This is a genomic window from Halorubrum coriense DSM 10284, from assembly GCF_000337035.1.
Lineage (GTDB): Archaea > Halobacteriota > Halobacteria > Halobacteriales > Haloferacaceae > Halorubrum > Halorubrum coriense.
In genome coordinates, this window is sequence record NZ_AOJL01000020.1 from 54,112 (window position 1) to 101,562 (window position 47,451).

The window sequence follows — 47,451 nt, forward strand, 5'->3', positions numbered from 1 at the left end:
GCTGGAGTCGCTCCGGTCCCGGATCGAACGGGCGATGGCTCGGGGCCGATGACAGAGCCATCGAGGATGGAGCAGCGGTGACATCCGCGGATCAGAGGGCCGTAACCGCCAGAATACGGGCTAGCGTCAGCTTAATGATTGTTCACGGTTTATGTTACCATATGTCATGTAGAATCACGTGTAACGAGTGCGAGCTCGACCAGTGGCTCAACGACTGCGTGACCGCTCACAAGCTGGCGAAGGAACACGAGGCCCGCTACGCCGACCACTGGATCACGCTTCGGGATCCCCCCGAGGACGACGCCGTCCCCGGGCACGTGCGGCAGTCGGGGTCGGGATAGCCGTGACCGAGACCGCCGACGGTGCGTCGTTCGTCCCCCATGCGAGGGCGAATCGAGTCCGCCGCGGCCACCGGCACGCCCGAATGTCTCATTTCCGACCGCGCCGAAGAGTGACAGCCGAACGGTCGAACGGTGACATATGAAGGACCCGGTGTTCTGCTTCGATAGGGACAAGACGGTGGACGTACGCCCGCCGGAGCGAGGGCGGGCGGTGCCGCTGACTTGGGTCCAGTACTACGCGCACCGCACGGACCACGATGTCTGGGCGACCGGTAACCCGCGGCTCTGCGGCGAGGCGGGGATCCCTTCACCGCGTGAGGCTCGGGAGCTGCTCGTCGCGGCCGGTCGGGAGCCGGTTGCGCCGTACGACCGGATGAACGGCGGCCGGATCGACCGGCTCCGCCTCCTCGATCAACTGTACGCGGAGAGCTACGACCGGGAAGCGCGGTTCGTGGTCGTCGACGACACCGACGTCACCGAGTACACGGACGGTCGGCCATGGACGTACTACGGCCCGACAGAGTTCGTCGAGGCCGTGGAGGGCGGGGCGTACCCAGAGCCGGACCCCGGAGCGGTTCGCGGGGATTCGTACGGCGACCCGGAGCGCGGGGACCGGTTTCGAGCGCAACTGAACAGGTTCGAACGGCGCCTCTCGACGTGAGGCGAGTCGCGCGTTCCGCGCGCGGCCCGTCAACGGACGTGAGTATAAATGCCGGACCGCCCTGTACCCGGCATGGAGTGGCAAGGGGACCCCCATTCGGACCTTCCATTCGAGGAGTGGAAGCGGACGAAGCGCCTCCAGCGACCGGCCGAGCCGTTCACCGTGCGGCGGGTGGACCCCGACCGGATTCAACACGTGACCGTCTACACCGACACGGTCGACAAGGCGCAGGACGGCGAGCGACACCCGGTCTTCACGCCGGCGGACGCTCGGTTCGCCGGCTTCTTTCGGACCGCCGAAGCGGGGGCCGTGCGCCGCGGCGAGTGGGACCGTCGGTTGCTTCCCTTCGACGAGTACCTTCCGTACGTGGGGCTCCGCCGACACTTCGTCGACGGCGTCGATTGGGAAGACACCCGATACTATCGGAATATCGTCGACTGTATCACCGGCGGATCCCCGCTGTGGGGCTGTGAGACCGAGGCGGAGTTCCGCGACCGCTGCGGGGACATCGACCGGCTGTACGACCGCATCGACCGCGAGGGGTACCGACCAGCAAGCGAACTGCGAGAGGGCAAACTCCGGTACGATGAGATCGCAGTCAACGTCGGGCGCGACGGACACCTCCTGTTCAACGACGGTAAGCACCGCCTCTCGGTGGCCAAGCTGTGCGACGTGGACGACGTCCCCGTCCGGGTGATCGTTCGCCACCAGAGGTGGGTCGCGGAGTCGGACCGCGAGTTCCCGTCGGAGTGACGGTTTCGAGGCCGCAGTCGTAGCCGAGGCGGTCCCCGCGACTCGCGTGCGGGCCGGTATGACGGTCCGGCGGCAGCTATCGACCGGCGAACGAGGAGCGGTCAGGCGTAGCCGAGCTCCTCCAGCCGCTCTCGGATTTCCGGATCGACGGAGCCGGTCTCGTCGCCGTCGCGGTTATCGGGGACCCCTTCGCGGAGCGCGACCAGCTTCTCCTGCGGGGTCTCGGTCGGCGACTCGCCGGTCTCGGTCCACCCCTCGTCGCTCTGGAAGCCGTAGTAGCCGTCCGCGACCAGCCCCCGGTACTCGACGTCGACAGCGTCGATCGCAGCGGGCGCGTAGCCGCGCTCGAGGAGCGTCTCGCGCCGCATCGACGCGATACCGTTGTACTCGGTGAGATACGTCGCCCGCCGCTCGCCGTTTGCCGTCCGGAGGTCGCGGCCGCGGCGGTCAGGCTCGGTACCGTCGGCGAGCGCCAGCACGGTGTGGTAGACGTCGAGCAGCGAGACCGGGGCATCCACGCGCTCGTCCGAGAAGTCCGGGCCGGTGACGACCAGCGGGACGTTCGTCACCTCGGGGTAGAGGCCGTACCCGTGTTCCCAGACGCCGTGTTCCCCGAACAGTTCGCCGTGGTCGCCGAGCGTGACGACGTAGTCGAACCGCGCCGACAGCGCCTCGAACGTCTCGCGGTAGACATCGCTTAGATACCGCACGCAGTCATCGTACGCGGCCCGCGCGCGCTCCGGGTCCGGCCCCGCGTGCTCCCGGTCGACGCCGTCCGCCAGCGCCTCGTCGGGGTCGTCGAACCGGTTGCGAAGCGTCGCCTCAAACGCGGGGCCGAGCTCGTACGTGTCGCCCGACCGATACGACGGAGGGGCGCGGTACGGTTGGTGCGCCTCCATGAGGTTCGCGAACAGGAACGTCGGCCCCGAGGGGGACAGTGACCGGCTCAGGTCGCGGAACCGACCGGCTCCGTCGTCGCTGTCGCCCAGCGGGGTCCCCGTGACCGCCTCCGCGAAGCCGAACCGAAGCGACCGTCCGGTGTCGTAGTCGCCGCGCAGCGCCGCGGCCGCTCCGGTCAGATACGCCAGTCGCGGGTGTTCGTTCTCCTCCAAGTGTCGGTACCAGTTGAACACCGACGCGGTCGGGTACTTGGTGTCCCGAGTCCCGTCGAACACGTCGAACCCGCGGTCGTAGCCGTAGGCCGGCGAGACGTTGATATTCGCCGAGAAGGCGCGCGTTCGGTAGCCCGCCGCCGAGAGCTTTTCGGCGAGGGTCCGCTCGGGCGTCGAGAGCGTCCAGTCAGCGACCGTCACGTCCGCCTCGCTGGGGTACATGCCGGTGAACAGGGAGGCGTGCGCGCCGCCCGTCCAGTGGCTCGTCGAGTACGCAGCGTCGAACCACGTCCCCGGGAGCCACTCGAACGCCTCCCCGAACGCGTCCGCCCGAACCGTATCCAGCACTACGACGGCGATGTTCGTCACGGGTGTCATATCCGACCGGCGCGGATATATATGCCACGTCGGTTTCTCCAGACGTTCCGGACGAACTAGGTGGCTACGGTGCGAATTAGCAACAGCACAGATCACATATACGGGGGTACATTTTATTTAACTCGATCTAGTATAATGGTTAGTAGTGATAAATACCAGAGGTACCGTCCGTATTTCAGTCGTTCAGTTAGACGAGTACGGACCGTGGACGGTCGAACCGTCGCCGCGACGGGAAACGGACCTACAGGCGCTCCAGGCGCGCCTGTACGCTGACTTCGCCGATTTCGTCGGCCGCAGCGACGGCTACGCGTTCTTCAATCGGTTCGACAACATGCTCGGCATCGCCAACGGTATCGATGTCGCGGAGTACGAGCGGTTCCAAGAGCGCGTCCGTAACCAATACCCGATCACCGTCAGCGTCGGCGTCGGAGAGGGAGAAACGCCGGTCCGCGCGGTGGAAGTGGCGAGCCAACAGCTCCAAGACGCGGGGAGCGCCCAGGACCCCGACCGGCGAGAAGTTCTCAACGCCGGGGACACGAGCGACTCGTCCGGTTACGTCACCGTCGGACACTTCGACATCGTCGACGTGACGGAGTCGTTTACCGACACGGAACACGCCGCGACGGCGGGAGTCGCGATCCAGCAGTCGATGCTCGCGCTCAAGCAGCGGCTCCTCGCCGAGTACGACAGTGTCGCCCAGTTCGTCGGCGGAGACAACATGATCGCCGTCTGTCCGCAGTTGAGCGAGGACGTGTTCGGCGACGTCGTCGACCACGTCTACGACCAGACTGGCATCGAGTTTCAAGTCGGCATCGGCTCGGGACCGACGGCACACGGAGCGGGCAACCGGGCGAAGGAGGCGCTCGAACACTGTCGAGAGACCGGGACGAGAGTCCACGAAGCCACGCCGATACAACAGCAGGTGACGGATGACTGAACGGGCGCTCGTGTTCACCGACGAGCGGGAGGTCAGCATCAAGACGACTGAGACGGCGGATCCGGCCGCGGACCAGGTGGCCGTCGACGCCCACCTCTCGGCCATCAGCTCGGGGACCGAACTACTGGTCTACCGGGGTCAGGCTCCGTCCGGCATCACGGCCGACTCGTCGTTGAAGACGATAAACGGCGACCTCTCGTTCCCGCTTCAGTACGGCTACTCGTTAGTTGGGAGCGTGGTCGACGTCGGAGACGACGTCGACGACGCGTGGGTGGACCGGGAGGTCATCGCCTTCCACCCGCACCAGACGCGGTTCAACGCCACGACGGACTGTCTGATCCCCCTGCCGCCGGATCTCGAACGGCGAGCGGGCGCCCTGTTCCCGTCGGCGGAGACGGCCACGAACTTCCTGCTCGACGGCGCACCGAAGGTCGGCGAAAGGGTAGTTGTGTTCGGGGCCGGTGTTATCGGCCTCTGTACGATCCGCCTGCTCGCAGAGTTCCCGCTCGACTCGCTGGTCGTCGTCGAACCGCGCGCCTCGCGGCGCGATCTGGCGCGGGAGTTTGGCGCCGACAAGGTGGTCCCGCCGGGGGAAGCCGACGCCCCGTTCGAGTCCGTCGACGACGACCCCGTGGGCGCTGACCTCGTGTACGAGCTCTCGGGGCGGCCGGACACGCTCAACGACGCGATAGACGTTGTCGGGTACGACGGCCGGATCGTCGTCGGATCGTGGTACGGGTCCAAGCGGTCGGCACTCCGGCTCGGGGGGTCGTTTCACCGCGACCGCATCGACGTCATCTCGAGTCAGGTGAGCACGATCGACCCGACGCTGCGCGGTCGGTGGTCGAAGGACCGCCGCACGGGTACCGCTCTCGACGGTCTGCGGACGATCGATCACGAGGCGCTGATCACCGACGAGATACCCTTCGAGCGGGCTGAAGACGCCTACGAGCGACTCGACGATGCGCCCGAAGGGACGGTCCAAGTACTCCTTTCATACGAATAACACATGCCAGCAAGCAAGAAATCCGATACGTGCGACGGGACGCACGGACTGATGGTCAAGCGGGAGTTCATCTCACAGCACTACCTGACGGTCCCGGACCCGAAGCCGCCGGAGGGAGACGTCCACAGTCACCGGTTCACCGTGGAGGTCGAGTTCGCGGCCGACTCGCTGGCCGAGTACGGCTACCTCGTGAATATCAACGAGGTGGAGTCGCTCCTCGACGATATCGAGGCGCGGTACCGCGATACGCTGCTCAACGACCTCCCGGAGTTCGAGGGGCGGAACCCGAGCGTCGAGCACTTCGCCCGGATCGTCTGTGAGCGGTTCTGTGAGGACCTCGCCGACGACAGTCCGGACGAGGTCACCGTCCGGATCTGGGAGGACGACCTCGCGTGGGCGAGCTACCGGGCGGCGATATGAAACACGCGCAGATCCGGTATCTAGAGGCCAAACACAGCGTCGACGAGCGCTCGCGCTCGCGCAGGGTCGCGGACCGGTTGTTCGAGGCGCTCCCGGCGTCACCGACGGTCGGCGAAGCCGGAGCGGGGACCGGAGCGGCGGTACCGTGGCTACTCGAGCGGGGGGTGACCGCCGGGTCGTACAGAGGGGTCGACCTGTCACCGACAGTGGTCGCTTACGCGCAGCGGACCCGGCCGGCCGCGCTCCGGTATCGGGGGTACAGCGCCGTCGACACCGAGAGCGGCGGCACCGTCGGCGACTTCCGGTTCGGGTTCGAGGTGGGCGACGCGCTCCAGGTCCTCCGGGAGCGAGATCACGACCTCGTCGTCGCCCAGCAGTTCATGGATCTCGTCCCGCTGGAGTCGGCCGTCGACATGCTGACGGCGGCGGCCGGGGACGGCGGCCTCGTGTACTGTCCGCTGACGTTCGACGGTGTGACCGTCTTCCAGCCGGACCACCCCGCTGACGACGAGATACAGCAGGCCTATCACGAGGCGATCGACAACGACGCCGACCGCGAGACGCGCGCGGGGCGACACCTCCTCGAGGAGTTCCGCGACCGGGGCGGGTCGCTGCTCGCCGCCGACGCCTCCGACGCCATCGTTCGTCCCCGGAACGGCGGGTATCCAGCCGACGAGCGCTACTTCCTGAGCTGCTTGCTCGGGTTCGTCGAGGAGTCGGTACAGCCGGAGGCGGTTCCGGCAGTCGACGACTGGCTGTCAGTGAGGCGCGACCAGCTGGTGGACGGGCAGCTCTCCTACGTCGGACACAGGTACGACTTTCTGTACAGAACGCCGGCTGAAGGGGAGTGAGACGGCGTTCTCCGGCCGCGTCATCGAGGCGTCTTCGTCGGCCCGTCGGCTGAGGACGCCGGGCGGTTCGGCGGATCGGGCGCGGGGCGCCGTCCCGGACCCGGTCGGTCCTGCGTTGGTCCCGGCACCGGGCGTCGAGCGGCCACAGCCGCGGGCGTATTGCCCGGCGCCGGAACGAAGCGCCGACGGTGTCGGGACGGGTCCCGAGCGGGGACCGGCGAAGGCCGCCGGCCACAGTCCCGACCGCGGCAGACCGATCCTTCTAATCGCGGGCGATCGAACGCCCCCACATGACCGAGGATCTCGGCACGCCGGTGTTGGACGACCACCTCCACCTCGACCCCCGACACGGGCGCGGGATCGAGGCCGTCGAGGAGTTCGTCCGGCTCGGCGGCACCCACCTGCTCGTGGTGAACAAGCCCTCGTGGCTGCTGGGCGTCGAGCCGGACGAGCCGGCCGACTTCCGGGCCGTCTTCGAGGAGACGCTGGAGACGGTGGCGGCCGCGACGGAGGCCCTGCCCGGGCGCGCCTGGCCCGTCCTCGGCGTCCACCCCGGGCTGATAAGCCGGCTCGTCGACGAGCGCGACTTCGCGCCCGCGGCGGCCCGCGACCTCATGCGCGGCGGGCTGGCGGTCGCGAGCGAGTACGTCGCCGACGGCGACGCGGTCGCGCTGAAGTCCGGCCGCCCGCACTACGACGTGAGCGACGCGGTCTGGGAGGCGTCGAACGCGGTCACGCGCCGGGCGTTCGAACTGGGCGCGGACGTCGACTGCGCGGTCCAGCTCCACACCGAGGCCACCGAGGACCTGACCGACCTCGCCGCGGTCGCCGAGGAGTCCGGGCTCGACCCCTCGCGCGTCGTCAAACACTACGCGGCGGGCGAACTGGCGGGCGTCACCCCGAGCGTGATGAGCGACAAGGAGCGGCTGGAGCGCGCCGCCGCGGCGGGCGAGCCGTTCCTGATGGAGACCGACTTCGTCGACGACCCGGACCGACCGGGGATGGTGCTGGGGCCGAAGACCGTCCCGCGCCGGGTGCGCTGGCTGCTGGACGAGGGACTCGACGAGGCTGTCCGGCGGGCGCACGTCGAGACTCCCCGAGCCGTGTACGGGATCGACACCGAAGCGACGCTAGAAAGCGAGCCCTGAATCCGGCGGTTCACGCGAGTGAGGCGCCCTCTCGGGCGGCGATCGATAGGAAAGGCATTTGAGTTGGCCGGGCGACGTACGGGACATGACCGACGACGACGCCGTTGAAACGTTCTATACCGACGAACGCTGGCAGAACTGGCTCGACAGGCTCGCCGAGGAGGACCTCGACCCCGAGAACGAGGACTCGGCGCGGCTCCTCTTGAACCTTCAGGACGACGCGGCCATCGCGGTGGTGAAGGTGCTCGCGGCGTTCGACGAGGACCGCATCGACGAGGACCGCGCCGTCGAGGAGATCCGCGACATCCGCGAGATCGTCCTCGCCGACGTCGATTTCGACGACGAGGACAAGGTGATGCTGATCGACGGCGTCCAGACCTCGCTCGTCCCCGTGTTCTACGCGGCCGAGGAGTACGTCGTCGGCGGCGTCGTCGACGGCGACGTGAGCGAGTTCGTGCGCGCGGCCGCCGAGGCCGAGGAGGGCGAGGACCTCGACGCCGCACTCGGCTACGTCGTTCAGGCCGGGACCCGCGTCGTCGACGGCGAGGCGCTCGACATCGAACTCGTCGAGGACTTCGAGTACGGCCTCGTCTCGGAGTGGGTCAACGGGCTCGACTCGCTCCAGTCGGCCATCGAGGACCCGGAAGTCGTCGAGGAAGAGGACTGACGGCGTCGGCTGACCCTCCGCGTCCCCGATCCGACCCTCCACTCTCGGTTCGATCGAGGTGAACCGTTTTGAGCACGCGCGACGTTCGGACCGTATGGTCTCCCTCGCGGCCGGACTGGCGATCGCGCTGCTCGCCGTCTGGACGGCCAGTTCGTTCGTCCCCCTCGTGCCGAGCGGCGTCCTCGCGGCGCTGACCGTCGTCGGCTACGCGTACACGACCGGCTTCGCCGAGCCGGGCCTCGCCGTGCTGGTCGCGCTCGTCCTCGTCTCGCTTCTGGCCTCCGTCGCGGAGTTCGTCTCGGGGATGGTCTCCGGGCGGCTCGGCGGCGCGTCGACGCGGACCGTCGTCGTCGGGACGATCGCGGGCATCGTCCTCCTCGTTCCGCTCGGCCCGCTCGGGATCGTCGTCGGGCTGGGCGGCACCGTCTTCCTCGCCGCCCTCAACGAACACGACGGCGACGCGCGCGAGGCCGCTCGACAGGCGGCCTACGCGGTGGTCGGAGCCCTCGCCAGCGCGCTCGTCCAGGCGGTCATCCTCGCCGGCGTCACCGTCGCGTTCGCGCTGTCGGTCCTCTGACTCTGGGTCCCGACCTCACGCCGCCACGGAGAACAGCAGGAGGTTGTGCGCCGCCGGGCCGAGCCCCATCGCGGCGACGAAGCCTAAGAGGAGGTACCCCTCCGCCGGCGTCTCCCGGACGTACGCCGCGAACAGCCAGACGACCGCGGTCGCGACGACGAGCTTCACGAGGAGGAACAGCCACCCCTCGCCCAACACCGGCACCGACGGGAGCCCGCCGAGTTCGAGCAGGATCCGCGACACCGGCGTGCGCTCGCCGAAGCCGAGCTGGGTCGTGCCGACCGCGGTCGAGACGCCGTCGAGCGCATGCCCGAACACGGCGAGGGCACCGACCCCGCCGGTGACCGCGGCCGCCGGTCGGAAGCGCGTCAGCCCGAGCCAAGCGCCCCCGGCGATCGGAACGGTGAGCGCGAGCGCCGCCGCCGACCAGCGCGCGCCGACGGGGGAGAGGCCGGTCCCGACCGCGACCGCGACGACGGGGAGCAAGAGGAGCCCGCCGGCGGCCGCGAGGGTCGCCGGCACCCGGTCCGGGCTGGCGGCGTCGACGGCGAGCCACGCCGCGCCCGCCAGCGACCCGACCGTGAGGTAGACGGTCGGCGAGCCGGCGAACGGCGAGAGCAGCGGCGGGAGCGCGTCGACGACGTAGAGGACGTGAGCGGCCGAACCGAGCGCCATCCACGGGGCGAGCGCGAGCACGCGCCGGCCGGTGACGCGCGGGCGTCGCCGGCGGAGCGCGGCGACGACCCCGGCGGTCGCGAGCAGGACGACGAGGAGGTGCGGGAGGGGCGGCAGGGTCGTGCCCGCCGGGAGGAGGCCGCCGACCATCAGACGGACAGGACCGGCTGGCTCGCGTACAGCAGGACGTACTCGGCCGCCTTCCCCAGCACCTCGCCGGGGTCGCCGGAGACCGGCTCGCGCGGGACGACGATGAAGTCCGACTCCAGCTCCTCGGCGGTGTCGAGGACGACGCTGCCGGGGTGGACGGTCTTCACCGACGTGGAGAACCCGTACGCGATGGAGTTGCTGTGAGCCACCCCGGCCGCCTCCGCGCGGCGGGCGACGGAGTCGGTGAACGCCTCGGAGTCGTCGGCCACCTCGCTCTCCTCGACCACGCCGTGGTCGATCGCGCGGACGACCTCCTCGTCTAAGACGTACAGCGCGTGGACGCTCGCCCCGTACTCGCTCGCGAGCGCGATGGCGTAATCGACCGCCTCGTGTGACTCCTCGCTGCCGTCGACGGGCACGAGGACGAGGTCGATGTCGAGATCGGTCATACGCGGGTCGTCGGCGGGGGAGGTCAAAAAGCCCGCCCCAACGCCGCGGACGGTCCCGACCGAGCCGCGGGCGTCAGTCCCGGCCGCGGAACGGATCGAGCGACGGCGTCCAGTCGTACTCGCGGTACCGGACCCGCGGAGCCGCCTGCGCGTCGATCACGCCGTACCGCCGGAGCCACTCCCTGATCCCCCTCGTCCCGCCGAAGTCGCCGCGGTACCACAGCATGACCCGCGGGACCCGCGCGGTCCCGTCCGCGACGACCGTCTCGCTCTGCAGGTGCGTCTCGGCGGCGTGGTCGAGTCGCTCGTCGACCGTCGCGGGGTCGTAGGCGAAGACGGCCGGGCAGGCGGCGGCCCCGCAGTTGACCGCGAAGTGGATCCGCGGGTCCGGCTCGGCGACGCGGTGGCGGCGGACGAACGCGGACGGGAACGGGTCCGGCAGGTAGCCTAGACCGTACTTCCACTTCGAGCGGAGGATTCCGTGTTCGATCTCGTCGAGGCTCAGGTCGGTGCCGGCGACCGAGACGACCGGCGCGCCGAAGAAGCGGCGTCGGTCCGACAGCCGCGTCGGATCGTCGAGGAGGGCGTCGCCGGTGGCGGCGTTGTAGACGTTGATCCAGAACGACAGCCGCTCCGGGGCGTCAAGGGCGTCCAGCGCGGCCGGCGGCAGCGCGTCGAGCCGTCGCCGAGCGGCGTCGGCGTCTCCATCGGTCCGAACGGCGCGGAGGAACCCCCGCGCGGCGTCGACCGGAGCGGGCTCTGCGGCCGCGTCGCTCCGGTCTCCGACGGTCGCCCGCTCGTCGGTCGCGCCGCGTTCGGCCATGGCGTGCGAACGAGGCCCACAGACCTATATGTGGCCCTGTTCCGCGCGCGGCGCGCCACACCGACTCCCAGTTTATCCGACGTGAGCGCGTAGCGGAGGGTATGAGCGACACCCTGACGTCCGCCGAGGCGGTCCCCGACTTCGAGTTACCCAACGTCGCGGCCGGTCCCGACCCGTTCTCCCTGTCGGCCGCGGCCGCGGACCCGGACACCGACGCGGTCGTCCTCCTGTTCCAGCGCGACTACCACTGCGGGAACTGCCGCGAGCAGGTCCGGGCGATCGCCGACCGGTACGACGAGTTCGCGGCCCTGAACGCGACGGTCGTCTCCGTGCTCCCCGAACCGCCGGACCGAGCGCGGTCGTGGCAGGAGTCGTACGACCTGCCGTTCGCGCTGCTCGCCGATCCCGGAGCGGACGTGAGCGACGCGTACGACCAGCCCGTGCGGTTCGGGATCCTCGGGTCGCTCCACGACCTCGTGGGGCGGATGCCGGTGGCTTTGGTCCTAGACGTCCGTTCCGGCGAGCCGGTCGTCGCGTACACGTACGAGGGCCGGATGCCCGCCGACCGGCCCGAGGTCGACGACCTGCTGGCCGAGGTCCGGGCGCTGAGCGGCGACTGACCGATGGACCGGCGCGTGCTCGTCGCCCTCTGGCGGCTCTCGCGGCCGTCACAGCTCGCGCTGATAGCCCTCGTGTACGCGTTCGGCGTCGCGATGGCGTACGGCCGCGGCCACGGCGGGGCCACGGGCGCGCTGCGGGTCGGGTTCGGGCTTGCGGCGCTGCTGCCGGTCGCGGCGAGCGTCCACTACGCGAACGAGTACGCCGACGTCGAGACCGACGCGCTGACGGACCGCACGCCGTTCTCCGGCGGGAGCGGCGCGCTGGTCGACACGGGGCTCCCGCGGGGGCTCGCGCTGCGCGCCGGAGTCGTCGCCGGCGGACTCGGGCTCGCACTCGTCGCGTTCGGCGTCGCGGGCGACCCCGTCCTGTCTCCGACGGCCGCGGCGCTCCTCGCGGGGATCCTCGTCCTCGGTTGGCAGTACTCGGTCGGGCCGCTGCGGCTCGCGTGGAACGGGCTGGGAGCGCCGACGAACGCGCTCCTCGGCGGCGTCGCGCTCCCGCTGTACGGGTTCGCGGTCGTCGCCGGCGCGGTCACGTTCCCCGCCGCGCTCGCGACGCTCCCGTTCGGCGTCGTGGTGTTCGTGAACCTCTTGGAGACGACGTGGCCCGACCGGCGGGCGGACGCCGCGGTCGGCAAACGGACGCTCGCGACGCGGTGGTCGCCCCGGAACCTCCGGGCCGCGTACGGGGTCGGGGGCGCGGTCGCCGCGGTCGCGGCCGTGGCGCTCGCCGGGCGGGTACTCCCGCCGGTCGTGACCGGGGCGACGCTGCTCCCGCTGATCGGGCTCGTTCCCGGCTACCGGCGCTTCACGCGGCGGGACGAGCCGCTGCCCGCGGTGGCGACGATGGTCGCGCTGGCGGCCGCGACGACGGTCGCGTGGGCGCTCGTCGCGGGCGGGATCGCTCCGGGCGCGTAGCGGACGCGGGAGCGTCGGCTCGCCTCGGCATCAGTACCGGGTGAGCTCCCGTTGATCGGCCTCCCGGCGCTCGCCGGGCGGGACGTTCGTCGCGACGATCTCGTCGACCGCGTCGCGGCCGTCGGCGTCGCTGTTGATCGCGCGGGTCGCGCCCTCGCGGTCGACGCGGAAGCCGGCGTCGGCGTACGCGTCGTACATCACGCCGCTGTTCGAGAGCACGACCCACACGCCCGCGTCGTCGAGCTCGCCGGCGACGTCGAGCAGGCGGCGCTGGTCCTCGCGGTCGAACCCCGACGCGCTGTACTCGTTGAAGTTCGCCGTCGCGCTCATCGGCTCGTACGGGGGATCGAAGTAGACGAGGTCGCCAGCCTCGGCGGCGTCGAGGACGTACGCGAAGTCGCCCCGCCGGACCTCGGTGTCGTCGAGCAGGTCGCTCGCGCGCCGGATCCGGTCGCGCTGGACCCAGTCGGGGTCGGCGTACCGACCGATCGGGACGTTGAACCCGCCGTCCGCGTTCTCGCGGTAGAGCCCGTTGTAACACGTCCGGTTGAGGTAGCACAGCAGCGCCGCCTCCTCCAGCGGGTCGAACTCGCCCTCGTACGGCCGCCGGTTGAACCGCGCGCGCTGCTGGTAGTAGTAGGCGTCCACCTCTCGCCCCCGCGCCGTCTCCTCGGCATACGGGAGGTCCGGGTCCGGGTCGCCCTCGGGGTCGTCGAACGACGCGAGCCGGGCGATCAGCTCGTCGGGGCGGTCCCGGACCTGCTCGTAGAAGTTCACGAGCCGCGGGTTCGCGTCGTTGACCGTGGCGCGGGGCGGTTCCAGGTCGAAGAAGACGGCTCCGCCGCCGACGAACGGCTCGTGGTACCGGCCGAAGTCGGCCGGGAAGCGGGCGTACAGCTCGTCGAGCAGCTGCCGCTTCCCGCCGGCCCACTTCAGGATCGGTTCGGCCATCGCTATCGGGTGTCGCCCGCGCCCGTTCATAAACGTCTCGGGCCGCGTCCGCGGCGGTCGGTCGCGGGCCCGATCGCGCGCCCGACCGCCCACGCCGGTCAGTCGTCGGAGGGCTCCAACTCCGGCATCGGCAGGTCGGCGACGTGGCCCGCGGCCTCCTCGAAGTTCGGACCGGGCTCGATGGTGCCGGCCTCGCGGTCCCACTCGATGTAGCCCGCCTCCTCTAGCGCCGGGAGATGCGTCTCGCGGAGTTCGGCCGCGATCTCGTCGGCCCGTCCGCGGACGCGCAGATCCGCGACCGTCTCCACGGTGCCGTCGGCGAGGCCGGCGAGCACGCGCCTGCGTTCCGGCGATCCGACGACGGTCGCTGAATCGGTAGTGGGGGTGTCGAGTGTCATCGTGTCTGTCCGTATGTACGGAAGCGGTCGGAGCGGAATAAAAGCACCGGCGAACGCGGCTCTCGCCGGCGGTCGAACACGCCCCTCGCCGGCGGCAGAGCGCGGCAACCACTCCGGCCGAGCGCGGGGTCTCAACCGGCCTCACGAGCGCGGGACGCGGCTGACACGTTCCGGTGACCGCAGTTTTTGCGGCAGACTGTGCCGGCAATTCACAGATAGTTGAGAAGTATACCAACGAGTAGCATGGTACACCTTACACCGCATGAACGACCGTTTCGGATGGTTTACGGGCATGTACCATGGTACCGTTTCTCAAAACCTATTTGGAAAGTGAAAGGTTTTAGTCGTCGGAGGGCGTATCGTGAGATATGTACCAAGGCTCCATCACCGCCTCGGAGACGCACCGACCGATCGGCTCCGAGTCGCCGCCCGCCGGGCGCTCGCCCCTAGGGACGCTCGTGTTCCTCGCGCTCGTCATCGCCCCGTTCGTCGCGTTCGCGTACCCCGTCGCGACCGTCGCGCTGCTGACCGGCACCGTCGCGCTCGCCGTCCTCTCGCGGTCCGTCCTGCGGACCCTGCGCCGGCGCAGCGGTCGCGTCCAGACGCTCACGCTCCCCGGGCTGGGGACCGTCGAGTACCGCATCACGACGAACTGATCGCTCCGGCCGCGGGCCGGCGGCCCGCTGAACCGCTTTTCGAAAAGACTCGTCCTCCCAGCGGCGACGCCGCGATCGGACGCGACGCCGTCTCTCGTTCCCTTACAGCCCGTAGGCCACGCGCTCGCCGACATCGAGCCCGTTCGCGATGGCGGCGTGGAGCCGTCCCTCGCCCGCGACCCAGTCGCCGAGCAGGAACAGTCCCGCGTCGCGCGCCGAGTCGACCGGGCCGCGATCGACGCCTTCGTCGGGGAGCGCGTAGCGCCACCCCTGATGGTCCGTCCACGCGGGATCGGCCAGCCGCTCGTCGCCGACGATGTCGGCGGCGTGCGCCGCGAGCGCGGCGACGTTCTCCGCGGGGTCGTCGTCGTAGTGCTCGGTCGACCACGCGCCGCTCGCTTGGACGACGAGCAGCGTCTCGCCGTCGGGGACGTGTCCGGCCTTACACTCCTCGCGCGAGATCCAGCCGACCGGGTGCTCCTTGTCGGTGTTGACGAGCGCGTAGTACGGCACGTCGAGCGCGAACGGATAGCGCAACACCGCGGTCCAGACGCTGCCGTACGCGACGTCGCCGACCGCCTCGACGAGCGTCTCGCGGAGCGGGTCGTCCCACTCGGCCGTCCGGAGCAGTTCCGTCGTCTGCGGGGCCGGCGGATTCAGGAGGAGGACGTCGAACGGCCCGTGCGTCTCGCCGTCCGCGTCGTCGAGTTCCCAGCGATCACCGCCGTTCGCGTCGCCGACGCGCCGGACCGTCTCGACGCGAGTCCGCCGGTGGACGGTCGCGTCGGTGCGACCGAACAGGCGCTTCGCGACTTGGGTGAGCCCCCGCCGGTAGCTCCACTTGTGTTCGTCGGCGTCGCGGCCCGGGGACACCGTCTCGTCGGCGTCGAAGGTGTACACCGGCTCCGTCACGTCGACGAGCCCCTCGTCGTCGAGCGTCTCGGTGATCAGCTCGACGACGCGGTCGTCGTCGCTCTTCAGGTAGTTCGCCCCGTAGTCGTACGTGAGGTCGTCGTGGCGGCGGGTCGCCGCGCGGCCGCAGAGCCCGCCCGACTTCTCCAGCACGGTCACGTCCGCGTCGGGCACGGTGCCGTCGATGACGAACGCCGCCGCGGCCGCCCCCGCGCCCGCGCCGACGATGCCTACGTCTGTCACACCGATCGTTGGGGCCGGGACCACTTAACCGGTCGCGTGCGGCGGCAAGGAGGTGACGCTATCCAGTGACGGCGGCCCGGGGAGCGGGGGCCGACCGGTCGCCGTCCGGCCCGACGATCGCGGTCGGTCCCTCGCCTCCAACGACGCGTTTTAATCGGTCAGTCCAGAGAGTACCGGTACGAACGCGACCGGCGCGGCGGGCGGTCCCGGCGTCACGGTCCGAGAGACACGACATGACACCGACCACCACCACGCGATCGACGGACGGGAACGATGGCTGAAGACGGGGCGGACGGCGACGCCGCGGCCGGGGAGTCGGCCGGAGAGATGGACTACGCCGCGCGCGCGGCCGAGACCCTCGGCTTCTCGCGCTGGTGGCAGATAGCCGCCGCGGCCGGGATGATGGCCGCGGTGAGCCCGTACCAGTACGTCTGGTCGTCGATCGAGCAGCCGCTCTCGCAGAGCCTCGACATCGCGCTGCCGGCGCTGGGCGCGGTGTTCTCCTTTTACGTCGTGTTCCAGTCGCTCTCGCAGTTCCCCGCGGGCAAGTGGCGCGACAGCCGCGGGCCGGGCGCGCTCACCTTCCTCGCCGCGCTCCTCGCGGGCGGCGGGTACATCGGGCTCGCGTACGCGACGAGCCTCTGGCAGCTGTACCTGCTGTACTCGCTCGGGGCGGTCGGCGTCGGTATCGTCTACACCGTCGCGGTCAACACCGCGGTCAAGTGGTTCCCGGACCGCACGGGGCTGACGACCGGCGTCGGGACGATGGCGTTCGCGGCCGGGAGCGCCCTCGTCGTCCCGTACGTGCGCGCGAACGCGACCGTGGCCGCCTACGGCGACGTGCTCCGGAACATCGGGATCGGTATCCTCGTCGTGACCCTCGTGGGCTCGTTCCTCCTGCGGGACCCGCCGACGGACTGGCTGGACCGCGCGGGCGACGGCGACGACGATGACGGGGGGCTCGCCGCCTCGATCCGCGGGCGGAACTACTCGACGCGCGAGATGCTCTCGACGTGGCAGTTCTGGCTGCTGTACGCGATGTTCATCGCGATGGCGAGCGCGGACCTCCTCGTCATCGCCAACGTGGTCCGGTTCGCGGAGAACTTCGGCCTCGCGGCGCTGATCGCGACGCTGTCGGCGACGCTCCTCCCGATCGCTGCGGGGGTCTCGCGGCTGATCCTCGGCGAGGCGACCGACCGGTTCGACCGCAAGCGCGTGATGGCCGGCTCGTTCCTCCTCGCCGGGCTGTTCCGGCTCGGCCTCGTGGCCGCCGGCGAGGCGGGCAACGGGGCCGTCTTCGTCGCGTTCGTTCTCGGCGCGATGTTCTTCTCCTCGCCGCTGTACGTCTTCTTCCCGTCGCTCCTCGCCGACTACTACGGCGCGGCCAACTCCTCGGGCAACTACGCGGTCCTGTACACCGCGAAGGTCGGCGGCGGCGTCTTCTCCGGCACCGTCGCCGGCTACCTCGTCGCGACCCTCGGGTGGACGCCGACGTTCGCCCTCGGCGGCGCGCTGGCGGTCGCCGCGGGGCTGGCGGTGTTCGTCCTCCGGCCGCCGAGCGGCTCCGGACTGCGCTCGACGGACCCGGCGGCCGCGGACTGACCGACGCCGCGGGCGTCTCTCGTTCCGGGCCGGCTACGCCCTCGCTCGCGTCGTCCGTCGGACCGCGAGCGACCAGAGCCCGACCGCGACGCCGCCGGCCGCGAGCACCGCGTTGACGCCGGCCGGTTCGAGCGAGAACGGAGTGAACGCGGGCGCGATCAGGGCGTGGAGCGCGACGCCCGCCGCGCCGGCGGCGGCGACCGACCGCGGCCGCCACACCCGCGAGTCGGGGCTCCGCGCCGCCGCGGCGAAGACCCGGTCGCCGGAAGCGACGAGGACGTGGCCGGCGGCGAAGGCGAGTCCGAGAGCCGCCGACCCGGCGAGGTCGACGGCGACGCTCGTCTCGAAGGCGCGGTACCACAGCACGTGCGCGAGCCGCGCGGCCGCGCCGAGGGCGACGGCGAGCGAGAGGTCGAAGAGGCCGGCCGCGACGCGCCGAGGGGTCACGGGAGCGTTCCGACGACCGCGAAGAACGGGTCCTCGCCCGGGCGCTCCGCGATCCGGTCCGCGACCGCGAACCCGCCGGCCGCGAGGTAGCGCTCGACGAGGTCGGCGCGCTCGTCCATCGAGGCGGCCCGCCACGCGCGGACGGCCTTCGTCGGGAACATCCGGTTCGAGAAGCTGACGACGAGCGTCCCGCCGGGCGCGAGGACCCGGGCGAACTCCGCGAAGACTGGGCCGGGGTACTGGAGGTACTGGACCGACAGCGCACAGCAGACCGCGTCGAACGCGTCGTCGGCGAAGGGGAGGGACTGCGCGTCGTTGAGGTCGCGGACGACGTACTCGTCGAGTCGGTCGTTGGCGGCCAGTTCGGCCTCGTTGAGCCCGTGCCCGACGACCCGGTCGTACTCGGTGTCCGGCAGGTGCGAGACCCAGCTGCTCATCGCGTCGAGGACCCGGTCGCCGGGGTCGGTCACCGACGCGTACAGCGCGGTCAGCCGGTCGAGGAACGCGTCGTCTGCGTGGGTGACGAACCGCGGGTCGGCGTAGAACGTCCCGTCGGGGCGGTCGTCCCGCTTGCGCCGGTCGCGGTCCGAGAGGACGGTCGTCACGATACCGGAACGAGGGGCGCGGGGAGTAAGAGGCCGTCGCCGCCGGCTGCCACCACCGGAGGCCCCACCCGGGTCCAGCCGCCGGCGACCGCGCGCCTGCCCCCACCGGACGGCTTTTTTCGGCGAGTGTTTTACCAGCTGGTAATGGACACCACCGCCGCGGCCGACCGCGACCTCTTCCCCGCGCCCCGCTCCGAGGTCTTCCGGAATCAGGGGAAGTTCCGCACCCGATTCAATTTCCCCGGACGGAACCTCCCGGACCACGACGACCACGGGTACGGCCCTCTCTCGACGGTCGTCGAGTCGTTCATGGACCCCGGGACGCTGATCGGAATGCACCAGCACCGCGACGAGGAGATCGTCTCGTGGGTGCCGGCGGGCGTGATGCGCCACGACGACCGCGAGGGGAACGAACTCGTCACGGACCCCGAACACCTCCTCGTGATGAACGCGGGCGAGGGGTTCTGGCACGCCGAGGAGACGCTCGCCGACGACCCGCCGCTGCGGATGCTCCAGATATTCGTCCGCCCGCGGGAGCTCGGCCTGGAGCCCGGGATCCAGCACGGTCCGCTCCCGACGCCCGAGCCGAACGAGTGGCGTCGCGTGTTCGCGCCGGCGGGCGCGGACCACCCGTTCACCGTGCGCAACGCGGTCGACTGCTACGACGTCCGCCTCGACGCGGACGCGAGCGCGACGCTTCCCGAGATCGAGGGACGCGACGCTTACGCGTACGTCTTCGAGGGGTCTGCCGAGGTCGGCGGGGCGACGTTGTCGGAGACGGAGAGCGTCCTGTGGACCGGCGACGGCGCGTCGCCGACCGTGACCGCGGGCGACGAGGGCGCGACGGTCGTGGCCTTCCTCGTCGACCCCGACGCGCCGGTGACGCGACAGGGGACGATCGGGCGGTGACGCGACGAGAGACGATCGAGCGGTGACGCCCGGGTCGGAAAGGCTCAACCCCCGGCCCGCCGAACGCGGCGTATGCGCACCCCGCTCGCGGTCGCCGGGCTCGTCGCGCTCGGCGTCTGCCTGATGGCGAACCCGCTGTTCCTTCCGGTGTCGATCGGCGAGCCCGACCCCGCCTACACGCACACCGTCCGGCCTGTCGGCGAGGGCGCGGTCGCCGGGATCGGCTCGCCGGCGGCCGGGGCGGCGAACGGTTCCGGCGGCGACGCCGTCGTCGCCTACGCCGACCTCGACCCGGCCGCCCGCGCGGCGTTCGACCGCGCCCGCGACGCGCCGGAGGGCGGATTCGGCGTCGAGGACCCCGACGAGCGGGTCGACTCGCTCTCGTACCCGGCGGAGCCGACGCTCGGGGACGGGCTGCTGATCGTCGAGCGCGACGGCGAGCGGTACGAGCTCTGGACCCGGACGGTCGAGCGCGAACCGGACGCCGTCGTCGTCCAGCACGTCCTCGTCCAGCCGATCGCGTTCCTCGCCGGGTTCCTCGCGGTCGTCGCCGGGGCCGCGGTCGCGCTGCGGGGGCGGCTCGGCGGCGAGTGACGAGTCGGGTTCACGGCGGCGAGCGACGGTCTCGCGTCCGGCGCGACCTCACTCCTCGGCCGTCGGCGTCGGCTGCCCGACGGGCCTCGGGGCGTCGCCGGCCTCGATCGCCCGCCGGGTCGGCTCGCCGATCTCGACGAGGTGACACAGGGGGTTGCCGGGGTAGACCACCGGGTTCTCCAAGAGCCCGATCAGGAGTCCGGTGAAGGGGGCCTCCACCGCGACCGCGTCCTCCTTGAACGGGTTGGTGATCGTGGCGATGCGGTCGCCCTCGCGGACGAGCGAGCCGCTCTCGAAGTGGGTGTCGACGATGCCGCCGGAGTCGGCGCGCAGCCACGTCTTCTCGCCCGCGCCGGCGACGATGGTGCGCCAGCCCGGCCAGCGCACCGTGTCGGTCTCCAAGAGGCCGTACTCCGCGAAGACGGAGCGGACGCCGGCGAGCGCGTCGTCGATCAGCGGGCGCTGGAACCGGTGGGCCTCGCCCATCTCGATGGTGATCGTGGGGATGCCGGCGTCGGTCGCCTCGCCGCGGAGCGTGCCGCTCGGGCCGTCGCTGTCGATGACGACCTTGGAGCCGAACGCCAGCGCGAGCCGGTGGACGCGCTCGTCGGTCATGTCGGCGCGGACGTGGAGCATGTTCGTCCGGCCGCGCGTGGAGGTGTGGAAGTCGAGCCCGAAGTCGCACGGCGCGATGAAGTTCTCGTAGATCTGGTGGGCCATCCGCTTCGAGCTCGTGGAGCCGGGCTTACCCGGGAACGACCGGTTCAGGTCGCGGTCGTAGACGGGGAGGTACCGCTGCTGGGCGATGAAGCCGGGGACGTTGAGGACGGGGAGACAGACCAGCGTGCCCGCGAGCGCAGAGAGGTCCCACTCGTGGGCGACCTCGCGGACGACCTCGATCCCGTTGAGCTCGTCGCCGTGGGCCGCGGCGGTGAGGAAGGCGGTCGGCCCGTCGCGCTCGCCGTTGACGATGGTGACCGGGATCCGGACGGGATCGCCGAGGTACGTCTCGCTGATCCCGTAGCGGATGTTCTGCGTTTCGCCGGGCGGCACCGCCCCGCCGTTGTACGTGAACGCCCGGTCGTCGCTCATGGCGGACCGGAGCACGGCGGCGGGTATATATATGACGACCCGCGGGCTCGGGGTCCGGACCCGCCGGACCGATCGGGGCGTCTTTTACGTCGGCCCGCGCAGGGACACGTATGAGTTCGGACTCGGTTCGGGTGGGCGTGTTGTCGCTACACAACAGCAAGGAGACGAAGGCGATCTGTAACGCGGTCGAGGACCTCGGCCACGAGCCCGTGTGGCTCCGCGAGGAGAACGCCGCGGTCAGCGTCGAGGACGGCGACGTGGCCGTCGAGCCCGCGGTCGACGTGATCGCGAACCGGCTGCTCCTGTCGAACACCGACCAACCCGCGGAGCTGCTCGGGCTGGCGGCGACGTTCGAGCGCATCCGGCCGATGCTGAACGAGCCGAACGCGGTGCTGGCGTCGATCCACAAGTTCGCCACGGCCGCGACGCTCGCCGACTGGAACATCCGCGTGCCCGACGCGCTGCTCGCGCTGTCGAACGACCGCCTCAACGAGGGCCGCGAGCGGTTCGGCGACGTGGGCGTGTACAAGACCGCGATCGGGACCCACGGCGGCGGCACGTGGAAGGTCGACCTCACCGAGCGCGTGAACCCGAAGGTCGGCAACCGGCAGGCGTTCCTCCAGCAGCTCATCGACCGCGACGACGAGAAGCACCGCGACCTGCGGGTGTACATCGTCGGCGACGAGATCGTCGGGTCGATGTACCGCTACGCGCCCGAGGGCGACTGGCGGACCAACGTCGCGCTCGGCGGCGCGGTGGAGGACGCCACCGACGACATGCCCAAAGAGGCCGCCGACACGGCCCTCTACGCGGCCGAGGTGATGGACCTCGACTACGCCGGCGTCGACCTCGTCGAGGGGTACGACGGCTGGTACGTCCTCGAGGTGAACCCGACGGCCGGGTTCAAGGGCCTGTTCGAGGCGACCGGCACCAGCCCGGCCCCGCACATCGCGAAGCTGGCGATCGAGACGGTCGGCGGCGAGGTCGACGACGACGCGGTCGAGCGCGTCGCCGCGACGCTCGACGACTCGCGGCCGTCCTGCGCACCGGCCCCGAAGCCGACCCCCTCCGAGCAGCCCGACATCGGCTACATCGAGGAGGTCGTCGTCACCGGCACCTCCGGCTCGACGCAGGCGCTCGCGAAGTCGGACACGGGCGCGACCCGGACGAGCATCGACACCCAGCTGGCCGCCGAGATCGGTGCCGGCCCGATCAAGAGCATGACCCGGGTCAAGTCGGGCAGCGTGAAGGGCGGGAAGGCCCGGCCGGTCGTCGACCTCGTCATCGGCATCGGCGGCAACCAGCACACCGTCACCGCGAGCGTCGAGGACCGCGGGCACATGGAGTACCCGCTGCTGCTCGGCCGCGACATCCTCACGGACTACCGGGTCGACGTGCGCCGGCGCGCCGACACCGACGAGGCCGAGCGCGACGAGGCGGGCGAGATCCTCGAAGAGGAGGAGTAAACCGGTCCGAGGCCGCCGAGCCGAGTCTCGCGGCCGTCTGACAAAAGTATAAGAGCGAGGCTGTCGAGGACACGACATATGGTGAAGAGTACGGTTCGGTTTCCCGAGCCGGTGGTCGAGGAGATCGAATCGCTCGTCGAGGAGGGGCAGTTCGAGAGCAAGTCGGAGTTCTACCGCTTCTCCGCCGACTACGTGCTCTCCCGGACGCTCGACGAGTACGACCCGCAGACGATCGACTACGACGCGATCGAAGCGGAGGTGATCCCCGACGCGGAGCGGGAGCTCGGCGGCGACGCCGACGCGGACGGCCCGCCGTTCTTCGACTCCGTCGCGTTCGTGCGGAAGCTCGCGCTCCGGGGGAACTTCAGCGACGCCGAGGACTTCATCGACCACCAGTACGTGCCGGGCGACCGCCACGCCGTCCTCTTAGAGGAACTCCTCCGGCTGTATCGCGAGGACGCGACGAGCGACGACCGACCGTCGACCGCCGAGCCCGACTCGGAACCCGAGCCGCCGACCCGCAACCGATAGCCCGGACCCCCGGACCGCCTCCGCCCGGATCGAGCGCGGTCAGGACTCGTACTCCGCCCAGACGTACCGCGTCCCGTAGCTCCGGTACGGTCGCCACGCCTCGCCGATCTCCCGCATCTCCGCGCGCGACAGCGACTCGCCGCCGTTGTAGATTTGCTCGAATCCCCTCCGGACCGCGAGGTCGCCGAGCGGGAGCACGTCCTCGCGCCCGAGCGCGAAGATGAGGTACATCCGGGCGGTCCACGGGCCGACGCCCGTGATCTCGGTGAGCCGGTCGACGACCGCCTCGTCGCTCGCCTCGGCCAGCCCCTCGCGCGTGAAGTCGCGCTCGTCGTCGCGGAACGCGGCGGCGACGTTACGCAGGTACTCGACTTTCGTGCCGCTGAGTCCGGCCTCGCGCAGGGCGGCCCGGTCGGCCGCGAGGACGCGGTCCGGGGTCGGGTCGCCGCCGAGCACGCCCACGAACCGCTCGCGAATGGCCGCCGCGGAGGCGGTCGAGAGCTGCTGGTTCACGATCGAGGTACAGAGCCGCGCGAACTCGTCGTCCGCGGGCGCGACGTCGAGGGGCCCGTGCCGGTCGATCAGCGTCGCCATCGTCGGGTCCGCGCGCAGCGTCGCCGCGATCGGGTCGGTCGCGTCCGCCGGCGACTCGGCCGCGTCGTCGACTCCGTCGTCCATGTCGGAAGCCGGGGACCGCAGGCACGAGTAGGATCCGGTCGCGTCGCCGCCGACGCCCGCCGCTACGAGCGCCGGACCGCGCCGATAAACTTACGGTGCGTTTTACGTTTGGAAGATGAAAAGGTTCAATCATGACGGTTCCGACTCTCCGGTATGCAGCTCGAAGACGTCCAGCGCGTGACGGTGCTCGGAGCCGGAAACATGGGCCACGGCATCGCGGAAGTGGCCGCGCTCGCCGGGTACGACGTGTCCCTCCGCGACATCAACGAGGAGCTCGTCGAGAAGGGGTACGACCAGATCGAGTGGTCGCTCGGCAAGCTCGCCGAGAAGGACCGGATCGGCGACGACGAGGCGGACGCCGCGCTCGACCGCGTCGACGCGTTCGTCGAGCTCGAGGACGCGCTCGACGGCGCCGACGTCGTCGTCGAGGTCGTCCCCGAGAAGATGGCCATCAAGAAGGACGTGTACGACGACGTGGTCGAGTACGCGCCCGAGGAGGCCGTCTTCGTCACCAACACCTCCAGCCTCTCCATCACCGAACTGTCGGAGGTCACCGACCGCCCCGAGCGCTTCTGCGGGATGCACTTCTTCAACCCGCCGGTGCGGATGGACCTCGTCGAGGTCATCTCCGGGGAGCACACGAGCGAGGAGACGCTCGAACTGATCGAGGGGCTCGCGGCGTCGATGGGGAAGACCCCCGTCCGGGTCCGGAAGGACAGCCCCGGGTTCATCGTCAACCGCATCCTCGTCCCGCTGATGAACGAGGCGGCGTGGATCGTCGAGTCCGGCGACGCGACGATGGAGGCGGTCGACTCCACGACGAAGTTCGACATGGGCCTGCCGATGGGCTCGTTCGAGCTCGCCGATCAGGTCGGCATCGACGTGGGCTATCACGTGTTGGAGTACATGCACGAGGTCCTCGGCGACGCCTATCGTCCCTGCCCGCTGCTCGGCGAGAAGGTCGAGGCGGAGGACCTCGGCAAGAAGACCGGCAAGGGCTTCTACGACTACGAGGACGGCGACGGCGCGCAGATCCCGAGCGACGCGCTCGACTACGACGTGCGCCGCCGCCTGCTCGCGGTGATGGCCAACGAGACGGCCGGCCTGATCGGCAACGACGTGGCCGACGCCGACGACGTCGACGAGGCGGTCAAGCTCGGGGCCGGCTTCCCCGACGGGCCGGCGAAGCTCGCGGACGAGGAGGGGCTCGACGCCCTGGTCGAGACGCTCGACGCGCTCGCCGAGGAGACCGGCGAGGCGCGCTACGAGGCGACCGACTACCTCCGCGAGGCCGCCGAGTCCGGCGGGTTCCGCGGTGACGCCGGAGACGCCGGCGACGCGGAGGGCGGCCCCGCCTTCGACGTGCTGAACGTCGACGTCGACGCCGACGCGCGAGTCGGGCACGTCGAGATCGACCGTCCGCACCGGATGAACACGATCAGCGGCGACGTGCTCGACGAGCTCGCCGACGCGATCGACCTGCTCGACGGCGACGACGAGGTGCGGGCGATCCTGCTCTCCGGGGCGGGCGACCGCGCCTTCTCCGCCGGCGCGGACGTCCAGAGCATGGCCGCGGGCGGCGCGGACCCGATCCACGCCGTCGAGCTCTCCCGACAGGGCCAGCAGACGTTCGGCAAGTTCGAGGAGTCGGACAAGCCCGTGATCGCCGCCATCGACGGCTACTGCCTCGGCGGCGGGATGGAGCTCGCGACGGCGGCGGACATGCGGATCGCCTCCGAGCGCTCCGAGCTCGGCCAGCCGGAGCTCGACCTCGGGCTGCTCCCGGGGTGGGGCGGCACGCAGCGGCTCGCGCGGGTCGTCGGCGAGGGGCGCGCGAAGGAGATCATCCTCACCGCCGACCGCTACGACGCCGAGACGATGGCCGACTACGGCTTCGTCAACGAGGTCGTGCCGGGCGACGAGCTCGACGACCGGGCGCGGGAGCTCGCCGAGCAGCTCGCCGGCGGCCCGCCGATCGCCCAGAAGTACACGAAGCGCGCGATCCACGCCGGCCGCACCGACGACGAGGCCGGCCTCGAAGTCGAGGCGATGGGCTTCGGCCACGTGATGAACACCGACGACCTCATCGAGGGCGTCACGGCGTTCATGGGCGACGGCGAGCCCGAGTTCGAGGGGAAGTAGGACGCGAGCGGATCCGCCGCGGCGGTGGGTCCGGTCACCCTGACGACCAGTTGTCTATAACTGGGAGACGCCGGAACGGCGGTGGATGTCGTCAAGACCTCGGCCCCTCGGCCGGACGAGGGTGCGTTTTATAAATAGTAGACCGACACGAACGCCGCCGAAGCCCCAGCCACGAGGCGCTGCGTGCCACTAGGGGAATCGACAGTTCGATCCGCGGTCCGGTCGCGGCGGATCGATTAAAACCGGTCGTGGCTTCCGAGGACGACGGCCGCCGTTCGGTCCGCGTTTCAGACGTAGCCTTCCTCGACGAGCAGTTCGCCGTTGAGCAGCGACGCCCCGGCCGCGCCGCGGATCGTGTTGTGCGCGAGGCAGTTGTACTTCGCGCCGGCGTCGGTCGTCTGGACGCCGCCGGCGACGATCCCCATCCCGTCCGCGTAGGTGCGGTCGAGGCGGGGCTGCGGGCGCTCGGGCTCGTCGTCGCCGAACACCTTGATGAGCTGCTCGGGCGAGCTGGGGAGGTCGCCGACGCCCTCGAACGAGCGCATCGCCTCGCGGAGGTCCGCCGGCGAGGGGTCCTCGGCGAACTCCGCGAAGACGTTCTCCAAGTGCCCGTCGAGCGTGGGGATCCGGTTACAGGAGGCGGCCACGTCCGCGCCGTGGAGGGCGACCTCCGCGCCGTCGAAGTCGCCGAGCAGCTTGCGCGACTCCGTCTCCATCTTGTCCTCCTCGCCGCCGATGTGCGGGATGGCGTTGTCGATGATCTCCATCGAGGTGACGCCGGAGTAGCCGGCCCCCGAGACCGCCTGAAGCGTCGAGACGCGGACGCTCTCGAGGCCGAACTCGTCGACCGCGGCCAGAGTGGGGACCATCGTGATCGTCGAGCAGTTGGGGTTCTTCACGAGGGCACCGTCCCAGCCCCGCTCGTCGCGCTGGACCTCGATGAGACCGAGGTGGTCCGGGTTGATCTCGGGGATCGTGAGCGGCACGTCGGCGGCCATGCGGTCGTTCGAGGAGTTCGAGGAGACGACGTACCCCTCTTCGAGGAAGGCGGGCTCGACCTCGGCCGCGACGCCCGAGGGGAGCGACGAGAAGAGGAGGTCGACGTCATCGTCGGCGATGCCGGCGGGGCTCGTCTCGGCGACCGCCATCTCGGCGACGTCGTCGGGGATGGGCGTGTCGACGCGCCACTTGGCCGCCTCGCGGTAGGTCTTTCCCGCGCTCTCCCCGCTCGCGGTGACCGCGGCGAGCTCGAAGGTCGGGTGGTCGTCGAGCAACTGGATGAACCGCTGGCCGACCGCGCCGGTCGCGCCGAGGATACCGACTCGTACTGACATTGCGCGTGGGTCCGTGGCAGGGACGTAAGTGCGTTCGGATAGGCGTCGATACCGCCGGTCGCGTCGCCGGCGGAATCGAGCCGGACGCGAGGACCGCGCGGCCCTGCCGCGGAGCAGGAGCGTTAAGCCCCTCGGGGCGATACGTACCGCCGCGCGCCATCAGTCCCCGCCCGAGTACTCCCCGATGGGAGCGATGACAGCGCGGAGAACCCAGGCGCGTCACATCGGTCGCTGACGCGACCCGCCCGTCGCCGCGCAGGCGACCGCCCGCCACGAGGGTTTCCCGGTCGACGCGGCACGCCGCCGGAGATGAGACCGGTCGTTAGTGTTGCGGGCGACATTCCGTCTTGAACAGCGACGGCGCTCCGCTACTCCGAGTCTCGCAGCACTAACGGTCCGATGGCGAGCGTGCGCTTCGCGAGGGTGAGGACCCGGAGCACGTACGCGACGAACAGCGAGAACGGGAGCAGGGTGACCGCGAACGCGCCCCCGACGACGAGCGTCACGTGGGCGACCCCGAGCGTGCTCCCGGAGAACGTGCCGGCGTCGACGACCGTGACCATCGCTCCCGCGACGACCAGCGCCGGGACCGCGGCGTAGAGGATGAGCCGCGAGAGGTCGATCAGCGCCCACTGGAAGTACAGCGTCTTCACGTGCTCGCGGGCGGGACCGAACAGCGACAGCGCCTCCCGGAGCTCGTCGAGCCGGTCGCGCTCCGCGTCGGTGAGGGCCTCGCCGTGCTCGTCGGCGATGCGCTCGATCCGGCCGAGCTTCCGGCCGTAATTGAAATCGAGGGCGGCGAACACCACGTCGAAGGAGCCGAACGCCGCTCCGTCGAGCCGGTCGCGCACGGCGTCCGCGTTGCCGACGACCCCCGCGGCGAGCGCGTCGACGTCCGCTCCGACGGCCGTCTCGTCGCCGTCGCTCCCGTCGGTGCGCCCGCGGACCGACTCCCGGAGGGCGTGTGCGCGCCCCGTCGCGGCCGCGAGGAGCGCGTCGAGGAAGGCGGCGGGGTCGGTCGGAGCGGGCTCGCCGGTGAGCGCCGCGACCGAACTCCGGACCGCGAGCGTGTCGTCCATCCGCTCCTGCTGGTCCCCGAGCGGGCCGTTCTCCTGCGTGAGTACGAGCTGCCCGATCGTGACGACGAGCGTCGCACCGGTGACGATCGCCGTGATCATCGAGGCAAACAGCGTCTCGATCGGGTCGCTCGCGCCGACCTTCTCGGCGAGCGCGGGGGAGAAGGCGGCCGCCGCGGCGACGAACCCGACGAAGACGGCGAGCGTCAGGACGCCCGCGACGACGAGGCGGTTCGCGCGTAACAGCAGCCAGAGCTTCGCTCGGTTCTCGCCGGCGCGCTCGCGCATCGTATCCGCGGTGCCCTCGCCGCCGAGGTCGTCGCGTCCGTCCGGACTCGCCGCCGGCCCCGCGGCTCCGCTCATCGCGGTCCGGCGGTCGGCGCGGGGTCGTCGCCGAGGCGGGGCGTCCCGAGACCTCGGATCGCGGCCGCACCGACTCCTGCGCTCGCTCGACGCGGACCGAGGCGCTCCGCCACGGGTTCCGGGTACATGTTGCCGGACACGACAGGGCGCGGTGGAATAAATGTATGCGGCGGGTCGACGAGTCGGGCGTCCGCCGAGGTCCTCGGACGGTTGACGGCCGGGCCGGCTCCGGGACCGCGGCGCAACCCACAACCCGCCGCTCGCCGAAGGAGGGGTATGTCGACAGACGCCGGTCTCGACGTCACGCTGGTCCGCAACGCCACGGTCCTCGCGACCGTCGACGAGACGACGTTCCTCGTCGACCCGCTGTTCGCGGCCGAGGGGGCGCTCCCGCCGATCGATGACACGCCGAACGACCGCCGGAATCCGCTCGTCCCTATGCCCGACGTCGACCTGTCGCACGACGCGGTGGTCGTCACCCACCGTCACCCGGACCACTTCGACGACGCGGCGAGAGAGCGACTCGACGCCGACGTGCCGCTGTTCTGCCAGCCCGCCGAGGCCGACGCGTTCGTCGAGGACGGGTTCACCGACGTGCGACCCGTCGAGGACGAGGCGTCGTTCGAGGGCGTCGCGCTCCACCGGACGCCCGGCCGCCACGGGCACGGGGAACTGGCCGAGCGGATGGGGCCGGTCTCCGGGTTCGTCTTCGAGGGCGACGAGACGCTGTACCTCGCCGGCGACACGGTCTGGTACGAGCCGGTCGCGGAGACGCTGGAGGAGTTCGACCCCGACGCGGTCGTCCTCAACGGCGGTGCGGCGCGGTTCAACGAGGGCGAGCCGATCACGATGGGGATAGAGGACGTCGCGGCCGTGCGCGGGGCCACCGACGCCGCCGTCGCCGCGGTCCACATGGAGGCGATCAACCACTGCCTGCTCTCGCGCGAGGAACTGCGGGCGGAGACCGAGGACGTGCTCGTGCCGGAAGACGGCGAGCACGTCGAGTGCTAGTCGCGACGCTGTTTTTCGAGAAACCCCGGCGATTTAGGTGTCACCTTAGAACAAGGTCGTATGTCGCGCGCTTCGGACCTCGATCGGCTCTACGATCTCTTCGACCGTCTCGAAGCGAACGTCGGTGGAAAGCGACGTCTCAAAAATTGTAACGGGCATATGGATTGGCCCGAGCGAGGGGTCTACTTCGTTTTCGCGAACGACGAGACGCGAGACGGGAGCGACCGACTTCGACTCACGCGCGTCGGTACGCACGCCGTCTCGACGGGGTCGGGAACGTCGCTGTGGAGCCGACTGCGGACGCACCGCGGAGCGAACCGCGGGAGCTACGAGGGCGGGGGGAATCACCGCGGTTCGGTGTTCCGCAAGCACGTCGGTCGGGCAATGATAGAACGGGCCGACCTCGGGGACGAGTACCCCCACTGGGGCGAGGGGTCCACCGCCGACCGCGAGCGGCGCTTAGCGGAGTTAGCCCACGAGCGTCGCGTGAGCGAGTACGTCCGTGACCTCCCGTTCCTCTGGGTCGACATCGACGACGAGCCGGGGCCCGAAAGCGACCGCGCGTACGTCGAGCGAAACGCGATCGCGCTCGTCAGCAATTACGAGAAGGCCGTCATCGACGCTCGGAGCGACGAGTGGCTAGGGCGGGAGAGTCCGCGGGGCAAAGTAGCCGGTTCGGGGCTTTGGAACGTCGATCACGTCGGAGAGCGATACGAAACGGCGTTTCTCGACCGGCTCGCTGGCGCTGTCGACGAGACTACCAGTCTCTGACCTACTGACCGGTAGGAACGCCGGAAATCGAGAAGGTCCGGGTGCGAGAATCGAACCCGAGCGAGACTCGCGCTGCTCGTCTCGCGTGATTCGATCTCGCCGTCCGGCCTTGTCACTCTTCCCTGCGGTCGCCGGAGCGGCAAGGCCGCTCCGAGCCGTCGCTCTCTTCGCTCGCGACGATGTCGTGAAAAGGTCCGGGTGCGAGAATCGAACCCGCGTCTCAGCCTCCACAAGGCTGAAGGATAGTCCACTACCCTAACCCGGACACGCGTCGTCAACTACCCCGCTTCGATAAATAACGGTTACGACTCCCGGACGGCCGTGGCATCGAGTGGCGTCCGGGGCGGATCGCGCCGCCCGCACGGGTCGCTCCGAGGAGTCGGTCACCACGTCGCTTTTGAGGGCTGCGGGCGTACGAACTGCCAACTGTGGCCTTTACCGACAAGATATACGTGAAGAACCACCGGCAGCTCGCCTCCCAGCTGGAGGCGAACATCCCGAAGGGGGCGTTCGCCGGCGCGACCCTCGACCTGCTGTTCACCGGCGACGGCCTCTCGAAGCTGGACGAGACGACTCGCGACCGCGTCCTCGACTTCGCCGAGGACTTCCTCGACTGTAGCTGCGACGCGAACCCCTACTGCGGCTGTCCCGAGGAGAAGTTCATGCGCTACGTCCTCGAACTGCGCGCCGAGGGGCTCGGCCCGCAGGCCATTGTCGACGTGATGACCGACGACTACATGGTGTACGCGTACACCGGCGACGTGCTCTCCTTCCTCGACGACTCCGTGCGAAAGCTGGAGGCCGTCGAGACGCTCGCCGACGTCGACGGCAACGAGGAGATGTCCGAGCGGGCGCGGCGGGCGAAGCGGGAACTGTCGGGCTGAGCGCCGCGGCGGTTCCGCGGCTCGCCGAGCGTCTTCTTCGCGTCTCGCCGATAAGCGACCCGCGAGCGAGGGGGTTCGGGCGGGTCGGCCCGCGCGCCGTCAGTCGTCGTCGGTGGAGGCGACGCCCGACCCGACCTCCTCGGTCGGGGGGTCGCCCTCGGTCAGGTTCCCGTCGCGCCAGGTGTCGCGTCTGAACCAGAGGTACGCGACGACACCGCCGACGACGTTCGAGATCGGGAACGCGATCCACAGCCCCATCACCCCGAGGGAGCCGGCGGCGACCCACGCGACCGGCAAGCGGACGAAGCCGAGCGTGAGCAGGGAGATGACGGCCGCGATCATGGTGTGGCCGGCACCGCGGAAGCCGCCGGTGTACGCCCGCATCGCGCCGATGAACCCGAACGAGAGGCCGCTGACGCGGAGGAAGGTCGTCGCGTGGTCGACCACCGCCGGGTCAGGGGAGAACACGCCGGCGATCGGCCGCGCGCCGAGGACGATGATCCCGCCGCCGACCGTGAGCAGCGCGAGCATGGCGCGCGCGCCGAAGTGGTTGGTCTCCGCGGCGCGGTCCAACTCCTCGGCGCCGATGTTCTGTCCCGTCATCGTCTCGATCCCCTGCGAGACGGCGAGCGCCGGGAGGAATATCACCGAGAAGATGCGCGTCCCGATCCCGTACGCCCCGCTGACGGCGTTCGGGAAGGTCGCGACCACGACGAGGAGCGCGGTGATCGACACCGACCGGGCCGCGCCCTCGGCGGAGGCGGGGAGGCCGATGCCGAGGATCGTCCGGCCGAACTCGAGGTCCGGGACCATCTCCGAGAGCCGGATCCGGACGCCGCGCTCGCCGCGGAACATGATCCGGAGCCCGACGAGGAGCGCGAGCGCCCGCGACCCGACGGTCGCGATCGCGGCACCGGCGATCCCCCAGCCGGTGAACCCGGTCGCGTCGAGCGCCGCGGCCTCCAGTCCGCCGAGTCCGAGGAAGCCGAACAGCGGGTTCGCGTCGAAGCCGAAGATGAATATCGGGTCGAGGAGGATGTTGAGCACCACCGAGCCCGCCATGACGTACATCGGCGTCACCGTGTCGCCGTAGCCGCGCATCAGCGACATGAACACCGCGAAGCCGAAGACGGCGAAGAGGCCGACCGCGTACACCCGCATGTACTCGACGACGAGCGGCGCGACCGTCTCGTTCACGCCGAGGAGCGCGGTGATGTCGTCGACGAAGACGTACCCCAACACGCCCAACACGACGGAAATGACGGCCGCGTAGGCCACCGTCTGCGAGGCGGCGTAGGCGGCGCGGTCCTCGTCGCCCGCGCCGGTGTGTTGCGCGACGAGGACGCTCCCCGCGACGGAGACCCCGAGCGCCAGCGAGATCATCAGGAAGACGATGGGGAACGCGAACGTGATCGCCGACAGCGCCTCGGTGCTGTAGCGGCCCAGCCAGAAGGTGTCGGCGAGGTTGTACAACACCTGAAAGAGGTTCTGGACGACGATCGGGAGGGAGAGGAAGAACAGCGGCCACCCGATGTCGCCCGAGGTGAGGTCCAGCTCGTCGGCCCCCTTGAACAGCGAGCCGACGGCGTCGCGCAGGCTCATCGGCCGACCGCCTCCGCGGGGGTCGGGTCGTCGGGCTCTCGGGAGGGACTGTGCGCGGGGTCGGGGATCGGTCGTGCCGTGTCGGGCATTCGGTACCTACCCGTACTGACTGACTAGTCAGTCAAAAACGTTCGGAACCCGGCGCGCTTCCCGAGCGGAGGGAGCGGCCGAACGGTCTAAGTGCGCGCACGCCCGAATTCCGCCAATGAGTCTTCGGCCCGCGTGGCTAACGTTCAGGCGATACGCGGCGGCGACGACGGGGATGACGCTCGTCCTCTTCTCGCTCGGCGTCTACACCGCGGCGACCGGCTCGGGACTGGCGTGTCAGGCCCAGTGGCCGCTGTGTTCCGACCAGCTGATCCCGGCGCTCACGATCAATCCCGACTTCATCGAGTGGTTCCACCGCGCGTGGGCGATGGTGACCGGCTTCCTCATCATCGGGGTCGCCGGGTGGACGTGGCTCGGCTCCGGATTCGAGCGCCGGACCCGGCTGGCGGCGACGCTGGCGGTCGCGATCCTCCCGGTTCAGATTACGGTCGGGGCGATCACCGTCACCCTCGGCGGACTCGTGCCCGGCGGGTACACGGTATCGACCCACGCCGCGCACCTGTCCGTGGCGCTGACGATCTTCACGCTGCTGGCGCTCGCGACCATCTGGGGCGGCGGGCGCGGGAACGCGCGGCTGCTCCGCGCGGCCGTCGGCATCGCCGTCGCGGGGATCGTCGCCAGCGCGCTCTTCTCGCGGGCGGTCCCGTTCCTCACCTACGCGCCGCCGGCGCAGGCCGCCTTCTACGTCACCGGCCTCGCCGGACACCTCGGGCTCGTCGCGGCGATCGCCTACGCGACGGAGGCGGTTCGGGCGGGCTACGACGGGCTCGGCGCGGGCACCGCGAACACCGTCCGCGCGCTCGCGGTCGGGTCGATGGGCGCGCTCGTCGGCACGCTGCTGCTCGGTCGCGACCTCGTGTTGTACACCGCGACGTGGCAGCAGATCAACCTCGTCGCGCTGGGCGTCGCGGTCGCGCTCGCGGCGGGCGCGGCGTGGACGCTTCGGGGGGCCGACGAGGTTCGCGACGGCTCCGTGCCGATCGGCGGCGACTGATCTGCCCGATCGCGGTCGGGTAGCGGCCCCGACCGAAGCGGCGTCTCTCCTGAACGACCCTGTTAGAACCCCCCAGTTCGGCAAGTATTGCTATCCCGCGGCCGAAACGTTGAAACCGTGATCAACCGAGCAACGGTGTATGGACGAACACCGTGCTGTGAACCGGCGACAGTATCTGACCGCGGTCGGTGCGAGCGGACTGGCGGCCACCGCCGGCTGTATCGGCGGGGGCGGCGACGACGGCGAGACGATCACCATCGGCTCCGACATCCCGTACGCGCCATTCGAGTACCGCAACGAGGCGGGCGACCTCATCGGGTTCGACGTCGAGATCGCTCAGGCCGTGTTCGAAGAGCAGCTCGACATGAACTACGAGTTCCAAGAGACCTCCTTCGACGGGATCATCGCGTCGCTGAACAACGCGAACTTCCGCGTCATCATGAGCGCGATGACGATCAACGAGTCGCGCGCCGAGCGGGTCGACTTCTCGGATCCGTACTTCACCGCGTACCAGACCGTCCTCATCCTGGAGGGCGGCGACATCGGCTCCCGCGAGGACCTGCGCGGCGCGTCGGTCGGCGTCCAGCGCGGGACGACGGGGGAGGCCGCCGCCGAGGACCTCCAAGAGGAGTTCGACGGCGACCTCCAGATCGAGAGCTACGACCAGATCAACGGCGCGTTCGACGCGCTGCTCAACAACCAGGTGTCGGCCGTCATCAACGACAACACCGTGAGCGCCTCGTTCGCCGCGGAGAACGACGACGTCGTCTTCCTCGAGGGAGACGGCGTCGCGGCCGACCGCGACGACGCGCCGCCGTACCTCACGCTGACGATCGAGGAGTACGGGATCGCCTTCCGGCAGGACGACGACGAGTTCCGCGAGGAGGTCAACGGGGCCCTCCAGGCGATCCGCGACGACGGGACCTACGAGGAGATCTACAACGAGTACTTCGACGGCTGAGTCTCTGACTTCGCTGTCCCTACCTGACATCACATGGCTACACAGACCGAATCGAAGTCGAGCGGCGGCGGCGTACTGATGCGCGACCGGCTGGTGAAGCGGGTCGGCGAGGTGGCCGCCGGCGCGTTCGTGCTGGCCATCGGGGGCCTGCTGGTCTGGATCCTCTCGACGCAGGTCGACTACGACCTGCTCTCCTCGCCGCTCATCGCGCGGCGGTTCGCGGAGGCGTTCTTCCTCGTCATCCAGATCGTCGTGATATCGAGCCTGCTGTCGGTGTCGCTCGGCGTCCTCGTGGGGCTCGGCCGGATCTCGACGTCGAACGTCACCGGCCGGATCGCGAAGGGGTACGTCGAGTTCTTCCGCGGCACCCCCCTCCTGTTCCAGCTGTTCGTCATCTACTTCGGCGTGCCGCGGCTGTGGGCGACCGGCGAGTTCCCCTTTTCGGACTGGGCGATCCCGGCCGCGATCATCGGGCTCACGCTGAATCACGGGGCGTACGTCGGCGAGGCGATCCGCGGCGGGATCGACGCCGTGCCGAACGGCCAGATGGAGGCGGCGCGGTCGCTCGGGATGTCCCGCGTGATGGCGCTGCGCGAGGTCGTCCTCCCGCAGGCGTGGCGAAACGCGCTGGCGGCCATCGGCAACGACCAGATCATCCTCGTGAAGGACACCTCGCTGCTGACCGTCATCGCCGTCCCGGAGATCATGAGCGTGTTCCGAAACATCAACAGCAACCAACTGGACCCGTGGACCCCGCTCGTGTGGGTCTGCGTGCTCTACCTCGCGATCACGATGTCGATGAGCCAACTCGTAAACGGACTGGAGCGCCGGTCGGACTGGGGGTCCGACAGCCGGATGTTCGGTCGGCTGTCGGGGCTCGGCTCCGGCGGCGACGACGACGGAGGTGAGGAGGCGTGACCGGTCCGCTCGTACAGTTCGACGGCGTCGACAAGTCGTTCGGCGACACGCAGGTGCTGTACGACGTCGACGTCGACGTCGACGAGGGGGAGGTCGTCGTCGTCATCGGGCCGTCCGGGTCCGGGAAGTCGACGCTGCTCCGGTGTGCGAATCGGTTGGAGGAGATCCAGGGCGGGGACATCCGCCTCGACGGTCGGTCCGTGATCGAGACGGACATCAACGCGATCCGGCAGCAGATCGGGATGGTGTTCCAGTCGTTCAACCTCTTCCCGCACAAGACCGCGCTGGAGAACGTCGCGCTCGCCCCGGAGAAGGTGAAAGGCGCGCCGGAGGCCGAGGCGAAGCGGGCCGCGGCCGACCTCCTCGACCGGGTCGGGCTCGCCGATCAGGCGGAGTCGCACCCGGGGGCGCTCTCGGGGGGCCAGCAGCAGCGCGTCGCCATCGCCCGCGCGCTCGCGATGGAGCCGCGGGTGATGCTGTTCGACGAGGTGACGAGCGCGCTCGACCCCGAGCTCGTCGGCGAGGTGCTCGACGTGATCGAGGGGCTCGCGGCCGACGGGATGACCATGGTCCTCGTCACCCACGAGATGGGGTTCGCCCGCGAGGTCGGCGACCGGATCGTCCTGATGGCCGACGGCCGAGTCGTCGAGCGGACGGAGACGCGGTCCTTCTTCGACGAGCCGTCGACGGAGCGCGGCCAGCAGTTCCTCTCGCGGTTGCTGTAGGGTCGGGCCGCGCTCAGAACTCGGTCACGACCTCGACGCCGCGTCCCTCGTACTCGTCCATGGCCGCGAGCCGGTCCGAGACCGCCGACAGGGACAGCTCGCGGGCGACCAGCCCGCCGGGGTCGATCCCCGTCGCCTCGATCAGCGCGAACAGGTCCGGGTAGCTCGTCGGCGGCATCCCGCGCGACCCGAGGAACGATATCTCCCACCGGGTCATCCAGTCGGTCGGGAGCGACACCTCGCCGCGCTCGGCGTCCGTCGTGAGCCCGACTTGGACGTGCGTGCCCCGCGGACGCAGCGACCGGACGGAGTTGCGACAGGTCTCCGCGACCCCGAGGGCGTCGAGCGAGACGTCCGCGCCCCCGTCGGTCAGGTCGCGGACGCGCCCGGGGACGGAACCCTCCTGCGGCAGTGACTCCGGGTTCACGGCCTCGTCGGCGCCGAGTTCGCGAGCGAGCGAGAGGGCAGCGTCGTCGACGTCGACCGCGATCACGCGCGCGCCGAGCGCCGCGCCGATCTGGACCGCTGAGAGCCCGACGCCGCCGCAGCCGTGGACCGCGAGGGCGTCGCCGCCGCCGACGGTCGTCCGCTCGGCGAGCGCGTGGTACGCGGTCATGTACCGACAGCCCAGCGCCGCGGCCGCGGGCGCGCCGAGCCACTCGGGGCGCTCGACGAGGTTGTAGTCGGCCGCCGGGACCGCCACGCGCTCCGCGAAGGCCCCCGGGGCGGCGGCCTCGAATCCCAGCGCGCGTCCGTCCTCGCAGACGTTTCCGGCCCCGCGCCGACAGTGCGGGCAGGTGCCGTCGCCGAGCGAGAAGGGGACCACCACTCGGTCGCCCGAGCGAAACCGGTCGACCTCGTCGCCGACGGCGACGACCTCGCCGGCCGGTTCGTGGCCGAGCACCTGGCCGCGCGGGACGCGGTCGTCCGCCCACTCGCCGTGACCGGACCAGGCGTGCCAGTCGCTGCGGCAGACGCCGCAGGCGTCGACGCGGACGACGGCGCCGTCCGACGCTGGTTCGGGATCGGGGAGCTCGCGGACCGCGAGCGGCTCGCCGTACTCTCGCAGGATCGCTGCGCGCATGGGTCGATCCACCGGGGGAGCCGACAAAGGTCTCCCGGGAATCTCACCGCTCGTCCATTATTTCGCGCGTGTTCGACTTGATCTCAGCGCATGACAAGTGATAGGCGAGTAAGGTTTATGCCGTCCCGGTCGACTCGTTGACACGTGTCGCGACCGATACAACGACGCCCCGGGATCGCGTATCGCCGCCCCGGGGCAGACCCCGCCCGGTTCGTGATCGAGGCGGCCGGCGAGTCCCGGCTGGACGCGCCGGAGCGGCCCGACGGCGGCTGGCTCGGCTGCGTGGCCGAGGAGGACCGAGAGGGGCTGCGAGAGGCGCTGGGGTCCGGCGGCTCCGTCGACGTCGTGTATCGAGTCGCCGCCGGCGGGGAGCCCCAGTGGGTCCACGAGCGCGGCCGGCGGACGGACGACGGCGACGTGGTCGGCTACCTCTTCCTCGCCGACGAGCGCGTCGAACGCCGGAAACGGCTGGAACGACAGCGGGAGCGGTTAGAGGAGTTCGCGAGCGTCGTGAGCCACGACCTTCGGAACCCGCTCTCCGTGGCGGTCGGCAACGTCGAACTGGCCGACGAACTCGGCGACGACGCGTCGTCCGAGCGGTTGGACCGGGCGCTCGACGCGCTCGACCGCATGGACGACCTCATCGGCGACCTCCTGACGCTGGCCCGCGAGGGGAAGACGGTCCAGACCGCCGAGCCGACGGACCTCCGACCTGTCGTCGAGCGCGCGTGGCGGACCGTCGGCGGCCCGGCCGACGCCGCGCTCGTCGTCGACGGGTCGCTCGGGACGGCCACGTGCGACCCCGACAGGCTCCGGCAGGCCTTGGAGAACCTCTTCCGGAACGCGATCGAACACGGGACGCCGGACGAGACCGACCCCGCCGGCGGCGACGAGTCCGACCGTAGCGACCGCGTCACGCCCGGAACGTTCGCCCCGCGAGCGGGGTCGCAGACGGACGAGGCTCCCGCGGACCCCGACGAGGCCGCGGTCCGCGTCCGAGTCGGACGGACGGACGAGGGGCTCTACGTCGCGGACGACGGTCCGGGGATACCCCCCGACCAGCGCGACGACGTCTTCGAGCCGGGGCACACGACCGCGCCGGACGGGACGGGCTTCGGGCTCGCCATCGTCGAGCGGATCGCGGAGGCGCACGAGTGGACCGTCTCGGTGACGGAGAGCCGCGAGGGCGGCGCGCGGTTCGAGTTCTGCTGCGTGGATTCGATCGAGGCCGCGGAGGCGAGCGGCTCGGGTCAGAGTTCGCCCCGACTCAGCGGCGGCGGCGGGAACCGGTGACCAGCTCCCGAGACCGGCTCACATGAAGTCGGTGAGCCCGGCCTGATCGTCGTCTTCCCCGTCGTCGTCAGGCTCGTCAGCGGCCGCATCGTCCGCCGACGCGGCCTGCTCGGCTCCGGCCGCGGTCTCGGCGGAATCGCCGCCCGCCGGGCCGTCGGCCGCGGTCGCGTCGACGTCGTCCGCCGCGCGGTCCGCCTGTGCGAGCGCGAACGCGCCGTCGGCGTGTTCCTCGATCAGTTCCTCGCGGCGGGCCTGCGCGTCCTCGACGATCGACGCGACCTTGTTCGTCGACTCGCCGGAGCCGGTGACGAAGGCGACCCCCTCCTCGTCGAGGTCGTAGGCGGCCGCCATCGCGACGGTCAGCTCGCGGGGCTTACAGTGGTGGGTGACGGCTTGGAGGAACGGCAACACCTCGCGTCTGGCGGTCGCGACGCTACAGCCGCTCGCGGCCGCGATCTTGCCGACGATCTCGTCCGCGGTCGCGTCCGACGACGACCAGAACTGCGGGCGACCGTACCGGGTCCAGCCGCCCTTCTCGCCGTCGCGGGCGGCCGCGACCCCGGCGGCCGCGTTGTCGGTCGCGTACCGCCAGTAGGAGTAGTTCTGCGTGGCGCGGACGCGGCCGAGCCACACGTCGGCGTTCGCGAGGAAGTCGTACGCGCGGACCGCCTCCGCCGGCTCGTACACGTCGAGGACGTTGTTCTCGATCCACGCCGTCAGGTCGTCGGGCGTCTCGTCGACGGCGTACGCCGACTGGAGCGCCTCCTCGGCGGACTCCTCTTTCAACACGGCGTCGAGGAACGGGAACAGCCCCAGCGCCTTGTCGCGGTCGCCGGTGACGACGTCCGCGACCGTGATCGAGTCGCGGCCCTGCGTCGCGGCCTGGAGGTCGTTGACCGCGCCGCGGAGGTCGCCGCGGTTCCCCTCCGCGATCCGCTGGAGCGCGTCGGACTCGAACTCGATCCCCTCCTTGCGGCAGACGTCGCGGAGGACGGGGACGATGGAGCGCGCGGAGACGTCCCGGAACTCGATCTCCTGGGTCGCGTTCCGGAGCCCGCGCGACATGTCGTAGTAGTCGTTAGCGATGAGCACGATGGGCTGGCCGGACTCCTTGACCAACTTCGTGATCGCCGAGGCCCCGCCCCGGTCGTAGTTGCCGTGGATGTTGTCGGCCTCGTCGAGGACGACGAGCTGTCGCGAGGCGGTGTCGCCGCCGGCCGCGCCGCCGCCGGCCGCGCTCCCGCCCAGCGTGGCGTTGCGCGCGGCCCGGCCCGCGAAGCGCTCGATGACGTCGGCGGTGCGCTGGTCGGAGGCGTTCAGCTCGACCGTCTCCCACCCCATGTCGTTCGCGAGCGCGTGGGCCGCGCTCGTCTTCCCGACGCCGGGGCTGCCGTGGAGGACGACCGCCTCGCGGTGGTCGTCCCACGAGCGGGCCCACTCCGCGAACGCGTCCCGGGCCTTGTCGTTGCCGCGCACCTCCGAGAGCGTGCTCGGGCGGTACTTCTCCGTCCAGTCGGCCATTACCGAAGCAAGGAGCGAGCCGCGTTTAGTGGTTGCGGAGCGGCGTCCGAGCGGTCGGTGCCCGCCGAACGCCGTCGTCCGATTTTCGACGCTGGTATTCGTGGCAGTAGGTACATAAGGGCGGTCCGCATTCTCCCGGCAGCCAGCAGCCGACCCGAACGGATCCGAGGGCCGCCCGACGCCGAGTCGGGACCCTCCGCGTTCCGTTCGTCGGCGACCCGCTGGGACCAACCTATGACATCACGCACCCAATCCGACTCGGACGAGCGCGCGGTGAGTCCCGTCATCGGGGTCATCCTGATGGTCGCGATCACTGTCATCCTCGCGGCCGTCATCGGGACGTTCGTCCTCGGACTCGGCGATCAGCTGGGCGACACCGCGCCGCAGGCGACGTTCACGGTCGACGGCAACGACTCCTCGGTGATCAACGTCACGAAGACGGGCGGGCAGACGCTCGACACGAGCGATCTGACGCTCTCCGTCGACGGCGAGCGGGCCAGTAACAGCGTCAACGCGGGCGACTGGCAGACGGGAGAACGGAAGTCACTGAACTACGGTAGCTTCGCGAGCCCGAGCGGAGAGGCCGTGGTGCGCATCATTCACGACCCGAGCGGGAACGCGATCTACGAGCAGACGTACGACTTCAGCTGATCGCGGCGTCTCTCTCGGCTTCGATTTTTGCGTCGCACTGCGGGAACGGACGGCATCCGGTAGCGAGCCGTCCGCGGTCGAGCATCGCCGATCGAGCCGTCGCTCGAAAGACGAGCCCCGCCGCCGGGATCGGCTACGGCTCCTCGTCGGCCGGCGGCCGCTCCGAGAGCCGATCGAACCGGTCCTGCGCCGCCTCCGCGCGGCGCTCCGTCCGCCCGGGCTCGTACGCGGCGGAGTCGATCCGTCCCCCGTCGAGCGTCACCGACAGAATCGCGTCGGCGCGTCGTCCCTCCGGCGGGAGTCGCGAGGGGTCCAGCACGGCGTTCCCGACCTCGTCGCCGTCGCGCTCGAAGAACACGGTCGCGAGGCCGTCCTCGACGTTGTCGACGACCGCGGTGTACTCGCCGTCCGGGAGGTCGACGTCCGGCGGGTCGACGTCGGTCATTCGTAGCTCACCTCCGAGACGGGGTCCCCGTCGGCGTCCGAGAGCGTCACCGTGTCGCCGGCGTTGTTCCAGATCGGCGACCCCGACCCCCAGTACAGGTCGGTGTCGGTGTCCGTACCGCTCCCCGTCCGCAGCGTCACGGTCGCGCCCGCGTCGAGCGCGAATCCCGGCGGGAACTCGTAGCTCCGGCCCGCCTCGTCCGCGACGGTCCACCCGGACAGGTCGATCGGCCCGTCGCCCGCGTTCTCGAAGACGACGTACTCATCGGCGAGGTTCTCGCCGTCGTCGCCCGCGGCGTCCGCGTTGATCGCCGCGACCCCCACGGCCGCGGCCGAGTCGGTCGGGGTCGGCTCGCTCTCGTCGTCGGTGTCGTCGATTTCGGTGTCGGCGGCGGCGGTAGCCCCGTCCCCGGAACCGTCGTCGACCGGATCGCCGCCGAGCCGGACGCGTTCGACGACGTCGTCGCCCGCGCCCAGTTCGATCGGCTCGCCGTCGCGGACCGTCAGCGGGTCGGTGAGCGCGTCGCGCTGCGTCCGCACGGAGACGCCGCTGCCGTCGCTCACGAGGACGATCGACCCGTGCGTGGCGGTCCAGTAGGTCGGGATCGACCGGTCCGCGAACCGCCGGAGCACCTCCTCGGTCGGGTGGCCGTACCGGGAGTCGTACGCGCTCGACACGACGATAGCCCGCGGCGCGACCGCGTCGATGAACGACTCGCTCGACGAGCTCGACGAGCCGTGGTGGCCCGCCTTCAGCACGGTCGACCGCAGCTCCGACCCGTACGTGTCGACCAGGTACGCCTCCTGGTCGTCCTCGGCGTCCCCGGACAGGAGGAAGCTCGTCTCCCCGTGGGTGAGCTTGAGGACGATGCTGTTCTCGTTTCGCGCCTCGCTCGCGAGGTACGGGTCCGGCGGGCCGAACACGTCGACGTCGACCGCGCCGAACCGGATCGCGTCGCCCTCGCGCGTCTCGTACAGCGTCACGTCGTGTTCCTCGACGGCGTCGAGGTACTCGGCGTAGGTCCGCGTGCTCGCGGCGATACCGGAGTCGTAGACGGCACCGATCCCGTCCGCCTCCGTCTGGTAGTGCTCGATGATCGCCGCGTTGCCGCCGATGTGGTCCGCGTCGTTGTGCGAGACGACGAGGTGGTCGATCCGATCGATGCCGTGCCGCCGGAGGTACGCCAGCACGTGCTCGCCGTCGTCGTCGTAGTGGCCCGTGTCGACGAGCATCGTCTCGCCCCCCGGCCCGACGACGAGCGTGCTGACCGACTGCCCGACGTTGATGTAGTGGACCTCGACGGTGCCGTTCGCCGCCTCGACCGTCGCGTCGTCGCCCGCGTCCGGCCCGGTCGGTGCCTGCTCGCCGGGCGCCGCGCCGGCGCAGCCCGCGAGAAAGACGATCCCCACGACGAGGAGCAGCCGGAACGCACCGCCCGTTCGTTTCATGTTCCGTTAACATCTTACAGGGGCAAAGAGGTACGCATCCGTTGCCGACACACTCGTGAGCGATTCGAAATCGGACGGCGGGGTCCGCGACCGACGATAGATGGGAACAGGCCGGCTCTCTTTGCCCGACGACCGTCGTCGGTCGCACCGATTCCGCCGGAATCCGCCGGGTTTTCACGCGCCACCCGCCAGCGTTCGACCATGGCCGCGAACGCGACGTTCGACTTCGACCTGCTGGCGCGGTTGACGGACGCCCCCGGCCCGGCCGGGTACGAGGACCGCGTGCGCGACGTCGTGCGCGACGAACTCCCGGCCGTGGACGCCGTGCGGACGGACGCGATGGGGAACGTCGTCGCGACCGTCCGGGGGAGCGCGGACCCCGACTACGAGGTGCTCGTCGCCGCGCACATGGACGAGATCGGGCTCATCGTGAGCGACGTCGACGACGACGGCTTCCTCTCCGTCGAGGCGCTCGGCGGCTGGAACCCGGACGCGCTCCGCGGGCAGCCGGTCACCGTCCACACGCGGGCGGGCGACTACGACGGCGTGGTCGGGATCACCGCCGCGCACACCGCCGCCGACGAGGCTCCGGCGGACTGGACGCTCGACGACGCGCACGTCTTCACCGGTCTCGACCCCGAGGAGGCGAACGAGCGGTTCGGCGTCGGTGACGTCGTGACGTTCGACAGCGACCTCCGGGAGCTCGGCGAGTGCGTCACCGGCTCCTCCCTCGACGACCGGGCGGGAGTGTACGTCCTGTTGGAAGCCGCGAGACGCGCGGACCCCGACGTGACCGTTCACTACGCCGCGACGGTCCAAGAAGAGGTCGGACTGCGCGGTGCGACCGCCCTGGGCGTGGACGTCGATCCCGATCTCGTGGTCGCGCTCGACGGGACGCTCGAACAGTCGTATCCCGGGATCGACCCGTCGAACGTGATTACGAAACTCGGTGAGGGCGTCGGCATCAAGCGGAAGGACGCGAGCGTCATCGCGACCCCCGGCGTCGCGGAACGGTTCGAGTCCGTTGCCGAGAACCGCGACATCGGCTTCCAGCGCGAGGTGTCTTGGAACATCGGGACCGATACCGGCGGGCTCCAGACCGCCGGCGGTGCGCGACCGGTCGGGGCGCTCTCGATCCCCGTCCGCTACCACCACTCCGCCGTCGAGACGGCCAACGCGAACGACATCGAGGCCGCCGTCGACCTCCTCACCGCCTTCCTCGACGCCGAGGACGGAACTCTGTGGTAAGTACAGAAGCGACGTGCCGGTGAGCGGAACGGCTGGCGGAGTTTCGATCGTTCGGTTCCGTTGAAATCCTTCGGTACCGACGGGTTCGAGACGTTTTCTAGGACACAGAGCGACGGGGACGGGACGCCCTCGGAACGTCGCAGCTCTCGCCCTCGACGAGCGTGACCGACGGGTGAATCGGGCGGGGACCCGTTCTGCCAGACCGGCACGATAGCGGTCAAGCTAGGTGTTTTCTGACATTCCGCGTAGAATTTCGTATGGGACCGCTGAGAGTCGAACTCAGGTCATACGGACCCCATCCGCATAGGATACCACTACCCCACGGTCCCTGACTACACCGGAAGAACGACGGTCCGGTAATTAAGGACTTCGCTTCACTTCTCGTCCGTCTCCCGCGGGACCACGAGGTCGCCGTCGTCGCGGACCGCGAGGCTCCCGATCGGGTCGCCCTCGTAGACGGCCAATCCCTCGGAGCGACCGAGGGCGTACCCGTCGCTGTCGGCGCGGACCGTCGCGCGCTCCGCGCCCGCGGCGTCGACCACGTCGGCGAGGACGTCGCCCTCGGCGAACGCGTCCCCGGCGCTGACGCGGTGGCGAACGAGGCCGGCGGCGTCGGTCGTCGGCCCGCGGAAGCGCCGCACGGGGAACTCGACGGGGGCCGGATCGACGCCGACCCCGGGCTCACCGACGGACTCGGGCACGTCGCGGTCGTCGAGCAGGCCCAGTTCGACCGCGACGCCGACGACGCCGGCGACGCCCGCGTCGAGGAGCGCGTCGTCGACGACGCTGTGCGCGCCCAGTTCCGCGGTGAACGCCGGAATTCCCGCCTCGTTGAGCACGGCTCCGGCCGTCGACCGCTGGAGGCTCTCCTCGACGTACTCGGCCGCGGGGTACTCCCTGACCACCGGGAGCCCGAACGCGTCGACGATCCGGCCGAGCGCCTCGGAGAGGGCGGTCGCTTCCGCCTCGGTCCGGCGGTCGCCGTAGAGGACGCGGTCGCGGATGGCGAATGGCTCGCTGCCGACGCCGGCGGTGTGACAGTCGATCAGCGCGTCCGCGGCGGCGTCGGTGCCGACCGTCTCGACGGCGAACTCGCTCGGGTCGTCGGGCGACTCGCCGGTGATCGCGGCGTACAGTCGGGCGTCGATCCGCTCTTGGATTTCTGGCGGACGGGCCGACTCGGCGTCGGCGTCCGGGAAGTGGCGGTTCGGGTCCTCGTCGCCGTAGTACGTCTCCCTCGCGTTGCGACGCAGTCCGGCCGGGGAGACGACGGGGACCGCGACCACCGCGCCCGCGAGCTCCCCGAGGCGGTCGCCGAGGGTCGCCACCGCGTCTTGGACGACCGCGACCCCCGTCGCCTCGTCGCCGTGGACGCCGCCCGTGAGCCACAGCGTGGGCCCGTCGGCGGCTCCGTTCGCGACCGCGACCGGGAGGCGCTCCGCGCCGCCGGTCGGCAGGTCGGCGACCGTCAGCCGACCGCGGTCGAGCGTCCCCGGGTCGGCGCTCGCGCTCCCGACCGCTACCGTTCCGCTTCCGTCCGCGTCCGACTCGTCCATGTCCGCATTCCGGGTCGGCGGCGTTATAAAAGAACGCGCTCCAAGGCGACGACCGTCCCGCCGTCGGCGTCCGGGTCGCCGACGACTCGCCCGAGACAGACCGCGGTGCCGTCCGGCGTGAAGCACGCGGCGAGCGGCGGGTCAGGGTCGGCGTCACCGTCGGTCGGCGCGTCGTCGCTGACCGCCGTCGGAAGCGCCGCGTCGTCGACGTCGAGCACACCCGGCGCGTACACCGGCGCGCCGGTCGCGACGTTGCGGGCGGCGGAGCGCGCGACCGTCACCGCTGGGAGGTGCGTCAGCGCGTCCTCCGCCGGGCGGACCACCTCGCGTAGCGCTTCCTCGTCGCCGTCCTCGGCCCACGCGAGCGCGTCCACGAGGTCCTGAAGCGCGTCGAGGTCGCGGTCGTCGAACGGGTCGGTGGCGCTGCGCCGGAGGTGCCCCATGTGCGCGCCGATACCCGCCGCGAGCCCGATATCGTGACACAGCTTCCGCACGTACGTCCCCGACTCGCAGCGGATCCGGAGGAGCGCCCGTCGGTCGGCGACCTCCAGCAGGTCCAGCTCGTGGATCGTCCGCGTGCGGAGCCGGCGGCTCACGGCGCTCTTCCGCGGCGGCTTCTGGTAGATCGGGCCCTCGAACTCCGCGACCACTTCGCGGAAGTCGGACGGCGGCGGCCCGTGGAGCTCCAGCACCGCGACGTACTCCTTCGCGCCCTCGAGGAACACCTGCGCCATGCGCGTCGCGTCCCCGGTCAGCGTGGGGAGACAGCCGGTGACCTTCGGGTCCAGCGTGCCCGAGTGAGCGACGCCGCCGGTCGGCGGGCCCTCGGGGTCGAGCGCGGCGAGCGTCTCGTCGATCGCGTCGCGCACCCACGCCGACACCTGATGGGAGGAGGGACCGGCGGGCTTGTCGAGGTTGACGACGCCGAACCGCAGCAGCTCCGGGACCGACCGCTCGCCGGGCGGGGCCCTGAGCGGGTCGGCGTCGGTGTCGGTGTCGGAAGCGTCTGTCATGCGGGAGTCGGTTGCGGAATCAGAAGTCGTACACGACGCCCTCGACCGGGGACTTCCCCTCGTCGTCGGCGGGGTCGTACGCCTCGACGGTCGCGACGAGGACGTCGAGGAAGCGCTCGGGGCCCCAGCGGGCGGTGTTGTACGCGGCGTCGTAGATCGAGAGGTCCTCGATGTCGATCTCGTAGTACTCTCGGTACCGCTTGCGCTCGGAGGCCTCGCGGCGCTTCGTCTCCGTCCGCGCGCGGTCGACGCCCTTCGCTTCGCGCTCGGCGATCCGCTCGGCGCGGACCGACAGCGGCGCGTCGAACCAGAACCGGAAGTCGGCGTGTTCGGCCGCGAGCCAGCCGGCGAGCCGCGATTCGAGGACGACGTCGTCGCGCTCGACGGCGATCTCGCGGAGCCGGCGGTCGAGGTCGCGGTCGATCTGCGGGTCCTCCTCGGCGAACTCGTTGAACTCGACCGGCGTCATGTCGCGTTCGGCGGCCATCTCGCGGAAGATGTCGCCGCCGGAGACGTGCCCGAGCCCGAGCGCGTCTGCCAGTTGGACGGCGTTGGTGCTCTTCCCGCTCCCTGGCGGGCCGGAGACGGTGATCAACATATCACCAATCCGCGGGTGCCGTTCAAAACGGTTGTCGTTCCGCGGCGGGTAGCGTTGCGATAAGGAATGAGGCGGTCAAAAGATCGAGTGCTCTATGCTCAACTTCGACCGCCTCAGCGGCGATAGCAGTTGTAT

The 47,451-nt window shown here is 70.6% G+C and carries 52 protein-coding genes and 2 tRNA genes (1 of these 54 only partly in view); 30 read left to right on the top strand and 24 right to left on the bottom strand.

All coding sequences use genetic code 11. From position 1 onward, the window contains the following. The 4 genes from C464_RS03970 to C464_RS03985 form a co-directional block, all read left to right on the top strand. A protein-coding gene (locus C464_RS03970) for a DUF7260 family protein (RefSeq protein ID WP_006112259.1) crosses the window boundary here: on the top strand, positions 1 to 52 show its final stretch. Its footprint begins 818 nt before the window's first position; 52 of the gene's 870 nt are visible here — the last part of the coding sequence; its start codon lies beyond the left edge, outside the window; its stop codon occupies positions 50 to 52. 109 nt (positions 53 to 161) lie between these two features. Beyond that, on the top strand, positions 162 to 341 hold the full coding sequence (locus tag C464_RS03975; RefSeq protein ID WP_006112260.1) for a hypothetical protein: 180 nt from the start codon (positions 162 to 164) through the stop codon (positions 339 to 341). A gap of 139 nt (positions 342 to 480) precedes the next feature. Next, entirely contained in the window at positions 481 to 1,002 is a 522-nt protein-coding gene (locus C464_RS03980; RefSeq protein ID WP_006112261.1) for a hypothetical protein, read from the top strand. A gap of 72 nt (positions 1,003 to 1,074) precedes the next feature. After that, a complete protein-coding gene (locus tag C464_RS03985) occupies positions 1,075 to 1,755 on the top strand; it encodes a hypothetical protein (RefSeq protein ID WP_006112262.1) in 681 nt (226 codons plus the stop codon). Positions 1,756 to 1,856: 101 nt separating this feature from the next. Here C464_RS03985 and C464_RS03990 read toward each other — a convergent pair whose 3' ends face one another. Continuing rightward, entirely contained in the window at positions 1,857 to 3,245 is a 1,389-nt protein-coding gene (locus C464_RS03990; protein WP_006112263.1) for a sulfatase-like hydrolase/transferase, read from the bottom strand. Between the two features lie 172 nt (positions 3,246 to 3,417). On the opposite strand from C464_RS03990, the gene C464_RS03995 reads away from it, so the two are divergent. From C464_RS03995 to C464_RS04025, 7 genes are all read left to right on the top strand, one after another. Continuing rightward, positions 3,418 to 4,182 (top strand): GTP cyclohydrolase IIa, encoded by a 765-nt coding sequence (locus C464_RS03995; RefSeq protein WP_049910833.1) that lies wholly within the window; start codon positions 3,418 to 3,420, stop codon positions 4,180 to 4,182. Beyond that, positions 4,175 to 5,188: a zinc-dependent alcohol dehydrogenase gene (locus C464_RS04000; RefSeq protein ID WP_006112265.1), complete on the top strand. Its 1,014-nt coding sequence runs from the start codon at positions 4,175 to 4,177 to the stop codon at positions 5,186 to 5,188. The genes C464_RS03995 and C464_RS04000 overlap by 8 nt, the downstream gene beginning before the upstream one ends. A gap of 3 nt (positions 5,189 to 5,191) precedes the next feature. Further along, a complete protein-coding gene (locus C464_RS04005; protein WP_049910826.1) occupies positions 5,192 to 5,608 on the top strand; it encodes a 6-carboxytetrahydropterin synthase in 417 nt (138 codons plus the stop codon). Then, the gene (locus tag C464_RS04010; RefSeq protein ID WP_006112267.1) at positions 5,581 to 6,459 is read left to right on the top strand and encodes a hypothetical protein; all 879 of its coding nucleotides are present in this window, start codon (positions 5,581 to 5,583) and stop codon (positions 6,457 to 6,459) included. Before C464_RS04005 ends, C464_RS04010 begins: the two co-directional genes overlap by 28 nt. Before the next feature lie 290 nt (positions 6,460 to 6,749). Next, positions 6,750 to 7,607: a TatD family hydrolase gene (locus tag C464_RS04015; RefSeq protein ID WP_006112268.1), complete on the top strand. Its 858-nt coding sequence runs from the start codon at positions 6,750 to 6,752 to the stop codon at positions 7,605 to 7,607. A gap of 85 nt (positions 7,608 to 7,692) precedes the next feature. Next, a complete protein-coding gene (locus C464_RS04020; RefSeq protein WP_006112269.1) occupies positions 7,693 to 8,274 on the top strand; it encodes a DUF2150 family protein in 582 nt (193 codons plus the stop codon). Positions 8,275 to 8,368: 94 nt separating this feature from the next. Continuing rightward, a complete protein-coding gene (locus tag C464_RS04025; protein WP_006112270.1) occupies positions 8,369 to 8,851 on the top strand; it encodes a DUF456 domain-containing protein in 483 nt (160 codons plus the stop codon). Positions 8,852 to 8,866: 15 nt separating this feature from the next. Here the strand turns inward: C464_RS04025 and C464_RS04030 are convergent, their stop codons facing one another. From C464_RS04030 to C464_RS04040, 3 genes are all read right to left on the bottom strand, one after another. Beyond that, complete coding sequence (locus C464_RS04030) at positions 8,867 to 9,676, bottom strand: DUF63 family protein (RefSeq protein WP_006112271.1); 810 nt, start codon at positions 9,674 to 9,676, stop codon at positions 8,867 to 8,869. Further along, entirely contained in the window at positions 9,676 to 10,125 is a 450-nt protein-coding gene (locus C464_RS04035; protein ID WP_006112272.1) for a universal stress protein, read from the bottom strand. The genes C464_RS04030 and C464_RS04035 overlap by 1 nt, the downstream gene beginning before the upstream one ends. A 73-nt stretch (positions 10,126 to 10,198) precedes the next feature. Beyond that, the gene (locus C464_RS04040) at positions 10,199 to 10,948 is read right to left on the bottom strand and encodes a DUF547 domain-containing protein (RefSeq protein ID WP_006112273.1); all 750 of its coding nucleotides are present in this window, start codon (positions 10,946 to 10,948) and stop codon (positions 10,199 to 10,201) included. A 101-nt stretch (positions 10,949 to 11,049) separates the two neighbouring features. Between C464_RS04040 and C464_RS04045 the strand changes: the two genes are divergently transcribed. Beyond that, positions 11,050 to 11,568 (top strand): peroxiredoxin family protein, encoded by a 519-nt coding sequence (locus C464_RS04045; protein ID WP_006112274.1) that lies wholly within the window; start codon positions 11,050 to 11,052, stop codon positions 11,566 to 11,568. Positions 11,569 to 11,571: 3 nt separating this feature from the next. Next, positions 11,572 to 12,486, top strand: coding sequence for a prenyltransferase (locus C464_RS04050; RefSeq protein WP_006112275.1), 915 nt, complete (start codon positions 11,572 to 11,574; stop codon positions 12,484 to 12,486). A 30-nt stretch (positions 12,487 to 12,516) separates the two neighbouring features. On the opposite strand, the gene C464_RS04055 is transcribed toward C464_RS04050, so the two are convergent. Next, positions 12,517 to 13,437, bottom strand: a complete 921-nt coding sequence (locus tag C464_RS04055) for a DNA adenine methylase (protein ID WP_049910827.1) — start codon at positions 13,435 to 13,437, stop codon at positions 12,517 to 12,519. 98 nt (positions 13,438 to 13,535) lie between these two features. Next, complete coding sequence (locus tag C464_RS04060; protein WP_049910828.1) at positions 13,536 to 13,835, bottom strand: DUF7344 domain-containing protein; 300 nt, start codon at positions 13,833 to 13,835, stop codon at positions 13,536 to 13,538. Between the two features lie 368 nt (positions 13,836 to 14,203). Here C464_RS04060 and C464_RS04065 point away from each other — a divergent pair, with 368 nt between their 5' ends. Beyond that, positions 14,204 to 14,491: a hypothetical protein gene (locus C464_RS04065; protein ID WP_006112278.1), complete on the top strand. Its 288-nt coding sequence runs from the start codon at positions 14,204 to 14,206 to the stop codon at positions 14,489 to 14,491. 102 nt (positions 14,492 to 14,593) lie between these two features. Here the strand turns inward: C464_RS04065 and C464_RS04070 are convergent, their stop codons facing one another. After that, positions 14,594 to 15,646: an NAD(P)/FAD-dependent oxidoreductase gene (locus C464_RS04070; protein ID WP_006112279.1), complete on the bottom strand. Its 1,053-nt coding sequence runs from the start codon at positions 15,644 to 15,646 to the stop codon at positions 14,594 to 14,596. Between the two features lie 273 nt (positions 15,647 to 15,919). Between C464_RS04070 and C464_RS04075 the strand changes: the two genes are divergently transcribed. Beyond that, positions 15,920 to 17,248, top strand: a complete 1,329-nt coding sequence (locus tag C464_RS04075) for an OFA family MFS transporter (RefSeq protein ID WP_006112280.1) — start codon at positions 15,920 to 15,922, stop codon at positions 17,246 to 17,248. A gap of 33 nt (positions 17,249 to 17,281) precedes the next feature. Here C464_RS04075 and C464_RS04080 read toward each other — a convergent pair whose 3' ends face one another. Further along, positions 17,282 to 17,695, bottom strand: coding sequence for a hypothetical protein (locus C464_RS04080; RefSeq protein WP_006112281.1), 414 nt, complete (start codon positions 17,693 to 17,695; stop codon positions 17,282 to 17,284). Beyond that, positions 17,692 to 18,300: a class I SAM-dependent methyltransferase gene (locus C464_RS04085; protein ID WP_006112282.1), complete on the bottom strand. Its 609-nt coding sequence runs from the start codon at positions 18,298 to 18,300 to the stop codon at positions 17,692 to 17,694. The genes C464_RS04080 and C464_RS04085 overlap by 4 nt, the downstream gene beginning before the upstream one ends. Before the next feature lie 144 nt (positions 18,301 to 18,444). Here C464_RS04085 and C464_RS04090 point away from each other — a divergent pair, with 144 nt between their 5' ends. Then, on the top strand, positions 18,445 to 19,209 hold the full coding sequence (locus tag C464_RS04090) for a pirin family protein (protein ID WP_006112283.1): 765 nt from the start codon (positions 18,445 to 18,447) through the stop codon (positions 19,207 to 19,209). Positions 19,210 to 19,281: 72 nt separating this feature from the next. Next, the gene (locus C464_RS04095; RefSeq protein WP_006112284.1) at positions 19,282 to 19,803 is read left to right on the top strand and encodes a hypothetical protein; all 522 of its coding nucleotides are present in this window, start codon (positions 19,282 to 19,284) and stop codon (positions 19,801 to 19,803) included. A gap of 48 nt (positions 19,804 to 19,851) precedes the next feature. On the opposite strand, the gene C464_RS04100 is transcribed toward C464_RS04095, so the two are convergent. Further along, entirely contained in the window at positions 19,852 to 20,895 is a 1,044-nt protein-coding gene (locus tag C464_RS04100; protein ID WP_006112285.1) for a succinylglutamate desuccinylase/aspartoacylase family protein, read from the bottom strand. A 110-nt stretch (positions 20,896 to 21,005) separates the two neighbouring features. Between C464_RS04100 and C464_RS04105 the strand changes: the two genes are divergently transcribed. Both C464_RS04105 and C464_RS04110 read left to right on the top strand, forming a co-directional pair. After that, positions 21,006 to 22,361 carry a putative ATP-dependent zinc protease gene (locus C464_RS04105; RefSeq protein WP_006112286.1) on the top strand — a complete coding sequence of 452 codons (1,356 nt, stop codon included), beginning with the start codon at positions 21,006 to 21,008 and terminating at the stop codon, positions 22,359 to 22,361. Between the two features lie 78 nt (positions 22,362 to 22,439). Then, on the top strand, positions 22,440 to 22,892 hold the full coding sequence (locus C464_RS04110) for a ribbon-helix-helix domain-containing protein (protein WP_006112287.1): 453 nt from the start codon (positions 22,440 to 22,442) through the stop codon (positions 22,890 to 22,892). Between the two features lie 39 nt (positions 22,893 to 22,931). Here the strand turns inward: C464_RS04110 and C464_RS04115 are convergent, their stop codons facing one another. Further along, on the bottom strand, positions 22,932 to 23,570 hold the full coding sequence (locus C464_RS04115; RefSeq protein WP_006112288.1) for a DNA-3-methyladenine glycosylase family protein: 639 nt from the start codon (positions 23,568 to 23,570) through the stop codon (positions 22,932 to 22,934). Between the two features lie 153 nt (positions 23,571 to 23,723). On the opposite strand from C464_RS04115, the gene C464_RS04120 reads away from it, so the two are divergent. After that, the gene (locus C464_RS04120) at positions 23,724 to 25,712 is read left to right on the top strand and encodes a 3-hydroxyacyl-CoA dehydrogenase/enoyl-CoA hydratase family protein (RefSeq protein WP_006112289.1); all 1,989 of its coding nucleotides are present in this window, start codon (positions 23,724 to 23,726) and stop codon (positions 25,710 to 25,712) included. 287 nt (positions 25,713 to 25,999) lie between these two features. Here C464_RS04120 and asd read toward each other — a convergent pair whose 3' ends face one another. From asd to C464_RS19835, 3 genes are all read right to left on the bottom strand, one after another. Then, entirely contained in the window at positions 26,000 to 27,046 is a 1,047-nt protein-coding gene (gene asd, locus C464_RS04125; protein WP_006112290.1) for an aspartate-semialdehyde dehydrogenase, read from the bottom strand. 368 nt (positions 27,047 to 27,414) lie between these two features. Beyond that, complete coding sequence (locus tag C464_RS04130) at positions 27,415 to 28,485, bottom strand: hypothetical protein (protein ID WP_006112291.1); 1,071 nt, start codon at positions 28,483 to 28,485, stop codon at positions 27,415 to 27,417. Next, positions 28,482 to 28,613: a hypothetical protein gene (locus C464_RS19835; RefSeq protein WP_275039716.1), complete on the bottom strand. Its 132-nt coding sequence runs from the start codon at positions 28,611 to 28,613 to the stop codon at positions 28,482 to 28,484. Before C464_RS19835 ends, C464_RS04130 begins: the two co-directional genes overlap by 4 nt. A 148-nt stretch (positions 28,614 to 28,761) precedes the next feature. Between C464_RS19835 and C464_RS04135 the strand changes: the two genes are divergently transcribed. Together C464_RS04135 and C464_RS04140 are read left to right on the top strand one after the other, a co-directional pair. After that, a complete protein-coding gene (locus tag C464_RS04135) occupies positions 28,762 to 29,496 on the top strand; it encodes an MBL fold metallo-hydrolase (RefSeq protein WP_006112292.1) in 735 nt (244 codons plus the stop codon). 60 nt (positions 29,497 to 29,556) lie between these two features. Next, positions 29,557 to 30,267, top strand: a complete 711-nt coding sequence (locus C464_RS04140) for a hypothetical protein (protein WP_049910829.1) — start codon at positions 29,557 to 29,559, stop codon at positions 30,265 to 30,267. Positions 30,268 to 30,459: 192 nt separating this feature from the next. Here the strand turns inward: C464_RS04140 and C464_RS04145 are convergent. After that, positions 30,460 to 30,532 (bottom strand) — tRNA-His (locus C464_RS04145). Positions 30,533 to 30,695: 163 nt separating this feature from the next. Here C464_RS04145 and C464_RS04150 point away from each other — a divergent pair. After that, positions 30,696 to 31,151: a DUF5814 domain-containing protein gene (locus C464_RS04150; protein WP_006112294.1), complete on the top strand. Its 456-nt coding sequence runs from the start codon at positions 30,696 to 30,698 to the stop codon at positions 31,149 to 31,151. 99 nt (positions 31,152 to 31,250) lie between these two features. Here the strand turns inward: C464_RS04150 and C464_RS04155 are convergent, their stop codons facing one another. After that, complete coding sequence (locus tag C464_RS04155; protein WP_006112295.1) at positions 31,251 to 32,753, bottom strand: MATE family efflux transporter; 1,503 nt, start codon at positions 32,751 to 32,753, stop codon at positions 31,251 to 31,253. A gap of 205 nt (positions 32,754 to 32,958) precedes the next feature. Here C464_RS04155 and C464_RS04160 point away from each other — a divergent pair, with 205 nt between their 5' ends. The 4 genes from C464_RS04160 to C464_RS04175 all read left to right on the top strand — a co-directional run bounded on the left by C464_RS04160 (position 32,959) and on the right by C464_RS04175 (position 36,459). Then, entirely contained in the window at positions 32,959 to 33,855 is an 897-nt protein-coding gene (locus tag C464_RS04160; RefSeq protein ID WP_394296104.1) for a COX15/CtaA family protein, read from the top strand. 139 nt (positions 33,856 to 33,994) lie between these two features. Continuing rightward, a complete protein-coding gene (locus C464_RS04165; protein ID WP_006112297.1) occupies positions 33,995 to 34,816 on the top strand; it encodes a basic amino acid ABC transporter substrate-binding protein in 822 nt (273 codons plus the stop codon). 78 nt (positions 34,817 to 34,894) lie between these two features. After that, positions 34,895 to 35,734: an amino acid ABC transporter permease gene (locus C464_RS04170; RefSeq protein ID WP_006112298.1), complete on the top strand. Its 840-nt coding sequence runs from the start codon at positions 34,895 to 34,897 to the stop codon at positions 35,732 to 35,734. Next, the gene (locus C464_RS04175) at positions 35,731 to 36,459 is read left to right on the top strand and encodes an amino acid ABC transporter ATP-binding protein (protein WP_006112299.1); all 729 of its coding nucleotides are present in this window, start codon (positions 35,731 to 35,733) and stop codon (positions 36,457 to 36,459) included. The genes C464_RS04170 and C464_RS04175 overlap by 4 nt, the downstream gene beginning before the upstream one ends. Before the next feature lie 13 nt (positions 36,460 to 36,472). Here C464_RS04175 and C464_RS04180 read toward each other — a convergent pair whose 3' ends face one another. After that, positions 36,473 to 37,543 (bottom strand): zinc-dependent alcohol dehydrogenase family protein, encoded by a 1,071-nt coding sequence (locus tag C464_RS04180; RefSeq protein WP_006112300.1) that lies wholly within the window; start codon positions 37,541 to 37,543, stop codon positions 36,473 to 36,475. A 144-nt stretch (positions 37,544 to 37,687) separates the two neighbouring features. Here C464_RS04180 and C464_RS04185 point away from each other — a divergent pair, with 144 nt between their 5' ends. Beyond that, positions 37,688 to 38,836 (top strand): sensor histidine kinase, encoded by a 1,149-nt coding sequence (locus C464_RS04185; protein ID WP_006112301.1) that lies wholly within the window; start codon positions 37,688 to 37,690, stop codon positions 38,834 to 38,836. Positions 38,837 to 38,854: 18 nt separating this feature from the next. Here the strand turns inward: C464_RS04185 and C464_RS04190 are convergent, their stop codons facing one another. Continuing rightward, entirely contained in the window at positions 38,855 to 40,357 is a 1,503-nt protein-coding gene (locus tag C464_RS04190; protein WP_006112302.1) for a replication factor C large subunit, read from the bottom strand. A gap of 234 nt (positions 40,358 to 40,591) precedes the next feature. Between C464_RS04190 and C464_RS04195 the strand changes: the two genes are divergently transcribed. Continuing rightward, positions 40,592 to 41,008 carry a type IV pilin gene (locus C464_RS04195; protein ID WP_049910830.1) on the top strand — a complete coding sequence of 139 codons (417 nt, stop codon included), beginning with the start codon at positions 40,592 to 40,594 and terminating at the stop codon, positions 41,006 to 41,008. Between the two features lie 133 nt (positions 41,009 to 41,141). On the opposite strand, the gene C464_RS04200 is transcribed toward C464_RS04195, so the two are convergent. Continuing rightward, positions 41,142 to 41,453 carry a DUF3006 family protein gene (locus C464_RS04200; protein WP_006112304.1) on the bottom strand — a complete coding sequence of 104 codons (312 nt, stop codon included), beginning with the start codon at positions 41,451 to 41,453 and terminating at the stop codon, positions 41,142 to 41,144. After that, positions 41,450 to 42,901 (bottom strand): lamin tail domain-containing protein, encoded by a 1,452-nt coding sequence (locus C464_RS04205; protein WP_006112305.1) that lies wholly within the window; start codon positions 42,899 to 42,901, stop codon positions 41,450 to 41,452. The genes C464_RS04200 and C464_RS04205 overlap by 4 nt, the downstream gene beginning before the upstream one ends. A gap of 201 nt (positions 42,902 to 43,102) precedes the next feature. Here C464_RS04205 and C464_RS04210 point away from each other — a divergent pair, with 201 nt between their 5' ends. Then, a complete protein-coding gene (locus tag C464_RS04210) occupies positions 43,103 to 44,149 on the top strand; it encodes a M42 family metallopeptidase (protein ID WP_006112306.1) in 1,047 nt (348 codons plus the stop codon). A 258-nt stretch (positions 44,150 to 44,407) separates the two neighbouring features. On the opposite strand, the gene C464_RS04215 is transcribed toward C464_RS04210, so the two are convergent. From C464_RS04215 to cmk, 4 genes are all read right to left on the bottom strand, one after another. After that, positions 44,408 to 44,478: transfer RNA gene (locus C464_RS04215), tRNA-Pro, on the bottom strand. Between the two features lie 45 nt (positions 44,479 to 44,523). After that, on the bottom strand, positions 44,524 to 45,705 hold the full coding sequence (locus tag C464_RS04220; protein ID WP_006112307.1) for a succinylglutamate desuccinylase/aspartoacylase family protein: 1,182 nt from the start codon (positions 45,703 to 45,705) through the stop codon (positions 44,524 to 44,526). 23 nt (positions 45,706 to 45,728) lie between these two features. Then, on the bottom strand, positions 45,729 to 46,718 hold the full coding sequence (locus C464_RS04225) for an RNA-guided pseudouridylation complex pseudouridine synthase subunit Cbf5 (protein WP_006112308.1): 990 nt from the start codon (positions 46,716 to 46,718) through the stop codon (positions 45,729 to 45,731). Positions 46,719 to 46,737: 19 nt separating this feature from the next. Next, positions 46,738 to 47,316 carry a (d)CMP kinase gene (gene cmk / locus C464_RS04230; RefSeq protein WP_006112309.1) on the bottom strand — a complete coding sequence of 193 codons (579 nt, stop codon included), beginning with the start codon at positions 47,314 to 47,316 and terminating at the stop codon, positions 46,738 to 46,740. Positions 47,317 to 47,451: the final 135 nt, after the last annotated feature.

What these genes read in the sequence shown, in the direction of transcription:
- C464_RS03975 (WP_006112260.1), top strand. Translation starts at nt 162, where the DNA reads ATGTCATGTAGAATCACGTGTAACGAGTGCGAGCTCGACCAGTGGCTC.
- C464_RS03980 (WP_006112261.1), top strand. Translation starts at nt 481, where the DNA reads ATGAAGGACCCGGTGTTCTGCTTCGATAGGGACAAGACGGTGGACGTA.
- C464_RS03985 (WP_006112262.1), top strand. Translation starts at nt 1,075, where the DNA reads ATGGAGTGGCAAGGGGACCCCCATTCGGACCTTCCATTCGAGGAGTGG.
- C464_RS03990 (WP_006112263.1), bottom strand. Translation starts at nt 3,245, where the DNA reads ATGACACCCGTGACGAACATCGCCGTCGTAGTGCTGGATACGGTTCGG.
- C464_RS04000 (WP_006112265.1), top strand. Translation starts at nt 4,175, where the DNA reads ATGACTGAACGGGCGCTCGTGTTCACCGACGAGCGGGAGGTCAGCATC.
- C464_RS04005 (WP_049910826.1), top strand. Translation starts at nt 5,192, where the DNA reads ATGCCAGCAAGCAAGAAATCCGATACGTGCGACGGGACGCACGGACTG.
- C464_RS04015 (WP_006112268.1), top strand. Translation starts at nt 6,750, where the DNA reads ATGACCGAGGATCTCGGCACGCCGGTGTTGGACGACCACCTCCACCTC.
- C464_RS04020 (WP_006112269.1), top strand. Translation starts at nt 7,693, where the DNA reads ATGACCGACGACGACGCCGTTGAAACGTTCTATACCGACGAACGCTGG.
- C464_RS04025 (WP_006112270.1), top strand. Translation starts at nt 8,369, where the DNA reads ATGGTCTCCCTCGCGGCCGGACTGGCGATCGCGCTGCTCGCCGTCTGG.
- C464_RS04030 (WP_006112271.1), bottom strand. Translation starts at nt 9,676, where the DNA reads ATGGTCGGCGGCCTCCTCCCGGCGGGCACGACCCTGCCGCCCCTCCCG.
- C464_RS04035 (WP_006112272.1), bottom strand. Translation starts at nt 10,125, where the DNA reads ATGACCGATCTCGACATCGACCTCGTCCTCGTGCCCGTCGACGGCAGC.
- C464_RS04040 (WP_006112273.1), bottom strand. Translation starts at nt 10,948, where the DNA reads ATGGCCGAACGCGGCGCGACCGACGAGCGGGCGACCGTCGGAGACCGG.
- C464_RS04045 (WP_006112274.1), top strand. Translation starts at nt 11,050, where the DNA reads ATGAGCGACACCCTGACGTCCGCCGAGGCGGTCCCCGACTTCGAGTTA.
- C464_RS04050 (WP_006112275.1), top strand. Translation starts at nt 11,572, where the DNA reads ATGGACCGGCGCGTGCTCGTCGCCCTCTGGCGGCTCTCGCGGCCGTCA.
- C464_RS04055 (WP_049910827.1), bottom strand. Translation starts at nt 13,437, where the DNA reads ATGGCCGAACCGATCCTGAAGTGGGCCGGCGGGAAGCGGCAGCTGCTC.
- C464_RS04060 (WP_049910828.1), bottom strand. Translation starts at nt 13,835, where the DNA reads ATGACACTCGACACCCCCACTACCGATTCAGCGACCGTCGTCGGATCG.
- C464_RS04065 (WP_006112278.1), top strand. Translation starts at nt 14,204, where the DNA reads ATGTACCAAGGCTCCATCACCGCCTCGGAGACGCACCGACCGATCGGC.
- C464_RS04075 (WP_006112280.1), top strand. Translation starts at nt 15,920, where the DNA reads ATGGCTGAAGACGGGGCGGACGGCGACGCCGCGGCCGGGGAGTCGGCC.
- C464_RS04090 (WP_006112283.1), top strand. Translation starts at nt 18,445, where the DNA reads ATGGACACCACCGCCGCGGCCGACCGCGACCTCTTCCCCGCGCCCCGC.
- C464_RS04095 (WP_006112284.1), top strand. Translation starts at nt 19,282, where the DNA reads ATGCGCACCCCGCTCGCGGTCGCCGGGCTCGTCGCGCTCGGCGTCTGC.
- C464_RS04100 (WP_006112285.1), bottom strand. Translation starts at nt 20,895, where the DNA reads ATGAGCGACGACCGGGCGTTCACGTACAACGGCGGGGCGGTGCCGCCC.
- C464_RS04105 (WP_006112286.1), top strand. Translation starts at nt 21,006, where the DNA reads ATGAGTTCGGACTCGGTTCGGGTGGGCGTGTTGTCGCTACACAACAGC.
- C464_RS04110 (WP_006112287.1), top strand. Translation starts at nt 22,440, where the DNA reads ATGGTGAAGAGTACGGTTCGGTTTCCCGAGCCGGTGGTCGAGGAGATC.
- C464_RS04115 (WP_006112288.1), bottom strand. Translation starts at nt 23,570, where the DNA reads ATGGACGACGGAGTCGACGACGCGGCCGAGTCGCCGGCGGACGCGACC.
- C464_RS04120 (WP_006112289.1), top strand. Translation starts at nt 23,724, where the DNA reads ATGCAGCTCGAAGACGTCCAGCGCGTGACGGTGCTCGGAGCCGGAAAC.
- asd (WP_006112290.1), bottom strand. Translation starts at nt 27,046, where the DNA reads ATGTCAGTACGAGTCGGTATCCTCGGCGCGACCGGCGCGGTCGGCCAG.
- C464_RS04130 (WP_006112291.1), bottom strand. Translation starts at nt 28,485, where the DNA reads ATGAGCGGAGCCGCGGGGCCGGCGGCGAGTCCGGACGGACGCGACGAC.
- C464_RS19835 (WP_275039716.1), bottom strand. Translation starts at nt 28,613, where the DNA reads ATGTACCCGGAACCCGTGGCGGAGCGCCTCGGTCCGCGTCGAGCGAGC.
- C464_RS04135 (WP_006112292.1), top strand. Translation starts at nt 28,762, where the DNA reads ATGTCGACAGACGCCGGTCTCGACGTCACGCTGGTCCGCAACGCCACG.
- C464_RS04140 (WP_049910829.1), top strand. Translation starts at nt 29,557, where the DNA reads ATGTCGCGCGCTTCGGACCTCGATCGGCTCTACGATCTCTTCGACCGT.
- C464_RS04155 (WP_006112295.1), bottom strand. Translation starts at nt 32,753, where the DNA reads ATGAGCCTGCGCGACGCCGTCGGCTCGCTGTTCAAGGGGGCCGACGAG.
- C464_RS04160 (WP_394296104.1), top strand. Translation starts at nt 32,959, where the DNA reads ATGAGTCTTCGGCCCGCGTGGCTAACGTTCAGGCGATACGCGGCGGCG.
- C464_RS04165 (WP_006112297.1), top strand. Translation starts at nt 33,995, where the DNA reads ATGGACGAACACCGTGCTGTGAACCGGCGACAGTATCTGACCGCGGTC.
- C464_RS04170 (WP_006112298.1), top strand. Translation starts at nt 34,895, where the DNA reads ATGCGCGACCGGCTGGTGAAGCGGGTCGGCGAGGTGGCCGCCGGCGCG.
- C464_RS04180 (WP_006112300.1), bottom strand. Translation starts at nt 37,543, where the DNA reads ATGCGCGCAGCGATCCTGCGAGAGTACGGCGAGCCGCTCGCGGTCCGC.
- C464_RS04190 (WP_006112302.1), bottom strand. Translation starts at nt 40,357, where the DNA reads ATGGCCGACTGGACGGAGAAGTACCGCCCGAGCACGCTCTCGGAGGTG.
- C464_RS04195 (WP_049910830.1), top strand. Translation starts at nt 40,592, where the DNA reads ATGACATCACGCACCCAATCCGACTCGGACGAGCGCGCGGTGAGTCCC.
- C464_RS04200 (WP_006112304.1), bottom strand. Translation starts at nt 41,453, where the DNA reads ATGACCGACGTCGACCCGCCGGACGTCGACCTCCCGGACGGCGAGTAC.
- C464_RS04205 (WP_006112305.1), bottom strand. Translation starts at nt 42,901, where the DNA reads ATGAAACGAACGGGCGGTGCGTTCCGGCTGCTCCTCGTCGTGGGGATC.
- C464_RS04210 (WP_006112306.1), top strand. Translation starts at nt 43,103, where the DNA reads ATGGCCGCGAACGCGACGTTCGACTTCGACCTGCTGGCGCGGTTGACG.
- C464_RS04220 (WP_006112307.1), bottom strand. Translation starts at nt 45,705, where the DNA reads ATGGACGAGTCGGACGCGGACGGAAGCGGAACGGTAGCGGTCGGGAGC.
- C464_RS04225 (WP_006112308.1), bottom strand. Translation starts at nt 46,718, where the DNA reads ATGACAGACGCTTCCGACACCGACACCGACGCCGACCCGCTCAGGGCC.
- cmk (WP_006112309.1), bottom strand. Translation starts at nt 47,316, where the DNA reads ATGTTGATCACCGTCTCCGGCCCGCCAGGGAGCGGGAAGAGCACCAAC.